Below are 56,174 nucleotides of genomic sequence, written 5' to 3'. Positions count from 1 at the left end.
CTGGAACCTGCGGGACGAGCTGGTCGGGCAGCTCTCCTACGTCCACGAGTGGGGCGGCCGGCTGGTCTTCCCCATCCCTTACCTGGAGGTCGTGTGAAGGTCGTCCTCTTCTGCGGCGGCTACGGCACCCGGATGCGCAGCGGCGCTCCCGGAGACGTGCCGAAACCGATGCAGCTCGTCGGCCCGAGGCCGCTGATCTGGCATGTCATGCGCTATTACGCGCACTTCGGGCACAAGGAGTTCGTGCTCTGCCTCGGCTACGGGGCGCACCAGATCAAGGACTTCTTCCTCAGGTACGAGGAGACCGCGTCCAACGACTTCGTGCTGCGGGGCGGCCAGGTGGAGTTGCTGGCCAACGACATCTCCGACTGGACGATCTCGTTCGTGCACACCGGCATCGAGTCGTCGATCGGCGAGCGGCTGCGCCGCGTACGCGACCACCTCGACGGCGACGAGCTCTTCCTGGCCAACTACGCCGACGTGCTCAGCGACGCGCCCCTGCCTGACATGGTCGACAGGCTGGCCGGGGCGGACGCGGGCGGCTCCCTGATGGTGGTCCCGCCGCCCGGCACCTTCCACTGCGTCGAGGTGGCGGACGGCGGCCTGGTCGGGCAGATCACCGCGGTCACCGAGATGCCGTTATGGGTGAACGGCGGCTACTTCGTGCTCCGCCAGGAGATCTTCGACCACATCCCCGAAGGCGGCGACCTGCTCGTGGACGGCTGCAAGGAGCTCGCCAAGCGCGGCCGGCTGCTCGCCTACCCCTACCGCGGCTACTGGCGGCCCACCGACACCGTCAACCAGCGGGTGGAGCTGGACCGCGCCTACGCGCGCGGTGAGCGGCCGTGGGCGCTGTGGGAGCGGGCGGCATGATGATCGACCTGCTGCCCAGCGGGCTGAGCAGGATCGCCGCCGTGGCCGCGCACTGCGACGACCTGGCGATCGGCGCCGGCGGCACCCTGCTGACCCTCTGCACGGCCCACCCCGGCATCCGGGTGGACGCCCTGGTGCTGTCGGGCGCCGGGTCGGAGCGCGAGGCGGAGGAGCGGGCCGCGCTGGCCGCCTTCTGCCCCGGCGCCGACCTGCGCGTCACCGTGGGCAAGATGCCCGACGGGCGGCTGCCCGCGCACTGGGACCTGGCCAAGCAGGCGGTGGAGGACCTGCGCCTGCGCTGTGTGCCCGATCTGATCCTGGCGCCGCACGCCGGTGACGCCCACCAGGACCACCGGGGGCTCGCCGAGCTGGTGCCCACGGTCTTCCGCGACCATCTCACGCTGGGCTACGAGATCGCCAAGTGGGACGGCGACCTCGGCCGCCCCAACGCCTACCAGCCGCTCGACGTGGCCTTCGCCGAGCGCAAGGTCGCCCTGCTGTGGGAGCACTACCCCTCGCAGCGACGGCGTCCCTGGTTCGACCGGGAGGCGTTCCTCGGGCTCGCCCGGATCCGCGGCATCGAGTGTCAGGCGCGCTATGCCGAGGCGTTCTACGCCCGCAAGTTCATCATCGATCTGACTGGAGGCTGATCGACATGCGCGTTCTCCTCACCGGGCACCAGGGTTACCTGGGCTCCGTGATGGCGCCGGTGCTGGCCGGGGCCGGACATGAGGTGATCGGCCTGGACAGCGGGTTGTTCGCCGACTGTGTGCTCGGGCCGGCGCCGGACGACCCGCCGGGGCACCGGGTGGACCTGCGCGACGTGCCGGCGTCCATGCTGGAGGGGGTCGACGCGGTGGTCCATCTGGCCGCGCTGTCGAACGACCCGCTGGGCGCGCTGGCCCCCGACCTGACGTACGACATCAACCACCACGCCTCGGTCAGGCTGGCGCGACTCGCCCGTGAGGCGGGCGTGCGCCGGTTTCTGTACGCCTCCACCTGCTCGGTGTACGGCGCTTCCGGGGGTGACGAGCTGCTCGGCGAGGACGCCCCGTTACGGCCGGTGACCCCGTACGCCGTGTCCAAGGTGCGGGTGGAGGACGATGTGGCCGAGCTGGCCGACGACGACTTCTCCCCGGTGTTCCTGCGCAACGCCACCGCGTTCGGGTTCTCGCCGCGGCTGCGGGCCGACATCGTGCTGAACAACCTGGTCGGCCACGCTCACCTGACCGGCCAGGTGCGGGTGCTGTCGGACGGCACGCCCTGGCGGCCACTGGTGCACGCGGCCGACATCGCCGACGCCTTCGCCGCCACGCTGGCGGCGCCGCGCGAGGCCGTGCACGCCAGGGCGTTCAACGTCGGCTGGGAGCAGAACAACCTGACGGTCGCCGAGATCGCCGCGCACGTCGTGGAGGCGGTGCCCGGCTCCGAGGTGGTGATCACCGGTGAGACCGGGGCGGATCCGCGCTCGTACAAAGTGGACTTCTCCCGCATCAGGGCCGCGCTGCCGGGCTGCCACGCCCGGTGGACGGTGAAGGCGGGGGCCGTGGAGCTGGCCGAGGCCTACCGCGAGCACGGGCTGGGCGCGGACGACTTCGAGCGGCGGTTCACCAGGCTGGCGTGGCTGGGCGACCGGCGGGCGGCCGGCACGGTCTCGGCGGAGCTGCGGACGTGACAGGGGACGTGACAGGGGAGGAGATGCACGCCCTGGTGGAGCGGCTCTACCCGCTGTGCCGCTCGATCACCGGCGACGGCGTGCGGCGCACGCTGGAGATCGTCGGCGAGCGGCTGCCGCTGGACGTCCACGAGGTGCCGACGGGCACGCAGGTGCTGGACTGGACCGTGCCGAAAGAGTGGAACATCCGCGACGCCTACGTCAAGGACCCCTCGGGGGCCAGGGTCGTGGACTTCCGGCGCTCCAACCTGCACGTCGTGGGCTACAGCGTGCCGGTGTCGGCCACGATGACGCTCGACGAGCTGCGCCCGCACCTGCACACACTGCCTGACCAGCCCGATCTGGTGCCCTACCGGACCAGCTACTACGCCGAGACGTGGGGGTTCTGCCTCAGCCGGCAGGTGCTCGACGGGCTCGGCGCGGGCCCCTACGAGGTGATGATCGACTCCACGCTCGCCGACGGGCACCTGACCTACGCCGAGCACGTGGTGCGCGGGCGGACCGACGAGGAGGTGCTCATCTCCTGCCATGTGTGCCATCCGTCGCTGGCCAACGACAACCTCGCCGGGATCGCCGTGGCCGCCGCCCTCGCGGCTCGCCTGGAGTCGCGCCGGGAATCAACACGCCTGACCTACCGGTTCCTGTTCGCGCCCGGCACGATCGGGGCCATCACCTGGCTGGCGCGCAACCGCGAACGCACCGGCCGGATCGTGGCCGGGCTCACGCTCGCCTGCGCCGGGGACCCGGGCGCCCTCACCTACAAGCGCAGCAGGCGCGGCGACGCGCGCATCGACCGGGTGATGGCGCACGTCCTCGCCGACCGGCCGCACACGATCGTGGACTTCTCGCCGTACGGCTACGACGAGCGGCAGTTCTGCTCGCCCGGCTTCGACCTGCCGGTGGGCAGCCTGACCAGGACCCCGTACGCGGGCTACCCGGAGTATCACACCTCCGGCGACGACCCGGGCTTCGTCACCCCGCAGGCGCTGGCCGGCACGCTGGAGGCCCTGTGGGAGGCGGTGACCGTGCTGGAGCGCGACGGCCGCTACCAGAACCTCAGTCCCTACGGCGAGCCGCAGCTCGGCAGGCGTGGCCTGTACGGCTCCCTCGGCGGACGCAGCGACACCGAGCAGGCCCAGCTGGCGATGTTGTGGGTGCTGAACCAGTCCGACGGTGATCACAGCCTGCTCGACGTCGCCGAACGGTCGGGGCTGCCCTTCGGCGCGGTGGCCGAGGCGGCCACCGCGCTGGAGGGCGCGGGGCTGCTCAAGCGGGTGGGGAGTGCGGATGAACCTGCGGGTCGGTGACCTGGTCGAGGTGCGCGGCGAGGAGGAGATCCTGGCCACGCTGGACGAGCGGGGAGAGCTGGAGAGCCTGCCGTTCATGCCGGAGATGCTGCGCTTCTGCGGACAGCGGATGACCGTGCACAAGGTGGCGCACAAGCTCTGCGACACGATCAGCCGCAGCGGCATGCGGCGCATGGAACGGGCCGTCCACCTGACCGGGGCACGCTGCGACGGCGGCGCGCACGGCGGCTGCCAGACCGCCTGCTCGCTGTACTGGAAGGAGGCCTGGCTCAAGCGGGTGGAGCCGGACACCCCCGTGCGGGCCCCCGAGCCGGAGCCCAGGCTGCTGCCGCTGCTGCAGGTCAACACCCGCAGCGGCGCGGACACCTACTCCTGCCAGGCCACCGAGCTGCTCAGGGCCGCCCCTGCCTGCCTGCCGTTCCGCGACGTCCGGCAGTACGTCACCGACGTGCGCACCGGGAACGCCGGGGCGCTCCAGGTGGCGCGCACGTTCCTGGTCGGGCTGTTCAACCGCTTCCAGGGCCTGAGCAAGAAGGTCCTGCCGCGCCGGCTGTGGTTCAGGAAGGGGCTGCGCTGGGGCTTCGTCGAAGGCCGCGCGGGCCGCGCCACGCCCACCGCCGAGCTCGGCCTGCGGCCCGGCGAGCTGGTCCGGATCAGGTCCAGGGACGAGATCCTCGACACGCTCAACGACGACCTGCTCAACCGGGGGCTCGGCTTCGAGGAGGAGATGGCCCGCTACTGCGGCCGGACGGCCCGGGTGCGGGCCCGGGTCGAGCGCTGCCTGGATGAGAAGACCGGCCGGCTGCTCAGCATGAAGAGCCCCTGCATCATCCTCGACGACCTGGTCTGCGAGGGCGTCTACAACGCCAACTGCCCCCGCGAGTTCGTGCCGTTCTGGCGGGAGATCTGGCTGGAGCGGGTCGAGTGAGCGAGACCGGCGAGATCCAGCGCAAGGCCGGTCGGGGCCTGCGCTGGAGTCTGGTCGGCAACCTGGTGATGAAGGCCGGCTCGTTCGCGATGAGCCTGGTCCTGGCCAGGCTGCTGGTGCCGGAGGAGTTCGGCGTCTTCGCCATCGCGCTCGCCGTGAGCCAGTTCGTCATCCACATCAACGACGCCGGGGTGATCGCCTCGACCGTGCAGTGGCGCGGAAAGCTGGAGGAGGTGGCCCCGACTGCCACGGTGGTGGCCATCGCGTCCAGCGTCACCCTCTACGCGATCTTCTGGGTGATCGCGCCGTTCTACGCGAGCATGGCCGGCAGCGAGGACGCCACCTGGGTGATCCGCATCCTGATGGCCACCAACGTGATCTACGGCCTGACCGCCGTGCGCAGCGCCGCGCTGATGCGCAGGTTCGAGCAGGACAAGCTGGCCTGGGCCAACCTCGCCGGCTTCGTGGCCAACGCCTCGGTCTCCATCACCCTGGCCGCGACCGGGGCCGGAGCGTACAGCTTCGCCTGGGGGCAGCTCAGCGGGGCCGCGCTCACCGGCGTGCTGGTGGTCGCGCTCGCCAAGGTGCGGTTCACGGCCGGCTTCGACCGGGTGCTCGCCGCCCGGCTGCTCCGCTTCGGGCTGCCGCTCTGCGTCGGCCTCGGCGTCGAGGGGCTGCTGCTCAACGTCGACATCGTGCTCGTCGGCGACACGCTCGGGCCCGCCCAGCTCGGCCTCTACCTGCTCGCCTTCAACATCGCGAGCTGGGTGCCCGGCATCGTCGGCACCGCCATCCGCTACGTGGCGCTGCCCAGCTTCGCCCGGCTGGCCGAGGAAGGGCCCGCCGCCGTAGAGTCGGGCGTGCGGCGCGCGGTCCCGCTGCTGGGCGTCATCGTGCTGCCGATCGCGGTGCTCATGGGCACGCTCGCGCCCGCGCTGGTGGGATTCCTGTACGAGCCGCACTGGCTGCCGGCGGCCCAGGTGCTGCGGTTCCTGGCCGTGGTGATGGCCGTGCGGATGCTGAACATCCTGGTCACCGACATCCTGGCCGGCCTCGGCCACACGAGGGCGACGATGTGGGTGAACCTGTGCTGGGCGGTCGCGCTGGTCCCCGCCCTCCTCATCGGGGCCCGCCAGGGCGGCATCCAGGGGGCGGCCATCGCGCACGCCGTGATCGCGCTGGTGCTGGCGCTGCCGATGCTGAGCCTCGCACTGCACCGGGCCGGCGTGTCACCCCGGCTGTTCGCGGCCGGGCTGGCCAGACCGGCCCTGGGCGCCGCCGTCGCGGGAGTGACCATGGCGGCCGTGTCCACGATGGTCGACGGGCCGTTCGTCCGGCTGTGCGTCGCCGGCGGCGCGGGGCTGCTGGTCTTCGCGCTCGTCGCGGTGCCGCGTGCCGTCCTCATGCAACTGCTGCGTCAAGGGAGAGCCCATGCCCGACCCTGAACTCGTCTCGGTGGCCCTGCCGGTGCGCGACGGCGCGGAGCGGCTGGAAGGGGTGATCCGGTCCGTCCTGGCCCAGGACCACCCCCACCTGGAGCTGGTCATCTCCGACAACGCCTCCATCGACCGCACCGAGGAGCTCTGCCGCGACCTGGCGGCGGGCGACCCGAGGATCGTCTACCACCGGCACCCGGAGAACATCGGGCTGCTGGGCAACTTCAGGCACGCGGCGCAGATCTCGCGCGGCGCCTACGTCCGCTGGATCGGCGACGACGACCGGCTCGACCCCGTCTGCGTCTCCCGTGCCCTGGCCGAGTTCGCCAGGGACGAGCGGCTCGTCCTCGTCACCACCGGGGTCGCCTACACCGGGCCCGACGGGGTGGCCAGAAGCGCCGCCTACGACGGCAGCGGGCTGGACTCGGACGATCCGGTGACCCGCTTCGCCGAGATGCTCAGACTGCTCAACGAGAGCCACCTGATGATCGACCCGCTCTACGGGTTGTTGCGGCGCGGGCCCGCGACCGGGATCCCCCGGCGCAACATGCTGCGCGAGGACGAGGTGTTCGCGGCCAAGCTCGCGCTCGCCGGGCCGTGGGCGCACGTGCCGGAGGTGCTCGCGCACCGCAACTGGCGGCTGGAGCGCATCTCCGGCGTGGCCCGGCGGCTCGGCGTGCCGTCCTGGCAGTCCCGCCTGGCCAACACCCTGCAGTGCCGCGAGCTGCTGACCTGGGTGCGGAACGCCGAGCTCACCGACGACCAGCGCCGCCGGGCGCGGGCGGCGGTCCTGAGGATGTACGCCCGACGACAGCGGCGGACCGTGGCGCACCGGAGCCGCAAGCTCCTGGCCCTGGCCCGCCTGGTGTAACAGGAAAGATGATCAGTGCGATTACCACTCAGTACCGGTGCCACGCCGTGCCGGGAAGAACCTGACGGGGGCGGAGAATAGTGGGCTTCTGGAGGACCGTCCTCGGTCTGGCCAGGAAGAAGTTCGTCGGGCCGCCCGTCGTGGTGGCTGCGGTCGTGCTCGCCTTGGCCGGCTTCTTCCTGGTGCCGAGCCGGTACGTGTCCACGGCGTCCATGGTGCTCACCGTGCCCGCGTCCGGCGGGACGCTGGAGACCGAGCCCCGGCAGCGGGTGGGCCTGACCAACCCGCTGCTGCAGTTCAACGACGCGCTGCGGACCACGGCGGGCATCCTCATCCTGGCCACGAACACGCCCGAGGTCGCCGCCGAGATCGGGGTGACCGAGGACGGCCCCACCGCGCTGACCATCAACGACGGCCGCACCAACCCGGACCTGCTCGGCATCAGCACCAACGGGCCGTTCGTCTACATCGAGGTGGAGAGCACCTCGCCGCAGCTGGTCAGGGAGACGATGCGGAAGGCGCAGCTGCGCGTCAAGCTGGAGCTGGCCAGGCGGCAGGTGGCGCTGGACGCCCCGATCAGCACGCACATCGGCGTCCTCGACGTGATGCCCGCCTCGATCCCCAAGCCGCTCATCCAGGACCGGCTGGTGGCCGGGGTGGCGGGCGGTCTGCTCGGCGTGGTCGCCGGGCTGACCGCCGCCTACGCCGTCCTACGCCTGCGCGCCTCCCGCACCGCGCCGGCCGAGGCCGCGGGCATCCCTTCGGCGCGGACGGGAACCCCGGCGGCAGAAGGCGAGACAGCGGCCGGAAACGGCGACGGCCTGGAAGAAGCCGGGGCCGGTAACGACGCCCGCCCGCCCGAGCCCCCGGTCTTCCCGCTGACCGTGGCCGAGCTGGAGGCCGGGCAGGACGGTGAGAGCGGTGAGAACGGGTCGGCTCGGGCGGCCGTGGACGACACCGGCCCGATCGAGGTCGTCGTGCCGCGCGACGATCAGCCCGACTCGACCACCTGAGCGCACCGCCGGATGGCGGCCAGCCTGGCGTCCATCGGCGTGTGCGACTTGGCCGAGATCATCATGCCGACCGCGTCCCGTGGGAGCCGGTCGGCGAAGGCCACGGCCGTCGGCTCGTCCCACGGCTCGTGGTTGTAGCTCAGGTGGCAGATCGTGGTGTTGACCGGCGGCGACGCCTTCAGCACCTCGTCGACGAACACCCCGTAGAGGATGAACTCCGAGATGTGCAGCCGCGCGTTGAAGGCGTCCATCCAGTCGCGCCCGGTGACCTCGCTGATCCGCCGCCGCATGGCCAGCACGATCGCGGGGTCCCAGAAGGTCAGCGCCGTCACGTAGTCGGGCAGCGGAGGCGGCGGCGCGGGCGGCAGCCCGAGCAAATCCCGGGCGACCTGGTGCCACCGGACGTGCCGCCCCATGTCAGCGGTGACGCCGTCGTCCACCCGGTGCAGGCTGAGCCGCCCGTCCACGGTGAAGGACGCCGCGCTCGTGGGCCGTACCAGCACCGCGTCGGAGTCCACGATGAGAATGGTGTCGGCGTCGACCAGGTCCGCGGCGGCGATCTTGACGGTCTGCTGGAGAACCCAGCCGCGCAGGGGCGGCCACGGGCGGCGGTAGTCGACGTGCACATCGGTGCCCGGCACGCGGACGTACCTGCTGGACAGCAGCTGCGAGCGGTCCCACACCCGGCAGCGCGGCCCCTGGTAGCGGGCGAACAGCTTCAGGTCGGCCGGCGACACGAAGACGTGGTGGACGGTGTCCGGCGAGGTGTGCTCCAGCACGGAACGATGCAGCAGCGCGAACAGCTCGGCGTCCTGCGCGTAGGTGGGAGTGACCACGGCCAGTTCGCTCATGTATCTCCAGACGCAGCCCTAGATAACCCCATATCGCGCTATTGAGGATGGTGTTACAGCGTTTGTGTAACGCTCCATGGGGGTTCGCGCGACATGTAGGGGGGCGGCACTCGTAGGGGGGCGCGTGGATTTCTGGGGGACGATCCTCGTCCTGGTCCGGCGGTGGTACGTCGCGTTGCCGGCCTTCGTATTGGCCGTCGGCGGCGCGTACCTCGCCTACAGCACGATCCCCACGACCTACACCACCACCGCCGTCCTCCTGCTGACCGCGCCCACCAGCGGCGGCGTCGTCCCGGCGCAGCCCGACCAGCCCGTCGCCCGGGTCAACCCGCTGCTGAACTTCGACCACGGGCTCGACGTGGCCGCCTCGATGCTGATCAGCGCCATGAGCACGCCGGACATGGTCGCCGCGATGGGCACCGCCGAGGGCGACACCAAGTACGCGGTCACCAACGGCACCAACAACCTGGAGTCGCTGGCGACCGGCCCACTGGTGTTCGTCGAAGGGGAGAGCCGCACCCCGGAGGCGGCCACGGCCATCACGCTGAAGGTCATCGAGCGGGTCGAGCGGGAGCTGGACCTGCGCCAGCGGCAGGTGCAGGCGCCGCGCGAGACGTACATCACGATGAGCGCGGCCGTGCCGCCCACCACGCCGGTGGCGCAGCAGGGCAGGAAGCTGCGCTCCGCCGCCGCCGCGCTCGGCCTGGGCGTCATCGCCGCGCTGTGCGCCTCCTTCGCCGCCGAGAGCCTGCCCCACCCGGTACGAGCCCGCCTGACCCGCCGCCGCCCGCCACCCGAGCCGGAGGCCAAGGAGCTCGTCGCCGCCGAGAAGGCGGAGGCGTAGCCGGTGGACGCCCGGTCTCCCGCCTGGGGGCGGGCCGACGGCGCGACGGTGGCGGCGGTGTTCGCGGTGGCGTTGCTGGTCGTGCCCGCCCGGCTGGTGCTGAAGCTGCTGCCGCTCTCCCTCACGCCCGCGAACGTGGTGAGCCTGGCCGCGGCCCTGCTGTGGCTGTGCGCGCAGCTCACCCTCACCCTCGGCGCCGCCAAGGGCGCCAACCCGGTGCGCACCGCGCTGTTCGCCTACTTCACCGCCATGGTCGCCACCTTCGGCTTCGCCACCTGGGGCTACCTGGACTCCGACGAGCTCAACCTGACCGACCACGCCTTCGTGCTCGTGGTGGCGTCCGTGGGCATCGCGCTCACCGTCTGCGACGGGGCTCGCGGGCACCGGCGGCTGGACTTCCTGCTCAAGACGCTGGTGGTCGGCGGGGCGGTCGTGGCGGTGATCGGCGCGCTGCAGTTCCTGCTCTCGGTGGACCTGACCAGGTTCCTGGAGCTGCCGATCCTGCGCTACACCAGCGAGGGCGACTCGTTCGTGCTGGAACGGGCCGATCTGCGGCGGGTGGCCGCCACCACCGGCCATCCGATCGAGTTCGGCGTGACCTGCGCGATGCTGCTCCCGCTGGCCGTGCATCACGCCACCAAGGCGCGGCTGCGCGGCGAGCCCGCGCTGCGCTGGTGGGTGTGCACGCTGCTGATCGGGCTCGGGCTGATGTTCTCGGTGTCGCGGTCGGCGATGCTGAGCCTGCTCGCCGTCGGCGTGGTGCTGCTGGCAGGCTGGTCCGGCCGCCAGCGGGTGCAGGCGCTCCTGGTGGCCGCCGGGTTCCTGGTGCTCGTCAGGCTGACCGTGCCGGGGCTGCTCGGCACCATCGCCGGGCTGTTCACGAACCTGTCCAACGACGAGAGCATCCAGTACAGGACTCACGACTACGCCGTCGCCGCGCAGGAGATCGGCAGGCACTTCTGGCTCGGCCGGGGACTCGGCACGTGGTACGCGCCCAAGCACCAGATCTTCGACAACCAGTACATCCTGTCGATGGTGGAGACCGGGCTGATCGGCACGCTGGCCTACGCCGCGCTCTTCGTGGTCGCCTTCTACGCGGCGCTCAGGGCCAGGCACCTGACCGCCGATCCGGGCACCCGCGATCTGGGGCTGACCCTGGCGGCCTGCCTGGTCGTGCCGCTGGTCGGGTCGTTCACCTTCGACCTGCTGTCGTTCGCGACGGTGACCGGTCTGTCGTTCCTGCTGATCGGGGCCGCCGGCGCGCTGCTCCGCGCCGTACGGGCCGATCAGCTCTCGCCCTCGCAGCGCAGCGGGCCGACGATCGAGGTGACCCGATAGTCAGCGTCGATGGTGACCAGCTCGTTGCCCACCCAGTCGGTACGGCCGCACTCGGAGTCCACGGGCCCGTAGACCCACGACTTGTCGACCAGCTTGTTGCCGCGCACCACCTGCTTGCCGCCCGCGTTGCGCACCTGGATGCTGAAGGTGCCGCCCATGACCAGGTTGTCGGTGACGACGACGTCGCGCGACTTCTCGTCGACGAGGAAGATCGGCGCGGTGATGTGCGCGGCCTCGCGCTGGTCGACGGTGTTGTGCTCGAAGAGCAGCCCGGTGCCGCCGTTGTAGGCCTGGATGCCGTCGGAGTGGTCGCCGGGGTTGGAGCAGAGCTTGACGAAGGAGTCGCGGATCCGCACGTCGTCGCCGGAGACGCGGAAGCCGTCGCTGTGGCCCTGGACCAGCACCCTGGTCGCGGTGTACTTGTCGTGGCCGATCGCGGGCAGCGGGCCGCAGGTCCCGGCGGCGCCGACGGTGCTGTCCTCGATGGAGAAGCGGAAGGACTTGTCGCCGTCGGCGTTGGTGATGTGGCCGTCGATCACACTGTTCCTGATGGTGACGTCGTCGGCGTGGACGAGCAGGGGGCCGGCGATGTGCACGCCGTCGAGCACGGCGCCGCGCTCTCGCACCCGGTAGGCGACGTTCTCGGTGTTGAGCTTGAGCGGGGTCAGCCTCCGCTCGCGTGGCGCGCCCGTACAGGCGGGTGTGGGGTGGTCGGGGCAGGAGCTGCCGTCGGCCCGCACGATCTTCGGCGGGGGCGTCGGGGCGGCGGCCGGCGGGGCGGGGGCCGCCTGACAGGCGGCCGTGAGCAACAGCGCGCTCACGGTCACGACGAGACGCATCACCGCCACCTCTCAGCCACCGAGCGACTTACTGAGCCGAGGCAGGAGCTCGGCCCACGGGCCCGCCGCCAGGTCGCGGTCGCTGATCCCGGTGGGCGGCAGGGGCCACGCTACCTTCAGATCCGGATCGTCGTAGCGGACGGCGAGATCTTCGGCGGGGTCGTGCTCGCGGTCGATGCGGTAGCAGGTGTCGGCCGGCTCGGTGAGCGCCTGAAAGCCGTGCAGCAGCCCAGGAGGCACGTAGAGGGTCACGAACGCCTCGTCGTCCAGGCGCACCGCCATCCGCCTCCCGAACGTCGCAGAGCCCGGCCTGGCGTCCACCAGCACGTCATAGATCGCGCCCCTGGCACAGCGCACCAGCTTCGCCTCGCCCCGCCCGCGGCGCCCGTGCAGGCCCCGGACGGTGCCGCGGCGCGACCTGGACTGGCTGTCCTGGATGAACGACTCCGGCGACAGCCCCGCCCCGGCGGCCACGGCGGCGTCGAACGTCCGGGTGAACAGGCCGCGCTGGTCGCGGTGCGGCGTGGGGGCGAACAGCAGCACGCCCTCGATCTCCCCTCGCTCCACTCTCATGAGTCGTCCCTTCTGGCGGTGTGATGAAGCCCAGGATCAGTGTCGTCATCCCGGCGCACAACGAGGAAGCGGTCATCGCGCGCGGCCTGGACGCGCTGCTGGCCGGGACGTCGCCCGGCGAGTTCGACGTCGTGGTGGTCGCCAACGGCTGCTCCGACCGCACCGCGAGCGCCGCGGCCCGGCCGGGGGTGCGAGTGCTGGAGACCTCGCGGTCCGGCAAGGTCAACGCGTTGCGCCTGGGCGACGCCGCCTGCCGCGCCTTCCCGCGCGTCTACCTCGACGCGGACGTGCGGCTGGACGCCGCCTCGGTGCGGGCGCTGGCGGAGGCGGCGGCCCGGCCGGGGGTGCTCGCCTGCGCGCCGGTGCCCGAATGGGACCTGGCAGGGACGGGGCCGCTGGTCAGGCGGGTGCACCGGGTGCACGACCGGCTGATCGCACCGGCGCGCGTCCTGGCGGGCGTGGGCGCGTACGTGCTCACCGAGCGGGGGCACCAACGGGCCTTCCCGCTGCCGGACGTGATCTCCGACGACGGCTGGGTGGACGGCTGTTTCGCCGCGGGAGAGCGGGTCGCGGTGCCGCAGGCCCGCACGGTGGTCCGCCCGGCCCGCACCGTCCGCGCGCACCTGGCCAGGCGGGTCCGGGTGCGGCAGGGCAACCGGCAGCTCGCCGAGCTCGGCAGGCCCGCCCGCACGCTGCGCGCGGGGGCGCTGCGCGAGCTGCTCGCCCGCCGCACGGTGAGCCCGCTCGACGCCGCCTGCTACGTGGCCGTCCTGGCCGCCGACCGCATGCTCACCCGCCTGCGCGGCGACCGCTCCCGATGGGGTACGGACACCGGCAGCCGTCACCGCGATTCCACGGCCGCGTCGTAGGCCCGCAGCAGGGCGGCCTTCGAATGCTCCCAGGACAGCGGCCCGGCCACCCGCTGCCTGCCCAGCTCGCCCATCCGCAGGCGCTCGGCCGGGTCGTCCAGCAGCCGGGCGATCAGCTTGGCGAACTCCGACTCGTCGTTGGCCGGCGCGTACAGGGCGGCCTCGCCCGCCGACACCCGCGCCTCGCGCAGCTCGAAGGAGACGATCGGCTTGGCCATCGCCATGTACTCCATGACCTTGTTCATCGTGGAGACGTCGTTGAGCGGGTTCAGCGGATCGGGGGAGAGGCACACGTCGGCCGTCGACAGGTAGCGCATCAGGTCCTCGTCGGGGATCCTGCCGGTGAACTCGACGTCGTCGCCCAGGCCCAGCTCGCGCGAGAGCGCCACCATCGCGTCGAAGGTGTCGCCGCCGCCGACGAACACCGCGTGCCAGTCGGCCCGCCCGTGCTCGTCCCGCAGCCGCGCCAGGCTGCGCAGCGCGTAGTCGACGCCGTCCTGCGGCCCCATCACGCCCAGATAGCACAGCAGGTACGGCTTGCCGCGCCGCAGCGACTCCTCCGGCGGCACCTGGTGGAAGCGTTCCACCACCGGGGCGCTGCGGACCACGAAGACCTCCTCGGGACGCTTGCCGCCGCGGGAGAGCGCGACCTGCCGGTAGCTCTCGTTGGTGGCGATCACCACGTGCGCCGCCCGGTACGTCCACCTTTCCAGCCGGCACACGGCCCGGTAGAGCCGGTCACGGCCCCGGTCGAAGCGTGACAGGTAGAGCTCGGGCACCAGGTCGTGCTGGTCGAAGACGAACCGGGTGCCGCCGCGCCGCATGGCCAGCGCGAGCAGGAAGAACAGGTCGGGCGGGTTGCAGCCGTGCACCACGTCGAACCGGCCGGACCGGGCCGTCAGCCGCCTGGCCAGCCGGAAGGTGTGCCACAGCGCCGAGCCGTACTCGCGCAGGTAGCCGGCGGGGCCGCCGGTGGCGGCGCGCAGGGGGTAGCGGTGGATGCGCACGCCGTCGATCACCGCCTCCGGCTCGGTGTCCTGCTTGGCGCCCTGGGGACAGATGACGTGCACCTCCCAGCCGGCCTCGCGCAGGGCGGTGCTCTCCTGCCAGACGCGCCGGTCGAGCGGGACGGAGAGGTTCTCGACGAGGATGAGCGCTCTACCAGCCAATGCCCACGTAGTCCCTTCTGTCGCGGCGCGTCGCGGCGCCCGGCATGCGCACGAGGTCGACGATCACCTTCCCGCCGGCGCCGTCAGTGTCGTTAGCGCCGTTCGCGCCGTTCGTGCCGTGCAGGCCATCCAGCGCCTCCAGCACGGCAGGGTCCGTGCAGCCGACCACGCACACCTCCGCGTGGCCGAGCACCTCCTCGACGGAGTCGCCGAGGAGGTCTTCCAGGTGGGGCAGCCGCTCGGCGATGTAGGCGCGGTTGGCCCCCATCAGCCGGGACAGTGACACGTTGGCGTCGTAGATGCGCAGGTCGTAGCCCTTGCCGAGGAGCCGTTCTGCGAGCTCCACCATCGGGCTCTCGCGCAGGTCGTCGGTGCCCGGCTTGAACGCCAGGCCGAACAGCCCGACCTTGCGCCTGCCCGGCGCGGTGACCAGGTCGAAGGCGCGCTGCAGGTGCGCCTCGTTGGCCGGCAGGACGTGCGAGAGCAGCGGGACGGACACGTCGGCCATCCGGGCGGCGTACACCAGCCCGCGCAGGTCCTTGGGCAGGCAGGAGCCGCCGAAGGCGAAGCCGGGACGCAGGTAGGCGGGGCTGATGTTGAGCTTGCGGTCGGCCAGGAACACGTCCATGACCCGGTGCGAGTCGAGTCCCAGCGCCTGGCAGACGGCGCCCAGCTCATTGGCGAAGCCAATCTTCACCGCATGAAACGCGTTGTCCGCATATTTCGTCATTTCGGCTACGGGGATCGGCACCCTGAACACCTCGCCCGGCAGCCCCTCGTAGAGCGCGGCCACCACGTCGCCGCTGGCCTCGTCCGACTCGCCGATCACCGTCTTGGGCGGCGCGAAGAAGTCCCGCACGCTGCTGCCCTCGCGCAGGAACTCCGGGTTCACCGCCACCCCGAAGTCCACCCCGGCCCGCAGCCCCGAGGACCGCTCCAGGATGGGAACGAGCAGCTCGGCGCAGGTGCCGGGGAGCATGGTGCTGCGGAAGACCACGACGTGCCCCGCGCGCAGGGACCGGCCGATCTGCTCGGCGACGCGTTCCAGATAGGTCGTCGACAGGCTGCCGTTCGGGGCCGACGGCGTGCCGACGCAGACGAGCGAGATCGCGCTCCAGGCGACCGCCTCGGCCGCCTCCGTGGTGGCCCGCAGGCTCCCGTCGCGCACCGCCCGCTCGACCAGCTCACCGATCCGCTCCTCGACGATGGGCGCCCGGCCGGCGTTGATCATGTCTGCCTTGACCGGGTTGACGTCGACGCCCACCACTTCGTGTCCCATCGAGGCGAGGCAGGCCGCCGAGACGCATCCCACGTAGCCGAGCCCGAAGACGCTGATCCGCATAGCTGCCCTCCGCCGTGGACCGTGGGGCAGCGATCTTCCCCCGCCTCCAAGGGATATGTCGGGCATATCTATTGGAACGTTACGGCCGTGTCCGAGTCCGGACAGCTCGTACGGCCGCTCGCGCGTGGACCAGCGCCGAAGCGGCGACGCGGCGTACCGGATTCCTCGTCACCAGCCCCTGGCCCACCTGCGTCTGACCGGTCCTGGCCCGCCGCTTGTACTCGTCCTCGCCCCTGCCCAGGTCGATCCGGGAGACCCCGAGAGCCGGGGCCGCCCCCACCAGCTCCCGCAGCAGGATCCACCCGGGGGACAGCCTGGCGAACTCCGGGTCGTACACGGGGAACCACCAGTGCAGCACCCCGCCCGCGCGCAGCCCGAAATGCGCGGCCAGCAGCCTCGGCCCGGCGTGCAGCGTCGACAGCACCCCGCCGAACGACCCGTCGCGGGTGCGCAGCAGGCTCTCCAGCAGCCGCGCCCGGCCGGGCTCCGCGAAGTAGTCGCGGGCGCCGGTCGCCGCGTACTGCGCCCGCTTCAACGCGATCACCCGCGCGAGCGCCTCGCCGTCGGCCGAGTCCGCCTCGAAGCGGACGGGGCCGTGCTCGCGCTCGGCCTTGGCCGCCCTGCGCCGGGCCTGGCCCATGTTGTCCTTGCCGCTCTTGGAGGCTCGGCCCAGGTAGCCCGTCAGGCCGCCGGTGACGTCCAGGTACGGCGACGGCCTGCTGGTGATCACCCACGGCTCGAAACCGGGCGCCTGGTCCACCAGGTGGTCGAACGCGTACCCGGTCGCCCCGCCCCGCAGCAGGTCGAGCGGCCGGAAGGCGGCGCCCGCCGCGAGCACGGGCCCCTGGAAGTCGGCCGCCGGCCACCCGACGGGCCGCAGCAACCGTCCCTCGCGATGGTGCGGCACCAACGCGCCGATCCCCCCGCCGCCTGCGGCGACGGCCACCTGTACGGGGCGTTCTGCGGCATGTACGGCCGCCGCGAAGCCCGGATGGAAGTACGGGCTGTCCAGGGCCGGGTTGGCGGCCCGCAGCGCATGCCAGGCGTCCAGCTCCGCCCCGCCCAGGTCACCGAACGACACGATCCGCATCCCGCCCGCGCCGGGCGTCATCGGGGGAGCGCCGTCATCCGGCGGGACGGCCGGAGGAGCGCCGTCACCGAGGCGCGCGAGGTGGGCCGGCCGGCCAGCGCCCGGACCGCCTCGCCCGCGAGCACGGCCAGGTAGTAGGCCGCCCCCGCGACGGGCCCGTGCCGCCGCCGGTAGAGCCGCACCTTGTTGACGACCAGCAGCGCGGCCAGCATCGGGTTCACCCCGGAGTCGCCGCCGATGTGCTCGATCACCGACGCGGGTTCGTACCAGGTGCTCCAGCCGAGGTCGGCGGCGCGCAGGCAGAAGTCCGTCTCCTCGCTGTACAGCAGGAACGACTCGTCCCACGCCCCCACCTCGCGTACGACCCGCGACGAGATCAGCAGGGCCGCTCCGGTCGCCCAGGCGTACGCCCCGGCCCGGGCGTACGCGCGCGGGTCGGTCACCAGCTCGCCCAGCGTGCCGAGCCGCCCGGCCCGGTCTCCGCCGAGCACCGCCTCGGCCACCGCCCTGCCCACGGTCGGCGCCCGGCGCAGCGACGGCTGCAGTGAGCCGTCCGGGTTGACCATGTGCGGCACCGCGATCCCCCGGCCGGGCTCGTCCAGGCAGGCGAGCAGCGGCGCGACGGCTCCCGGGCGCAGCCGGCAGTCCGGGTTGAGCACGTACACGGCGGCCACGTCGTCGAGGTCGAGCGCCGCGAGCCCGGCGTTGATCGCCGCCGCGTAGCCGGCGTTCCGGCCTAGCTGGACCACCTTGACCGGCAGGTCGGCCCGGTCGGCGATGGCGGTGGAGCCGTCCTTGGACGCGTTGTCGGCCACCACCACGTCGGCCAGCTCGACCCCGGCCGCGCCCGCCGCCAGCGAGGCCAGGCAGCCTTCGAGCACGTCCGCGCTGTTGTAGGTGACGATCACCACGGCGATCCTGCGGAGCATCAGCGCACCCGCTTGTACAGGCGCATGGCCAGCTTGGCGGCCCGGCGCGGCAGCGACGGCCCGCCCGCCAGCACGCGGGCGGTCCAGCCGCTGTCGAGGTCGCGTTTCAGGCTGGTACGCGGCTGAAGCCAGGCGTCCGGCCGGGCCCTGCCACCGTCGCTGGTGAAGGCGCGGGTCACGCCCGCCCGCCGCAGCCGGCTCAGCACCCGCCTGTCGTACGAGCCGAACGGGATGGCCACCCGCGACACCGGCTCACCGGTCAGCTGGCCGAGCAGATGGTGGGCGGCGGAGAGCTCCTCGGCGGCCTGCCCGGCGTCCAGCGTGCGCCAGTCGCGGTGCGCCCAGCCGTGCGAGCCGATCCGCATCCCGGCGCCCAGCAGCTCGCGGACGCCGCTGGAGTCCAGCCGGCCCGGCTCGCCGAGCAGCCCGGCCAGCACGAAGAACTCCGCCCGCAGGCCGCGCTCCACCAGCCGGGGCAGCGCGATCCGCACGTCCGAGTCGTTGCCGTCGTCGAAGGTGATCCGCACGTCGGGCCGCCCGGCCACGGCGTCCATCACCCGCTCGAACTGGGCCACGCTCACCCAGGTCTCCTCCTCGCCCGGGTCGAGCTCGCGGGCCGGCTCGCCGATGCCGTGCACGGTCAGGTTGGTCACCGCACGCATCCCGCCCCCTGATCAGAAAGCCGCCAGGAGTGATATCGGTGTCCAGGATGGACCGTTACAGGCGCTTAGCGCGGCAGGTGATGGTTTCCCCGGTGCTGTCCAGCCGGCCGAGGCAGGAGAGCCCACACCACGCGCTCACCTGCCAGCGTGAGATCGGTGCCCCAGCACCCGCGGGTCAGGTCATCCACCACCCACAGACCCCGCCCCGTCGATTCGTCAGGACCAGGAACGCGCGGCAACGGCACAGCCTCCGACGTCCCAGGACCGACGACGGCCAGCCGCCAGTAGTGCCGCTCTCCCTCCACCGTCGGCACGAGGCTAATCCGCACCCACGCACCACACCCATGAACCAGCACGTTGGTCACCAGTTCGGAGGCGATGAGTTGTAGGTCGCCAAGAGCCGGATGTTCACCCAGCCACCCTCGAAGCTCACGGCGAGCCAGCGCGGGAAGCAGAGCGCAGTTGCCCAGCTCACTGAACAGCCACACCTTGACCCCTGCGTATGGGGCATCCGCCAGGGTTGCTCTCATGATCACCTCCGGTACACATCGAGACATGTGTCTGTGCGGTTACAGCCCTCATCATTGCCTTCTACCTCCTCGGGGTCGTCCCGAATGTCCCTCCAAAACTTTCACAACACGTGATTAGCTTGTACGTATAGAAGTACGGCCATTCTGAAAGGGGCCATGTGGAGAAAGAGGGGAATGTCACCGGCGAAATCGCCAATAAGGAATACAGGCGACGGATGCGCCAATATCGGACGGCAAGTGGGCTCACCCACGCACGCTTGGCGCCTCTGATCCCATGCAGTGAAAGCCTTGTGGGCGCTGTGGAGCGAGGCACCAGGCCGCCGACGGAGCCTTTTACCCGAGGGCTGGAGAGGGTGTTCGGATTAGACGGCGAGCTTCTTGAGCTGTTGCCCGCCATCCGGGATGTCAACCCAGTGTGGTTCCGCAAGTGGCCCGCCATTGAGGCCGCCGCAAGAAGCATCCGCATCTATCAACTGGCCGTGATCCCCGGCCTTCTCCAGACGGCGGACTACGCCCGCGCCATCTTCGAAGGCGAGCCCGGAGCTATATCCGGCGAGGTAGAGAAGGCCATCAAAGCCCGTCTCCAACGTCAGATAATCCTGTCCCGAACCAACCCCCCGAGCCTGTCTGTGATCCTTGACGAGAGTGTTCTCCTTCGCCGCATAGGCGGCCCTGAGGTCATGACGGCGCAGCTCGAATTTCTCCTCGACGTGATGGCCCGCCCATACGTTACGGTGCGGATCATCCCCCTGTCGGCGCGCAGCACGGCGGGGCTGATCGGTCCGTTCGTGCTGGCATCCGACGACGGCACCAACGCAGCGTTCCTGGAGAACGCCGAGACTGGGGAGGTCATCCACCAGATTGACATGATGCACAAGCTGAATCAGCGATGGGAACTGCTCTCCGGCCTAGCTCAGCCGACCTACGAAACCATAAAGATCATCCAAAGAGTCATGGAGGCAAAATGATCGAGAACGAGTTGGCCTCCGCCACATGGCGGAAGGCCACCGCCAGCGGCGGGACTGGCGGCGACTGCGTGGAGGTCGCTCCGCTCAGCCAAGGCCGTGTTGCCGTGCGGGACAGCAAGGATCGCAGTGGGCCTGCTTTAGTGTTCACCGCGTCGGAATGGGCTGCATTCAGCGACGGCATGTCCAAGGGAGAGTTCAACTTCTAGGTCGTCAAGCTTGCGGGTGCCTGCCTGCCAGGTGGGCCCCTTGTGTGTCGTGTCTCAGCCGGCCTGGCCCAGGGTCACGGTGCGGGATCCGGGTGTGAAGTCGCCGAAGGACTGTTGCCAGGACTCACCGGGCCAGTAGTACGTCACAAGGCCCTCGGCGGGCCGGTAGTGGGCGGTGTAGAGCGTTACCGTCCCCTGTTCGTCGAAGGATCGATACAGCGGCGGCTTGAGCATCGCCGCCACGTCCGCGCCCGCGGCGCGGATGGCTCGCAGCCGCTCCTGCGTCCGCATGGCCCGCTCCTGCTCGTCGGTCACCGGCAGGTGCTGGTGATTGGCGGCGCAGGCGTCCGGTGCCACCGTCGGCGGTATATCCGGTCCCACGAACACCGTCATCGCCTTGGTGGGATCGACAAGGGTGAGGTTCTGGGGGACGGCGACCGGCAGGGACCGCAGCCTGTCGACCGCCTCATCGACGGTGTCGCACGTCTCCAGCAGGTAGCGCACGAGGATGAGAATGGCGAAGCCGCGTCCGTAGGCGGAACGTCCGCCCCAGGTGAGCGAGACCGCGAGACCGGCGTCGTTCATCCCGTCCTGCAAGCCCCACAGCATGTCCTGCATCCCGATCACGGGGCGCAGGAAGCAGGAGGAGACGATGGTCCCCTCGCACTGATCGGGCCGTAGGTCATAGTTGCGCAGCAGAGTGCCGTTCTGGCCGATCTGGGTGCAGGCCTGGGAGAACGGCCGCAGTGCCGCGTGGGTGAGGAAGACTTCCGCCTCGGGCCGGTCGAGTTGGCCGGCCAGGCGGTCCAGAACCGGGACCAGTTCCGGCATGTGCGCACGGAACAGCGCCCGAACACGATCCGCGCCCTCCGGAGTCCGGCCCTCCTTGGTCAGCAGGCCCTCCATCTCCTGCCACAGGGCCCGAGCGTAGGCGGCCCACCGCCCGTCGCCACCGTCGCCGACCTCGATCGCCTGGAAGGTCTTGCGCTCTTGCCGCACGGCTGACACTCCCCTGTGAGAATCGGACGAGGCGAGGACAACCTAGCCAATTGGCCAAGCATTCACCAGGTGGCCGCCATCGGCGACGGCCAGGCGCTGGATCTGATGAAGCCGCTGAACGCGAGCGTGGCCGACTCCAGTAGGCGAACATCGGAGATCCGCGACTCGACCCCACGCCCGGCCAGATGATCAGCCAGCACCCGCGCCATCCGCCGCCCCGCTGGGCTCATTCCGCCGACACTCGGGCACCCGCCACCACGGTCATCCACCATCACGCCGTGCTCCCCAGCCGAGGCAAAAGAGCCCACACCACGCGCTCACCTGCTGGCGTGAGTTCGGTGCCCCAGCACCCGCGTGTCAGGTCATCCACCACCCACAGCCCCCGCCCCGTCGATTCGTCAGCGCCAGGAACGCGGGGCAGCGGCACAGCCTCCGACGTCCCAGGACCGACGACGGCCAGCCGCCAGTAGCGCCGCTCTCCCTCCACCGTGGGCACGAGACTCATCCGCACCCACGCACCACACCCATGAACCAGCGCGTTCGTCACCAGCTCGGAGGCGATGAGCTGTAGGTCACCGAGGGCCGGATGCTCGCCCATCCACCCTCGAAGCTCACGACGGGCCATCGCGGGAAGCAGAGCGCAGTGGTCCAATTCACTGAACAGCCACACCTTGTCTCGGCGGGGCGAGCAGCGTACATCTAAGATCGCTACTGTAATTTCACGTCCAGCGGCCCGATCGAAATGTCGGATTACCGTCAAGCGCCCATTTCTGGGTCACTCCAAGGGTGCCTGTGAATGGGTCTCTATTGCACGTCAGATTGGGAGACGGTCCGCCGACAGAAGACTTCATTCGGCGTACTCACTTGTGGTTATATTGTGAGCGCGCGTCACCAGCGTCCCCACCTCTGGAGTCCGCAGTGGCGAATGATCTCGATCCCCGCATGTCGCCCGCCGAGCAGTTTCGGCCGTGAGCTGGCACGATGTCGCAAGGAGAGGGGACTATCTCAGCGGCGACTGGCCGACCACCTAAGCTGCTCACCGTCGCTGGTAGGCCACATCGAAACCGGTAGCCGCAATCCGCAACTCGACTTCGCGGAGGCGTGCGACCAATTCTTTAATCTCCCGGAAAAGGACTACTTTGCCCGGATGTGTCGCCGCATCCACCAGTCGCCCTCCGGTCCAGGGTGGTATTTGCGCTGGCTGGAGGAAATCGAGCCCAACGCGGTAACGCTCCGCACCTGGGACCCGCTTCTCGTACCTGGCCTACTCCAGACCGAGCACTACGCCCGGGCCGTCTTCCGTCCGTGGCCACCTGGCGACACCCGCGCCAGAGGTAGAGGAACAGGTCACCGCTCGCATGGAGCGGCAACTGATCCTTACCAGAGACAACCCTCCCGGGCAAAGGCGAAGTATCGGCCGAGCATGATCTCGTCTCGCTGATCTGGGGCCGGTATGAAAGACTGAGAGCAGAGGCGTACCGCCCAGGCGAATCCCTCGTAATGATCAAGGAAGCAGCAGAACAATGGAGCCCAAAGACCTAACGGCTACAGACCTCCCTGGGGCTGTGTGGAAGAAGAGTTCCCGCAGTGGCAATGGCGGCGGCAACTGCGTCGAGGTCGCCACCAATCTCCCCGGGCTCATCGCTGTTCGCGACAGCAAGAACCCGAACGGCGCCGCACTCGTCTTCACACCGAGCGAGTGGCGAGCCTTCCTCGGAGGCGTCAGGCTCGGCGGGTTCGACGGATAATCGCGTCGCCTGCCGGCAGTGCGACCTTGTCATCATCTCAGGGTGCTGCCGTGTCCATGTCCTCCTCACAGGCGTCTGATCGCCGTGACTCGATCAGGCGCTTGTCGCGTTTCTTGGACACCTGCCAGAAGAGCCTTTCAAAGACCTTTTGGGGAACCCCTCGGGTCGGTCGCCGCAATGCGTGCCTGGCGGCCCGCTGGACTCGACATAGGCCCAGAAAGACCGAAGAGCTGGAAAGACCCGCCTCCGGCGGGGGCTCAGCCCGAATCCACCGACAGAGTTTCGGGCGGATCGGCAGCGTTCGGCCGGCGGGATGGGCAAGCTGGTGGAAGGCATTCGTGCGCCGTCCACGCTGGCTCGTTCCTACGCGCCTTCACCTGGGGTAACGTACGCCAACTGGACGTCCTCGCAGCCAGGTGCACCTACACGCATTTATATGATCTTCAGATCGTTTTCACCGGTGAATAGCCGAGTCCGACACCTCCCCAGCGCGGAAGGTCTTGGCTAACATCATTGCTGTGCCGTTACGGATTCTTCCCATTGCGCCCGCGAACGACCTGGCCAGTCGGCGCATCTCGGGAGCCGCACGGCTGCGGGAGGCTCCCGGTCGGGTGCCGATCGTGCAGTTCATCGTGAACAATCGCATCTATCTTGGGGTCGGCGCGATTGCGGTCATGTGGGCGATGCCGCCGTGGTTCGGGGCAGAAGTCGCCTGGACGGCCATGCTGCCGGTCTTGATGGCCGGTCTCGGCGTTTATCAGTTCAACCGGGTTTTCGATTTCGTCGAAGACCAGATCAACGACCCTGGCGCATACGCGCAAGCCTACCGATCCAGGACCGCTCTTCGCGCGATGGCTGTGGCGGCGATGGTCACGAGCCTCCTGCTCTCGATGGCTTTTCAGGGTTATGCGGCGACGGCATTGCTGGCGGTGATGCTGCTTTCCGGCGTCCTCTACTCGGCCCCGTTTCTCACTCGCCGGCGCCTCAAACAGGTGGCGGGGGTGAAGAATGTCATCCCATCGCTCGTCTGGCCGGTCGCCACGCTGGTCCATCCGACGGGTGTGCTCACCCTTGAATCCATGCTCGCAGTCGGGTTGATCGCCTGCAGCGTCTTCACCATCGAGGTGGCCTGGGATGTGCGGGACAGGCGCGGCGACCGGATCGCCGGGATCAACTCTTTCGCCGCCATCCTGGGGCCGACCAAGGCGCTCGTGATTCCTCTCGCGGCGAGTCTGACCTACGCGCTCTTTGTCGCGCTGCTGGTCACTCCGTTGGGCCGGCTGCCCGCGATCTGGCTGTTCCCGGGCATGCTCCCCGCCCTCTCGGTGGGCATCGCCCTGCTCTGGAAAGATTCGCTGGCCGCAAGTCGTGGCCTGTCGCACGTGCTGGTTCTGATCAACATGCTGGCGCTGGTTCCGCTGGGCATAGCTGGACGATGGGGGGTGTAGCGGACGTGGTCTCTAGCGTCAATCCGGACGAAGTCGAGCTGCGCAAGAAGCTGCTCGAAATCAACGTCTGGGCCATGCTCCTGGTGATCGCCCTGGTCCTGGAGCGAGCGTCGGACACCCTGGTATCGGTCGCGGCCGTGGCGGACAAGGTGGACACCAAGGTGTGGGCCGCCGTGTTCATCATGGGCATGGTCTTCGGCGTGCTGCTGGGGACGACGGTCGGGATCCTCGCTCTGCACGTGCGGTTCCAGGCTCCGTACGGCTACGCCCATGTGATCCTGGACAATATCTTCGTCACGGTCCCGCTCTACATCGCGATCCGGTTCAGCGCGGCTGCGATTCTCCGGACCACCGGCACGCCGGTGACCCTCGACGAGGACCTGTTCCGCCTGGGTGCGGCGATGATCGCGCTTGCCCTCGGCTTTCTCTTCGTCCGCGATCTGATCGTGCTACCCAAGATCACTGATCAGCTGTCGGCACCTCCGCTCATCGCCGTCACCGCGCTCCACTTCATGGGCGCGATGCTCTTCGTGCTGCTGGCCGTCGTTCCGGGTTTCGTGTTGTACGTTGCCGCGCTCGGCTCCGTGGGCCTCGGCTTCTTCTTCGCCGGGATGGCCGCGATCCCGACCCTCTCCCGTCGTTTCAAACCCGCTCCTTCGCCGCCGTAAGCAAAAAGGTCCTCAAAACGAGCAGGCCACGCCGACGCCGGGGGTCCGTTTTCTACGGGCGGCCGGCGTACCAGGCGATGGTCTGCCGAAGTCCGGCCTCCAGGCTCGTGGCGGGCCGCCAGCCGAGCACCCGCTCGGCCGGCCCGGGGTCGGAGCGCTGTGTACGGTCGAGCGGGCGGGCCGCCACCGCCCCGAACCTCGGCCGCACCGTGCGGCCGGCCAGTGGGCCGTTCGCCGCCGTGCGGTCAACCTCGGGGCCGTCCGTTCGGTCGTCCCCAGGGCCGCCCGTCATCGTGCGGTCGGCCGCTGTGTCGTTCACCAGGGTGGCGAGGAGTTCGACGGTGTCGCGGATGGACACCGGCTCCGCGGTGCCGATGTCGAGCACCTGACCGGCCGCCGCGCCGTCCGCGCCGGCCAGGACGAACGCGTCCACCACGTCCTCGACGTACACCCAGGTCACCATCCTGGATCCGGAGGTCAGCTCCGGCTCCTGCCCGCGCAGCAGCGACGACGTCACGTACGGGACCAGCTTGGTGGTGTCGGGCTGGCCGGGGCCGTACACCATCGCCACCCGCAGCACCGACACGGGGACCTGCCACAGCGCGTGGAACATCCGCGCGTAGCCGGTGGCGGCGGCCTTCGCGGCTGCGTACGGGGAGCTCGGGGCGAGGCCGTCACGCGGTTCCTCGACCGACCCGGCGAGCACCACGCTGCGCACCGGCGTGCCGGTCACGGCGGTCAGCAGGTTCACGGCTGCGGTGAGGTTGCCCGCGAGCGTCGGCGCGACCGTGGCCGGCTCGCGGACGCCGGTGACCTCACTGGCCAGGTGGAGGACCACCTCGGGGGAGACCCGCGCCACCAGGCCGGCGGTCGCGGCCGCGTCGCTCAGGTCGGCCACGTGCCACTGCACGTCGTGCCGCTGTCCGGCGGGCTGCTGCTCGTCGTGCCGCTGTCCGTTGTGCCGCTGTCCGTCGGGCTGCTGTCCGGAGGGATGCTGGCCGCCGGGCCGCTGCTCGTCGTGCCGTCCTTCTCCAGGGCCGGCGGCGGCGGGTGGGCGGCGGCTGACCGCGTGCACCTGCGCGCCGAGCGAGGACAGTCGTGCGACCAGGTGGCCGCCGATGAACCCGGTGGCCCCCGTGACCAGCACCCGCGTGTCGTGCCAGGCGGACATCTGCCCTCCAGCTAGTCGTGTCGTTCGGGGTCGGGGATCGGGTCCCCGGTGTCGTGCCACACGTTGCCCGCGTCGTCGGCGAGCTTGGCCCGGGTGCTCAGCAGGATCGGGCAGTCGTACGCGGAGGCGCGGCCGAAGTGGTTGCCGGTGACGCGCTGGCCGGTCAGCGGGCGGCCGAGCGGCGTGTGGTCGATGTTGACGACGCAGCCGCCGCCGTCGAGGTAGTTGTCCTCGACGTGCAGCTCGTCCGCCGACGACTGGACGGCCGCGTTCGGGTCCTCGGTGGTGGACAGGTCGATGGTGTTGTGCACCAGCCGCACGCCGCTCTGGTCGGCGAAGGCCTGCACGCCGTCGTTGTGCGTGGGGCCGCCACCCTGGTCGGGGTCGGCGGCGAACCAGCTCAGGTCGTGGATGTAGGAGTCACGCAGCAAAGTGCCGGTGTGCGCCTTGACGCCGTCGACCGTGCCGGTGAACTCCGAGCGGTGGATCGTCGTGGACGCGGCCCAGATGCCGTCGACGGACGGCGACGGGTGCGCCGGACGGAACTCGGAGTCCTCGATCACCGTGTCGCGGCCGTGCTCGGTGTCGAGCAGCGGGCGTACCCGGTCGGCCACCCCGCCGCGGAAGACGCAGTTCCTGAAGGTGACGCCGCGTCCGGTCACCTCGACGAAGCCGCGGAAGTCCTGCCCCTCGACGATCTCACCGTCCGTGGCGAAGGTCCGGTCGCCGGTCACCACCGTGAGCCGGGTGCCGGGGCGAACGCCCGTAGAGTCGGCGTCCGGGAAACCGGGCGGGACCGTGGTGGTGGGACCGGGCTCGGGGATCGGGGCCGGGAGCGCCGTGCGCGCGGGCTCGCCGGTCGCCTGCGCGATCGTCACGGCCAGCACCACGGCGACGATCGCGGCCACGACGTACAGCCACGTCTTCGCCACCCCGGCATCGTCCCCTGAGAACCGGTCGGCGCGCCAGTGGCCCGGCCCGAGGGCGCCGTCACCCCAAGGCGGCGGCGCCCACAGGCATCAGGACAGGCGTCAGCCGATGCGCCAGGTGTCGCCACCCATGAGCAGGTCGCTGAGGTCGCCTCGGCCCTGCTGGGCCACGGCCTCCTCAAGCTGCTCGGCCATCAGCACGTCGTAGGCCGGGCGGTCCACCTGGCGGAAGATGCCGATCGGCACGTGCTGGAAGGCCGGCTCGTCCAGCCGCGACAGCGCGAAGGCCACCGACGGGTCCGGACGGTGAGCGTCGTGCACGAGGATGCGATCCTCGCTCACCTCCGCCCTCGGGACGACCTCGATGCCGCCGTCGGCGGACCTGACGACCGCCTTGGACGCCGACACGATCGGCTGCCCGTGCTCCAGCCGGAGCATGATGTCGTCGCGGACCTCGGGGTCCTTCATCGGCTCGAAGGCGTTGTCGTTGAAGATGTTGCAGTTCTGGTAGATCTCCACCAGCGAGGTGCCGCGGTGGGCGGTGGCCTCGCGCAGCACCGACTGCAGGTGCTTGCGGTCGGAGTCGATGGTCCTGGCGACGAACGACGCCTCGGCGCCCAGAGCCAGCGAGATCGGGTTGAACGGCTTGTCCAGCGAGCCCATCGGGGTCGACTTGGTGATCTTGCCGACCTCGGAGGTGGGAGAGTACTGGCCCTTGGTCAGGCCGTAGATCCTGTTGTTGAACAGCAGGATGTTGAGGTTGACGTTGCGGCGCAGCGCGTGGATCAGGTGGTTGCCGCCGATCGACAGCGCGTCGCCGTCACCCGTGATCACCCACACGCTCAGGTCGGGCCGGGAGGCGGCCAGGCCGGTCGCGATGGCCGGCGCGCGGCCGTGGATGGAGTGGAAGCCGTAGGTGTCGAGGTAGTACGGGAACCGGGAGGAGCAGCCGATGCCGGAGACGAACACGATGTTCTCGCGCCGAAGCCCGAGCTCCGGCAGGAAGCTCTGCACCGCGGCGAGGATCGCGTAGTCGCCGCAGCCGGGGCACCAGCGGACCTCCTGGTCGGACTTGAAGTCCTTCAGGGTCTGCTTGGCGTCCGCCTTGGGGATGAGGGCCAGGCCCTTACCGTTGATGTGCTCACTCACTGTCGATCACGTCCTGAATGACTCCGGCCAGCTCCTCGGCCTTGAACGGGAGCCCGCGCACGCGGTTGTAGCTGATGATGTCGACGAGGAAGCGGGCGCGCAGCAGCATGGAGAGCTGGCCGAGGTTGATCTCGGGCAGCAGCACCTTGTCGTAGCGCTTGAGCACTTCGCCGGTGTTGGCGGGCAGCGGGTTGAGGTGGCGCAGGTGTGCCTGGGCGACCCTGCCGCCGTCCTTCCTGATCCGCCGCACGGCGGCGGCGATCGGGCCGTACGTCGAGCCCCAGCCGAGGACGAGCACCTTCGTGTCGTCGTCGAGGTCGTCGACCTCCAGGTCGGGCACGTCGATGCCGGCGATCTTGGCCGCGCGCGACCGGACCATCAGGTCGTGGTTGTCCGGGTCGTAGGAGATGTTGCCGGTGCCGTCGGCCTTCTCGATGCCGCCGATGCGGTGTTCGAGGCCGGCGGTGCCGGGGATGGCCCAGGGGCGGGCGAGGGTCTCGGGGTCCCGCTTGAACGGCAGGAACTCGCCGTCGTCGCCGTTCGGCGCCGTGGTGAACTCCTGCGAGATGTCCGGCAGGTCGGCGACCTCGGGCAGGCGCCACGGCTCCGAGCCGTTGGCCAGGTAACCGTCCGACAGCAGCATGACCGGGGTGCGGTACTTCACCGCGATCCTGGCCGCCTCGATGGCCGCGTCGAAACAGTCGCTCGGCGACATCGGCGCCACGACCGGCACCGGCGACTCGCCGTTGCGGCCGTACAGGGCCATCAGCAGGTCGGTCTGCTCGGTCTTGGTCGGCATGCCGGTGCTGGGCCCGGCACGCTGCACGTCCACGATGATCAGCGGCAGCTCGGTGGTGACGGCCAGGCCGACGGTCTCGGCCTTCAGCGCGACGCCGGGACCCGAGGTGGTGGTGACGCCGAGCGCCCCGCCGAACGCCGCGCCGAGCGCCGCCCCGACACCCGCGATCTCGTCCTCCGCCTGGAAGGTGCGGATGCCGAACTCCTTGTGCCGGGACAGCTCGTGCAGGATGTCGCTGGCCGGGGTGATCGGGTAGGAGCCCAGGAACAGCGGCAGCTTGGACTGCACGGAGGCGGCGATCAGACCGTAGGCCAGCGCCTGGTTGCCGGAGATGTTGCGATAGACGCCAGGGGCGAGCTTGGCGGGCTTGACCTCGTAGGAGACGGAGAAGGACTCGGTGGTCTCGCCGAAGTTCCAGCCGGCCTGGAAGGCCGCGATGTTGGCCTTGGCGATCTCGGGCTTCTTGGCGAACTTCTGCTCGAGGAACTTGATCGTGTGCTCGGTCGGCCGGTGGTAGAGCCACGAGAGCAGGCCGAGGGAGAACATGTTCTTGGAGCGCTCGGCGTCCTTCTTGGACAGGTCGAAGCCTTCGAGCGCCTTGACCGTCAGCGAGGTCAGCGGCACCGCGTGCAGCCGCCACTCGGCCAGCGAGCCGTCCTCCAGCGGGTTGGTGGTGTAGCCGACCTTCTGCAGGTTGCGCTTGGTGAACTCGTCGGTGTTGGCGATGATGTCGGCGCCGCGCGGCAGGTCGCCGATGTTGGCCTTGAGCGCCGCCGGGTTCATGGCCACGAGCACGTTGGGCGCGTCGCCGGGCGTGAGGATGTCGTGGTCGGCGAAGTGGAGCTGGAAGCTCGACACGCCCGGCAGGGTCCCTGCGGGAGCGCGGATCTCGGCGGGGAAGTTGGGCAGCGTCGAAAGGTCGTTGCCGAACTCGGCGGTGCCGGCCGTGAACCGGTCGCCAGTGAGCTGCATGCCGTCGCCGGAGTCCCCGGCGAATCGGATGATCACGCGATCGAGTTGCTGAACCTGCTTGGTCACGCCTCGGTCCTCCTCGACGCGCCGGGGCGCGGTGCTTCTGGCGCGTTCTCTGTTTCCATGCTAGATCCTCGAAAGGTCACGCGTTTGCAAGCTGGTCAAAGCGGGTAAACGCGGCGGAGAAGTCAGGGTGAAGTGGGAGAACGACGACACAGCCCTGACGCCAGTCTGCAGAGGTCCACATGCAGGCGTGCGAAGAGGACGGTTCGGGTCACGAGCGCCAACTATACGTCCCCCTGTCACATGACCTACGTCAGGGGCTCCTTGCGTATGGGTTTGTTCCCTGACGTGTAGAGCCGTCCGGCCCGCATGTTCGTGCCGTACAACTCCGGAACGGTGACGAAGGTGTAACCCTTCCCGCGCAGCCTTTCGAGCATGTCCGGAATCGCGTCAACGGTCGCGCGGTTCACGTCGTGCATGAGCACGATCGCCCCCGGATGCGCCTGCTCCACCGCCCGGTCGGCGATCGAGCGGGCCCTGGGGTCGCGCTGGTCCTGGGTGTCGACGTCCCAGCCCACCAGGCACACCCCCAGCTCGCGGGCGACGTTCCGCACATCCAGGCTGACCGCTCCGTACGGCGGGCGGACGAGTGTGGGCGTCTGGCCGATCGCGGCGGCCACCACGCCCTCGGTGCTGCCCAGCGAGTCGGCGATCTTGCTGGACGGCAGCGTGGACAGGTCGCGGTGCGCCCAGCCGTGGTTGCCGACCAGGTGGCCCTCCGCGCTCATCCGCCGCAGCAGCTCGGGCCGGGCGGCGGCGCTGGTGCCCACCGGGAAGAACGTCGCCCGCGCGCCGTACCGGCGCAGCATGTCGAGCAGTTCGGCGGTGTGCGGACCCGGGCCGTCGTCGAAGGTCAGCGCGACGCACTTGGCCTCCCCGCAGTTCACGGTGCCCGCGTCGGTGCTGGCGGCCGCGGGGACGGGCTGCGGCACGGGCTGCGTCACGGTCAGGGGCCGTTTGACCGAGACCCGCTGCGCGGCCATGCGGACGGACTGCTGCGCGCGCCGTCCCGTCTCCGACAGCAGCGGCCCGACCTGGTCCGCCGGCACGGCCACGGCCAGCCGCCCGAGCGAGCACGGCCCGAGCTGGCAGTCGTCGAACTCCACCACCAGGTCGCCCGAGCCGTTGAAGGCCATCGAGTCGAACCGGTACGGGTCCGGTTTGACCTGCTCCCTGTCGATCTCCGGCCCGCGTGCCCTGAGCGCCTGCCGGACCAGTCGGGCGACCTCCTGCAGGGCGCCCCGGCCGGACAGCAGCCCGGCGGAGTCGGTGGCGCGGCCGCTGAGCCGGTCGTACCAGAAGGTCCGGTTGCTGTTGCCCCAGTCGGCGCCCCGGAACTCGCCGGTGCGCAGCCGTACGCCGAGCACGTCGCCCACGGCGGTGAGCTGCCACTCCACGTTCAGTTCCGCGCCGTCCGTGTTCCGGGACGACTCGCGGAAGTCGGCGAGCTGCTGCCGGACCTGTTCGCGCAGCTTGTCGTTGAGGCGCGGGGCGCCGGGCAGCTCCGGGTAGCCGATGTACACGTGCCCGCCCGCCGACTCGCCGTCGGTGAGCGCCATGGGGGACAGCCCGGCGACGGTGGCGGGGTCGACGAACTCGATCCTCGTCGGGTCGGCGGGGACCAGGTTGTCGTGCTCCGGGGAGGCGGCCGCGAGCCCGCATCCCGTTGAGGAGCAGACCAGCAGCACGAGCCCTCCGAAGATTCGGAGTTTAGGCATAGCTGTCACCATATGGGGCGTATGAGGCTGTTTGCCCTGATTTGAAGGTATAGGGCGTTAGGCTTTGAGCGAGTTACCATGCGTTGCATGGACGGCTACTACGGGTCCTACCTGCTGGTCGCGGCGCTGCTCGCGATCGGCGTCGCCATCGTGGCCGGGGCCATGATGGCCAACCGGCTGCTCAGACCGGACCGGCCCACCGCCGAGAAGCTGACCACTTACGAGTGCGGCGTCGACCCGGTGGGCGACGGCTGGGCCCAGTCGCAGGTCCGCTACTACGTCTTCACCTATCTTTACGTCATCTTCGCCGTCGACGCGGTCTTCCTCTTCCCCTGGGCCACCGTCTTCGACGCGCCCGGCTACGGAGTGACGACGCTGGTGGAGATGTTCGTCTTCCTCGGCTTCATCGCCCTCGGCATCCTGTACGCCTGGCGCAAGCGCGTGCTGAGCTGGACGTAGCCCTCGCCGGACATCCGCGTAAGAATGGCTGTATGGCAGCGACGGATCTCCCGATGCCCACCGTGGGGCCGCTCTCCCGGCTGGCGCCCAAGCCGATGCGGTTCGTCCTCAACTGGGGGCGGCGATACTCCCTGTGGGTGTTCAACTTCGGCCTGGCCTGCTGCGCGATCGAGTTCATCGCGACCTCGATGAGCAGGCACGACTTCATCCGCTTCGGTGTGATCCCGTTCGCCAACGGCCCCCGCCAGGCCGACCTGATGATCGTCTCCGGCACGGTCACCGACAAGATGGCCCCCGCCGTCAAACGGCTCTACGAGCAGATGCCCGACCCCAAGTACGTCATCTCCTTCGGCGCCTGCTCCAACTCCGGCGGCCCCTACTGGGACTCCTACTGCGTGACCAACGGCGTCGACCAGATCGTCCCCGTCGACATCTACGTGCCCGGCTGCCCGCCCAGGCCCGAGGGCCTGCTCTACGGGATCATGAAGCTGCAGGAGAAGATCGCCGCCGAGAAGCTCGGCGACCGTTACGGGGAGGACGTGTGACCGGCTTCGACCGGCTGGGGGAGCGCGCCGAGGTCACCGACACCTTCGGCGACACCGTCGTGGACGTCGCCCCCGCCGACTGGATCGAGCTGCTCACCATCGCCCGCGACGAGCTGGGCCACACCTTCTTCGACTGGCTGACCGGCGTGGACGAGCCTCCGGACACCTTCACCGTCGTGGCCCACGTCTACAACCCCGAGACCCGCGAGCGCCTGCTGCTGCGCACCCGGGTGCCGCATGACGACCCGCGCCTGCCCTCCGCCGTGGACGTCTACCGGGGGGCCAACTGGCACGAGCGGGAGACGTACGAGATGTTCGGGGTGATCTTCGAGGGTCACCCCAACCTGGTGCCGTTGCTGCTGCCCGACGGGTTCGAAGGGCATCCGCTGCGCAAGGACTTCATCCTGGCCGCCCGCGTGGCCAAGCCGTGGCCCGGCGCGAAGGAGCCCGGCGAGTCCGGTCACGGGGCGCCGAGCCGCCGCAAGACGTCGCCGCCCGGCGTGCCGGCGGACTGGGGAGCGCCTGATGCTTGACGTGGTGCTCGACGTGGTGCTGCGGTTCGCCGTCATCCTGGTCATCTTCCTGGTGCTGCCGCTGATCGTCGGGCAGACCGAGCACAAGGTCATGGCGCACATGCAGTCGCGCCTCGGGCCGATGTACGCCGGCGGCTTCCACGGGTGGGCCCAGCTCATCGCCGACGGGGTGAAGTTCATGCAGAAGGAGGACGTCGTCCCGGCCGCCGCCGACCGGCGCATCTTCATGCTCGCCCCCGGCGTGGCGCTCGTGCCCTACCTGGTCGTGCTGATCGCGCTGCCCGTCGACGACGGTTTCGTCGGCGTCGACCTGGAGCTCGGCCTGTTCTTCGTGCTCGCCGTGATGGGCATCGGCGTGCTCGGCGCGATCATGGCCGGGTGGGCGTCGGCCAACAAGTACTCCGTCCTCGGCGGCATGCGGGCCGCCGCCCAGCTCGTGTCGTACGAGCTGCCGCTGGTCCTGGCGGCCTCCTCGGTCGCGATGGCCGCCGGCACGCTGTCGCTGCCCGGCATCGTCGAGGCGTGGCAGTGGTGGTGGCTGCCCTGGCAGGCGATCGGCGGCGTGGTCTTCTTCATGGCCGGGCTGGCGGAGCTGCGCCGGCCGCCCTTCGACATGCCGATCGCCGAGTCCGAGATCATCATGGGCCCGATGACCGAGTACACCGGCATGCGGTTCGCCCTGTTCATGCTCGCCGAGTACGCCGGGATCGTCGTCCTGTCCTTCCTGACCACCGTGCTGTTCCTCGGCGGCTGGCACGGGCCGCTGCTGCCCGGCTGGCTGTGGACGCTGGTCAAGGTGTTCCTGCTGGCCTTCGTGGTCATCTGGCTGCGGGTCAGCTATCCGCGCCTGCGCGAGGACCAGCTCCAAAAGCTCGCCTGGGCCGGCCTGGTGCCGCTGGCCCTCGTCCAACTCGCGCTCACCGGCGTCGTCAAAGTTCTGACCTGAAACTTCGCGCCCGCCCCGTTCGTCATAGGGGACAGGGGGTCCCATGGGGATGTGATCATGTGGACATTCAGTTGGTTCCGTACGGAGGCGCCGTCGAGGGCGGCCCGTGCCCGAGTACGGTCCTGTCGTGGGACGGCCAGGCGCTGACCGCCGCCGACTCCGCCACCGGCGAGTCGGTGCGGGTGACGCCCGCCTCCCTCTACCACTACGCCTACGACTCGGGCGGCGCGCCGGTGACCGGGCTGGCCGTGCTCGACGCCGACGGCCTGGTCATGCTCGACCTGCCCGGCGGCTGGTATCCCGAGAAGGTGCACGACTTCACCGAGCAGGCGAGGATCCCGGTCGCGGACGGCAGAGGCGATCCGCAAGCCCGTGCGCTGCTCGCCGGCCGCGCGCCCGGCTGGCGCCGCCTGCACGGCCTCACCCCGCCGCGAGCCTCCCGCTGGCGCACGCCGCTGATCTACGGCGTCGGGCTGGCCGGGCTGGCGCTGATGGCGTACCTCATCTCGGTGGGGGCGTGGGCCGCCTGGCGAGGGCTGGCGCTGGCCGGCAGGCTGCTGATCGACGTCGTCGAGGTCAAGTGGCTGGTGGTCGCCTTCAGCCCGCTGCTGCTCGCCATCCGCCCGCTCCAGGCCCGCCTGCGCAGGTACAGGGCCCGTAAGGGCGCGATCGCCGGACCGCCCGGCGGCCCCAACCTGTCGATCACCTCGGCGGGCGGGCTGCGCATCGACCAGGGCATGGAGCGACTGGCCGACATCCAGGCGGCCGGTCTGCTCCTCTACCAGTACGAGGACCTGGCCGGCCTGTTCGTGATGAACGGCGCGAACGAGCCGCTGCACCACATCCCCGGCCCGTGGTCGCCGGACGACCTGCACCGCTTCGCCGAGCGCAACGGGCTCAAGCTGGCCGTGCACCGGATCAGCCGGGAGGAGTACCTCGATCTGGTCAGGGCGTGCCGGCACGCGTCCCCGTGATCAGGTTGGGCCAGGTCAGGAACACCACGCAGGACACCACCGCCCACGTCGCCAGCACCAGGAACGGCAGCGGATGCTGATGGCCGCCGAAGTAGACGGCCGTGTGCTGGGCGTTGACCGACGCGCCCGGCGGCAGCCATCGCCCGATCGCGCCGAACGGCGAGGGCAGCAGCGGCCACGACACCGCCCCGCCGGACGACGGGTTGCCGATCAGCACCATCACCCCCCACGTCGGCACCAGCGCCCAACGCCCGATGACGGTGTTGAACATGGTGAAGACCATCCCTGACGTGAACATGGTCAACACAAGGATCAGCCATGACTCCACGAACGGCAGATCCAGCGCGCCGAGCAGCCAGTCGACGACCGCCGCGATGGCGAACCCGCCAAGCAGCGAGTAGGCGACGGTGAAGCCGATCCGCTGCCAGGGGCGTAGCTCTGCGGCGTGCACGCTGAGCTGGGCCGCGCCGAGAAAGCCGATGATCACCGCCGCGAGCGAGATGTAGAACAGCGCCAGCCCGCGCGGATCGCCGTGCTGCAGCGGCTTGAGATCCCGCACGGTCACCGGCACCCCGATGCGCGCCCCCACCTTCGGCCCGGCCTCCGAGAGCAGCTCGGCCACCGAGGCGCCCGCCGCGCCGGACACGTTCAGCCGCGCCCGATGCCGCTCCACCTGGATGACGCCGAACACCTGCTGCTCCTCGACCGCTTCGACCGCCGCCTCGTAGGTGGGGAAGTTCCGCAGCTCCAGCGCCGTCTTCAGCGCGTCTTCCATGCCCGACACGAACGCCGCCCGCTTCACCGGCCCCTCCGTGCCCACGACCGCCAGGGGGATCTGATGCGGCGTCGGGTTCGCCATCGCGTAGGTGTAGGAGCCCGCGAACGTCCCCGCCCCGGCGGCGAGGATGAACACCAGCACGGTCGCCGGCAGGAACGGCGAGTTCCTGAACGCCGACCACAGCTCACGCGGGTTCCGGGGCGTCAGTGTGGACATCGATCACCGTGGTCCCCGTAGCGCGGTTCCGGATATCTGACGCATACCCGGCAGCATCCGGACGGGACGCGGCCGACCGTCAAGGAAGCGTCAAACGACCGGTTCAGGCTTACGCCCAACCGCGACGGATCGCGCGCCCCACACTCCAGGCCCAGGCGGCGAGCACGATGACGCGCCAGCGGAGCCACAGCAGCGCCCTGTCGGTCAAAGCCCGTCCAGCCCGAGCCGGCATACCGGCCTTCGGGCGGTGATGCGGTCCACGTCGCCGCGCTCAGCCGGCGGCAGCGGCGCGCCCACCGACTCCCGGAGCGCGCCCGCCTCGCCGAGCAGCCGCGCCGCCTCCTCGTGCGCGCCCTCCAGCGCCGCCACCCCCGCCAGCCCTTCCAGCGCCAGCGCCACGGCCCTCGGGTCCCCTATTTCGCGTGCCACGGTTAGTCCTTCCTGATGCAGAGCCCGCGCCGCCCCGGCGTCACCCCGCTCCTCGGCGACGAAGCCGAGCTCTGCCAGCAGCAGCGCAGCGCCGTAGAAGGGCAGCCCGTAGTCGGCCTTCAGCCTGCGGTTCCACGCCAGCGACTCGCTGAAGTACGCCCACGCGGCATCGAGATCGCCCGCCCGCCTCGCGACCAGCCCCAGCCCCACCCGGGCGAACTCCTCGGTGAACCGGTTCGACTGCTCCACCGCCAGCCGCATCCCCCGCTCATGGAACTCCCTGGCCCGGACGAGATCCCCGGTCAGCAGCGCGACCCGCCCCAGACTGGACAGCCGGTAGGACACGTCGGTCCACAACCGGAGGTCCTCCGCGATCCGCAGCCCCTCCCGGTGCAGGCGACCGGCCGTGTCGTAGTCCCCGGCGATCTCCGCCAGATAGCCCAGCATGTCCGACACCTGAAGCTGCCCCCAGCGGTCACCCAGCTCCTCGAAGAGCTCTCGCGCCGCCGTCCCGGCCCGCCGGAGCAGGTCGAAGTCCCCCTGGAAGACGGCCTGCTTGGCCCGCGCGGCCAGGGCCGCCGCCTCCCCCCACCGGTCGCCGTCCGCCCGGAAGTCCGCCAGCGCCTGGTCGATGATCTCCACCGCGGTGGCGACGTCCCCGAAGTTCAGGTGAGCGAGCGCGAGGAACGGCCGCGCCCTCGCGTCAGCGGACCCCAACCCCTTCAGCGCGGTACGGCTACGCGCCAGCGGGTCGGCACCCTCGCCGATCAGCAGGCCGAACCCCGCCTCCCACGCCGCGGCCTTGGCCCGCCCCGCCGCCCCCTCAGCCGTCCCCGTATCGGCCAGTGCTCGGCCGAGCCAGCGATACGCCTCTCTGTGCCTGCCGCGTACGTACCAGTACCAGGTCAGCGCGTTGACCAGCCGCAGGTTCGGCGCTTCGAGCACCGCGCGCAGGTTCGGCATCTCGTCGTCCAGCCGCTGGAGCCACCGGCGCTGCCCGTGCCCGTACAGCTGAGGCGCGGCCCGCTCGGCCAGCTCCACGTAGTACGCGTCCCGCCGCGCCCAGGCCGGATCGTCGGCGTCGAGCCGCTCCAGGCAGTAGGCGGCGACGGACTCCAGCAGCCGATACCGCGTCTCCCCGGACGCCTGCCGCTCAGCCACCACCATCGACCTGTCCACGAGCTGCGCGACCACATCGGCGGCGTCCGGCGTGGACACCGCCTCCGCCGCCTCCAGCAGGCACCCGCCGGGGTGCACGGCCAGCCGGCACAGAGTGCGCCGTTGAGGCTCGTCGAGCTGCTCCCAGCTCCAGTCGATCATCGCCCGCAGCGTCCGCTGCCGCGCCGGCAACCCGCGCCCCGTGGCCGACAGCAGCCGGAACCGGTCGTCCAGCCGCTCGGCCAGCACCTGTACGCCCAACGCCCGCACCCGGGTCGCGGCCAGCTCCAACGCCAGCGGCAGGCCGTCCAGCCGCCGGCAGATCGCCGCCACCGACGCGGCGTTCCCCGCCTCCAGCTCGAACCCCGGCGCCGCCGCGGCCGCCCGCGCCACGAACAACCGCACCGCCGCCGACTCCCGCAGCCGCGCCAGGTCCGCCCCCTCAGGAGGCAGGTCGAGCGGCGTGACCGCCTGCACCACCTCACCGGGCACCGCCAGCGCCTCCCGGCTGGTGGCCAGCACCCGCAGCCCCGGCGCCCCGCGCAACAGCACTGCCACCAGCTCGGCCACGGGCTCCACCAGGTGCTCACAGTTGTCCAGCACCAGCAGCACCCGCTGCCCCCGCAACGCCCCGGCGAGGCGGCTCACCAGGTCATCCCCCCGAGACCCCTGGCCTCCTGTCTCCTGGCCACGGACCCCCTGGGCAGGAGCCTCCTCGTCGCGCAGGCCCAGCTCCGCCGCCACCACCTCGGCCACCGTGGTCAGCCCGCCGCCGGCCCCGGCCAGCTCGACCAGCCACACCCCGTCGGCGGCCGCACGGAGCGGCTGCGCCGCGACCGCGATCGCCAGCCGGGTCTTGCCGACCCCGCCGGGGCCCACGAGGGTGACCAGCCGTTCGGCGCCGAGCAGGTCGTGTACGTGCCGCACCGCCTCCTCCCGGCCCACCAGGTCCGTCAGCGGGACGGGCAGGTTCGTCCGGGGACGTGCCGCCGAGGTCTCGGGCGTGGGGACGGGGGCCAGCGCGGGATCGTGGGTCAGGATCGCCTGGTGCAACGCCGACAGCTCGGTGCCGGGATCCAACCCCAGCTCCTCGGCCAGCAGCCGCCGTAGCTCGGCGTACCCCTCCAGAGCCTCGCTCTGGCGGCCCGCCCGGTACAGGGCGCGCAGGTGCGCGGCCCGCAGCCGCTCGCGCAGCGGATGCTCCGTCACCAGCCCGGCCAGCTCGTCGGCGAGCAGGCTGTGCTCGCCCAGCTCCAGCCGCGCCTCCGCCTGCTCCTCCAGCGCCGTCAGCCGCTGCTCGTCCAGCCGTACGGCCGCGATCCGGGCGAACTCCTCATCCCGGAAGTCGGCGTACGCGGGCCCCCGCCACAGCGCTAGCGCGTCCGCCAGCAGATCCGCCCTGGCCCGAGCCTCGCCCGTCGCCCTGGCCCGGGTCAGCAGGTCGGCGAAGCGCAGCGCGTCCACCGAGCCGGCCGCCAGCGTGTAGCCGGCCGGCTGGTAGGCGACGAGCTCGCGCCCTCCGGGCTCCGCCCGCTCCAGAGCGCGCCGGAGCTGGGACACCTTCGTCTGCAGCGTGTTGCCGGGGTTGCCCGGCAGGCGCTCGCCCCAGAGGTCGTCGGCCAGCCGGTCCGGCGGCACCGGACGTCCTTCGTGGATCAGCAGGTCGGCGAGGAGCGCGCGAACCTTCACCTCCGGTACGCGCACGGGCCGTCCGTCGGCCGTCCACACCGCCAGCGGGCCCAGCACTCCGAATTCCACCAGGTCACGGTAGTCCCCCGCGATCCTGCGGCACTACCCGGGCACCCGTCCTCAGCGAACCCCCAGTAGGTCGTGCGCGGCGTCTCGCACAGTGGAGCCAGGGCGACCAGTTCGTCCGCCGTAATCGCTGACCTTGGAGAATGATCATGCTTGCTGAGCAGCTCACCAGCCGGGAGATCCATCTGGCCGCCCGACCCTCGGGCGAGCCCGCCCCGGCCGACTTCGCACTGGCCCGCACCGTGCTCCCCGACCTGGCCGACGGCCAGATCCTGGTGCGCAACACCTGGATGTCGGTTGACCCGTACATGCGCGGCCGGATGAACGACGCCGAGTCGTACATCCCCCCGTTCCAGCTCGGCGCTCCCCTGGAAGGCTCGGCGGTCGGCGAGGTCGTGGCCTCCCGGGCCGACTCCGTCCCCGTGGGCGCGACGGTCGTGCACTTCCTCGGCTGGCGTGAGTACGCGATCGTGGACGCCGCCTCGGCGACGATCGCCGACACCGCGCTCGCCCCGGCGCAGGCGTACCTCGGCGCGCTGGGCACGACCGGCTTGACCGCCTACGCCGCGCTCACCGAGGTCGCTCCCGTGCGGGAGGGCGACGTGGTGTTCGTGTCGGCCGCGGCGGGCGCGGTCGGGAGCGTCGCCGGCCAGATCGCCCGCAAGCTCGGCGCCGCCCGCGTGATCGGCTCGGCGGGCGGGCCGGAGAAGGCGGGCAAACTGGTGTCCCTGTTCGGCTATGACGCCGCGATCGACTATCGGGCCGGTTCGGTGGCGGGCCAGCTCGCCGAGGCGGCGCCGGACGGCGTGGACGTGTACCTGGACAGCGTGGGCGGCGACCACCTCGTGGCCGCCCTCGGCGCGCTGCGCGCCGGCGGCCGGATCGCGCTGGTGGGCGCGATCAGCGCGGTCAACGCCACCGAGCCCGTCCAGGGCCCGCACAACCTGTTCCAGCTCGCGTACAAGGACGCGACGATGCGCGGCATGCTGATCAACTCCTACTTCCACCTGTTCCCGGAGTGGGTGGGGAAGGCGGCGGGCTGGCTGGCCGACGGCTCGCTCCGGACGGAGTCGACCGTGGTGGAGGGGCTGGAGCACGCGCCGGACGCCTTCCTGCGGATGATGCGGGGCGGCAACATCGGCAAGATGCTCGTCAGGCTCTAATGGTGTTGCGCGGCCTGCCACCGTGGTGTTGAGGTGGGCGGGTGAATCGTGAAGCGGTGCTGGAGACGTTCGACCGTCAGCTTCGGCGGGAGGCCCGGCCTGACGGCGCCGGCGACCGGGTCGAGCGGGTGGCCGGGGTGGTGCGGCACCTCGCTGCGGCCGGCGGCGGCCGGACTGGCGACGGCGGGGTTGGCGGCGGCGGGGTTGCCGACGGCTGGTCCGGCATCGTCTGGTCCGGCCTCGACGACGCCACGGCGGACGCGGCGATCGCCGCGCAGGTGCGCTACTTCACTGATCTCGGCCGCGAGTTCGAATGGAAGCTGTACGCTCACGACCGGCCGGCCGACCTCGCCGACCGGCTGGCGGCGGCCGGTTTCGTGCCCGAGCCGGCGGAGACGCTCATGGTCGCCCAGGTGGCCGACCTGCCGACCGGCGTCGACCTCCCCGAACCCGTCCACCTGCGCCCGGTGTCCACCCCCGCGGACGTGGACCTCATGAGGGACGTCCACGACCAGGCGTTCGGCACCGACTTCAGCGCTCTGCGAGCGAGCATGCTCACCCGGCTCGCCGCCGGCAGGCTCGTCGCCGTCCTCGCCCTGGCCGGCGACCTCCCGGTCAGCGCCGCCCGGATGGAACTCCACGCGGGCACCGAGTTCGCCAGCCTCTGGAGCGGCGGCACCGTGCCGGCCTGGCGCGGCAAGGGCATCTACCGGGCCCTGGTCGCCTACCGCACCCGCATCGCGGCCGAGCGCGGCTACCGCTACCTCCAGGTGGACGCCTCCGACGACAGCCGCCCCATCCTGCAGCGCCTCGGCTTCCACCCACTGACCACGACAATCCCGTACGTGTACCGCCCCTGACCAGGGTCACGGTCACCCGAAGACCCGCTGCGCTAATACTGGCCTCAATGACGCTGCTCACCGCCAAGGCGGACCTGCACGCCGCCGACGACCGCCGACCGCAGCGCCATACCGGGCCGCCGCGCCGACCGACCGTTACGCCGCGCCGTTACGCAGCGCCGCGCCGTTACGCAGCGCCGCGCCGTTACGCCGCGCGGACTCTTACGCCGCGCGAGCCGCAGAACCGCACGAGCCGCAGAACCGCGAGCCGCAGAACCGTAACGCCGCGCCCGCCCCTTTTCCGCACATATATGAGCTTCTCGGCTCAGCCGTGCATCCGCTTGCCCAGGGCGGCCTCGTAGGCGCGCATCGTCCGTACGATCGTGGCGCGTTCCGCCGGCGTTAGGTCGCCCAGGACCTCGTTCCATGCCAGCGCGCTACCCGCCAGCCACTCGCCGATCGGCTCGACGTACTGCGGTGCGATCGCGACGACCCGCCGTCGTCGATCGGCATCGTCCTCCTCGCGCGTCAGGACACCGCGACGAGACAGGTCACCCACCATGAGGCTGACGGTCGTCGGAGCGATCTCCAGCCGCTCCGCCAACTGGCTCACCGTGAGAGAACCGTCGTACTGCAGGTAGGCCAGCAGCGACAGGTGGCGGGGCGCGAGATCGAGCGTCCGCAGCGCCTCCGGGACGGGCAACCGCTTGGCTCGCCCGACGATCCTGGGCATCAGCAGCAGCATGGCCCGTACCGCCATGTCGGTGCTCAAACCGTCCGCGTTGTTGACCACTCGGAACCTCGCACATTACCTTTAATATCAAAGCTAATTTGACAACAAACAAGGAGGTCCACCATGCCACATCTGACGGTCCGAGTTCTGGAGCCGCAGCTCCAGGGCAACGAATCGGCCCTCATCAGCGCGCTGACCGACGCGGTGGTCGAGGTGTACGGCGAGTGGGCCCGCGACGTCGCGGTCATCCACCTCGACGGCGTGCCCACCGGACGCTGGGGCGCGCGAGGCAAACCGGTCGACGAAGCTCCACCCACGATCACGTTCGGCATCCGCGAGGCGGCGTTCACCCGTCCCGACAGCGGCGAGCTCATTGCCAACCTCGTGCGAACCGTCACGGACGCCGTCGCCGACGTCCTCGGAACGCACTGGCGCGACACCATCACGGTCGAGCTCGTCGCCACCCCGGCCGGCCGCACTGCGATCGGAGGTGTGATCGTCGACGGCTAGCCCCGTTTTCGCACGTGAGAGATCTTCAGCGGAGGTCTCGTGGATGGATGTCGAGAAGGTCCAGAAGGAGCCGTCGTAAAGCCGTATCCACTGGTCATGAAGCCGTATCCATCGTCCACGCCACAAGCCGGCGTCGCGCCGATGGGAGGCTGCGCTGAGAAGACATTGTGCGATGGGACGTTGCGCTGGAGAGCGACGGGGCGCTGCGCTGATGGAACGTATCGCTGGTGGGCGCGCTAATGGACGATGGCCAGCATCACGTCGGAGGCGGAAGGCCGGTTGTCGGCTTGTTTGGACAGGCAGGCACCCACGACCCCGCGAAGGTGCTGGGGCAGCGGCGATAAATCCGGATGAAAGGTGAGCACCCGGTTGAAGATCGCAGGCATGGTGTCCTCTCCGAACACAGGACGTCCCGTGGCGGCGAACATCATGGTCACGGCCCAGCTGAACACGTCGGACGGGGGCCCGACCTGCTCCCCGGACAACTGTTCGGGAGACATGTAAGGAGGCGTGCCGACCATCTTGCCCGCCGTCACCGTCACCTGATCGAGCGCCCGAGCGATGCCGAAGTCGATGACCCTCGGCCCGTCGTGGCCGATGAGCACGTTGCTCGGCTTGAAATCGCGGTGCACGATCCCCGCCTTGTGGATGGCCGCCAGTGCCCCGGCTGTGGACAACGCCAGCCGCGTCAGGCTGTCCTCGTCCCGCGGCCCGTGCCGGCGCACCAGTTGTTCAAGCGAGGGGCCTTCCACGTATTCACTGACGATGTATGCGAACTGTCCCGTGATGCTCACATCGAGCACGCGGGCTGTGGAAAACGTCGCCACCCGCCGCGCCGTGTCGACCTCTCTGGCGAACCGATCCCGCGCGACCTCATCGACCAGGTCATGCAGCACCTTCACGGCCACCCGCACTCCGTTGGGCGCCATGGCGAGATAGACCGCTCCCTGGCCACCGCGCCCCAGCGGTTGGAGCACCCGATAGTGCCCGATCCATTCGGGCTCGCCCGCCCGATGGCGGAAGGAAGGGGCGGTGGTCCGGTGATGCACGCTGGGCGGAGGGGGCGGAGGAGGACCGGTGAGGGCGCCGGAACGCGCTTTGGCCATCGCGGGCACGAGGATGCCCGAGTGGATCACGCCGGCGATCCATGCGGCCACGAACATGAGCGAGACAAGCGTGCTGAAGGGCTCGGGAATGTCCTCCACATCGTCGTACGCCATGATCACGATCACGAAGGCGCCCGTGGAGAAGGCATAGGCGCACGCGGCGAGCACCTGCCACCCGCTCCTCAGCCAGAACGCCGCGAACCCGATCGTGAACGGGGTCGCCAAGCCGCACGAGACGAGGGAAAGGGCCGCCCACACGATCGAAGCGGCCCATGCCCCGCCACTGGGACGGCTCGGCTGGCGATACGACATGGCGAGAGACTATCGCTCCGTACTTGCGCATATCGGGCGTCGCCCGTTCTTGTGGATAACTTCCCGTCAACCTGTGGATGACTGTGGAAAACCTGGGGACAACGCGCTAGCTCATTCACCTGCGCGCTCAAGTGCGCCATGATGTTGAGTATGGGACGGATACCCGGCGTAGGGCTCGCGAAGGGGCTTAGCATCACTCTTCGCCACATGCTGCGCAAATCCGACACCCAGCAGTATCCCAAGGTGAAACCCGCCCTCCCGCCGCGCAGTCGCGGGGTGATCGCCCTGGTCGAGGAGAACTGCACCTCTTGCATGCTCTGTGCCCGAGAGTGCCCCGACTGGTGCATCTACATCGACTCGCACAAGGAGACCCTCCCAGCGCCTGAAGGCGGCCGACCACGCCAGCGCAACGTCCTCGACCGGTTCGCCATCGACTTCGCCTTGTGCATGTATTGCGGGATCTGCATTGAGGTGTGCCCGTTCGACGCCCTGTTCTGGTCGCCCGAGTTCGAGTACGCCGAAGGCGACATCCGCAACCTTCTCCACGAGAAGGACAAGCTGGGCACCTGGGTCGAAACAGTCCCACCGCCTCAGCTCCACGACGCCGGCGCCGAGCCGCCCAAGGAGCTGTCTGCCGCCCCCCGGCGCCCCGGCCGCGCCACCGACGCGCCCTCCGCCCGCCCTCCCCGCGCACCGGGCAAAGCAGCCGCTCCTGGTACGAATGCCGCGCCTAGCAAGGCGCCCACCACGGATGCGGACGCCGCATCCGGCAGCCCAGAGCAGGCGCCCCCACCCGGCGAAGCGACTCCCTCTGACACAGGTACGCCCCCTCGACCCGTAACGGCGGAGCCCGACCCCAAGGCGGATGAGCCACCCAGGCCCCGCCCCGGCGACGCGGCGTCATCCACAGGCGCGCCGTCCGGAGAAGAGTTGTCCACAGGCGCGGAGGAACCGCGAGCAGAACCTGGGCCGGAGGGGCAGACTTCTGGCGCGAGACCGCCAAGGCGGAGGATGGCCGATCCTCGATCCATTCGCCCGCCCGGGCGGCTCGGCCCTGATCAGCCAAGGGAGCCAAAGGAGGAGTCGTGACCGAAGCGGTGCCCTCCTATCTGTCACCCACCGGGCAAGAGATCGTCTTCCTCCTGCTGGGAGCGGTGGCAGTCGGATCCGCGCTGCTCGTCGTCACGACCCGGCAACTGGTCCACGCCGCACTCTGGCTCGTCGTCACCTTCGGCGCGCTGGCCGGCTGCTACCTGGTCCTGACCGCCGAGTTCGTGGCATGGGTGCAGGTCCTCATCTATGTGGGCGCCGTGATCGTCCTGCTGCTGTTCGGCATCATGCTTACTCGCGCGCCCATCGGCCGTTCCACCGACCTCGACAGCGGCAACAGAACGGCCGCGGCCGTGGTGGCGTTGGCGACGGCGGCCATCCTGGTCACGGTGGTGATCGACGGCTTTCGCATGGCCTACACACCCCTGACGCCCGGCCAGGGCGGAGCGGGGGTGCTCGGAGGCAGCATCTTCAGCACCTGGGTGCTGCCGTTCGAGGCGCTCTCGGTGCTCCTGCTGGCCGCCCTGATCGGCGCCATCGTGCTCTCCCGCACCGACATAACCGGCGCAAACGGTACGGATTCGCGCGGTGGTTCGCCCGGCGCAGCGACAGACGAGCCCAGTGGTCCGCCTCGTACGGACACACCCGGCGGTTCGCCACCCGATCAGACCGGGAGCCATTAGTGCACATCGTCTACCCGGCGGTCGTTTCCGCGCTCCTGTTCTCCATCGGCGTCTACGGCGTGCTCGCCAGACGCAACACGATCCTTGTGCTGATGTCGGTCGAGCTGATGCTCAACGCCGTCAACCTCAACCTGGTCACGTTCGACGTATGGCTCGGCGACCGCCTGCACAGCGGCCAGGTGCTGACCCTGTTCGTCATCGTCATCGCGGCGGCCGAGGTAGGCGTCGGCCTCGCCATCGTGCTGGCCCTCTACCGCAACCGCAGGACGGTCGACATCGACTACCTGCGCGACCTGGCGGAGCCCACGGACGCCTCTTCCATGGAGCCGACCCAGACGCCCCCGCAGCCCGAGACCGACGACCCGCCGGAAGAGCGTGACCACGCAGACGGCCGCCCGGCCGAGCGAGGGGGCAAGCCGTGACGACCTTCCCGTTGCTGGCCGTACTCCTGCCCTTCCTGGCGGCCTTCGCCGGCCTCCTGCTGTCACGCCGGCCACGGAGGCGCGCACGCGAGGCGGACACCCCCCAGCGCAACGGACCGGCCACCACCTCGGCCAACGCGCCCGACGCGGCCAACCGCAGGGCCGCCTCGATCGCGGTCGTGCCGACAGCCGCCGCGGCGGTGCTGGCCGTCTGGCTGGCCTGGGGCCAAGGATTCGCCTTCCTCGACGGCGGCCCCCGCTCGGCCCCCGTGGGCGACACCTACGGCGCGATCGACACCGGCGGCGTCCCGATCTCGCTCACGCTCCAGGCCGACGACCTCTCCGGCCTGCTCGGAGTGCTGGTGACGCTCGTGGCCCTGGCCGTGCAGGTCTATTCGATCGGCTACTTGAAAGACGACGCCCGCTACCCCTCCTACAGCGCCTTCATCAGCCTGTTCACCAGCGCCATGCTCCTCGTGGTCTACGCGGGCGACCTCCTCGTCCTCTACGTGGGCTGGGAGATCATGGGCCTGTGCTCCTACCTCCTCATCGGCCACTGGTGGGAGGATCGCGGCAATTCGCGCGCCGCGGTCAAGGCGTTCCTGGTGACCCGGCTGGGCGACGTCGGCTTTCTGTTCGGCATCTTCGTGCTGGGAGGCGCCGCGGGCAGCTTCCGCATCGCTGACGTGCTGGCGAAGGTGCCCGAGATGTCCTCCGGCACGCTCGTCGCCGCCACGATGCTCCTGCTCGCCGGGGTCGCGGGCAAGAGCGCGCAGGTGCCGCTGCACACCTGGCTCCCCGACGCGATGGCGGGCCCGACGCCGATCAGCGCGCTCATCCACGCCGCGACCATGGTCGCCGCGGGCATCTTCCTCGTGGCCCGGCTCTTCCCCGCCTTCGCGGCGGCCCGGCCGACGCTCGATGTGCTTGCAGTCCTGGCCGCGCTCGGCATGCTGGGCGCCGCGCTGGCCGCGCTGGCGCAGGACGACCTGAAGCGCGTGCTGGCCTACTCAACGGTCAGCCAGCTCGCCTACATGGCCGGAGGTCTCGCCGCCGGGTCCGACACCGCGGCGATCTTCCACCTGATCACCCACGGCGCGTTCAAGGCGCTGCTGTTCCTGTGCGCGGGCGTCGTGATCCACCACGTCGGCTCCAACCTGATGAGCCAGATGGGCGGGCTGCGCAGGGAGTTGCCGATCACGTTCGCGGCGACGACGGTCGGCTTCGCCGCCCTCATGGGCCTGCCTCCGTTCAGCGGCTTCTTCAGCAAGGACGCCGTGCTGGTGGCCATGGAGGGCGCGCTCGCCGGCGGCCTCACGGACGCCGCTGCCCTGCTCCTGTACGGTTGCGCGCTCGCGACGGTGGCCGTCACCGGCGCCTACGCCGCCAGGGCCTGGCTGCGCACCTTCTTCGGCCGGACGCGGGCCGTCGCGCTCCCCGAGCCCGAGCCCGGCACGGCCCACGTCGTCGACATCCGCGAGGCGCCGTCCACGATGCTGGTGCCGGTCACCCTCCTCGCCGTCCCGGCCCTGCTGCTCGGCTTCGCCGGGGGCCTGCACCTCGACGTGCCGGTGGCGGCCGTCAGCGTCGCCCTCGCGCTGCTCGGCGCGGCCGTGGTGTACGCCTCGTGGCGCGGCGACCCCACGGTTGACCCGGCCCGGCTGCTCGGCCCGCTGCGGGTGCCGTGTGAGCAGGCGTTCTACGTCGACAACCTGTACGCCGCCGTCATCGTCCGCCCGGCCGTGGCGCTGGCCGGGTTCGTCGTCAGGGCGGACGACACGGTGGTGGACGGCGCGGTGCGCGGCTCCGGCCGTTCGGCACGCGGGCTGTCCGGGCTGCTGAGATTCGCGCAGAACGGCAACGTTCAGCTCTATGTGAGCGGCCTGCTGGCCGGAGTCCTTCTGATCGCGGTGGGGGCGGTGATGTTCACATGATGAGCTGGCTTCCCGTCGCGCTCCTCGCCGTGCCGTTGCTGGGGGCCTTCCTGCTCCTGGTGGCGCCGTCGATCCTGCGCCCGGTCCTGCCGGCTTACGGGATGGCCGTCTCCGGCGTGACGCTGGCGTTGGCCGTGGCGCTGGTGGCCACGTTCGACTACGGCCAGGCGGGGCGGCCCCAGTCCACCGTCGACCTGCCCTGGGTTCCCGGCCTTGACCTGCGCTTCCACCTGGGCGTCGACGGGATCTCGCTGCCGCTGGTCGCGTTGACCGCGCTGCTGACGTTCCTCTGTTTCGCCTATCTGAGCTGGGGCGACGCCCGGCGCCCCGGCCAGTTGCTGCATCCCAGACCGGGCGGGGCCAGGCCGAGGGCGCTGGTGTTCACGCTGCTGGTGCTCGAAGTGGGCATGATCGGCACGTTCCTCGCGCTCGACCTGCTGCTGTTCTTCGTGTTCTTCGAGATCGTGCTCGTGCCCATGTACTTCCTGATCGCCATCTGGGGCGGTGAGGGGCGCAGGGGCGCGGCGGTCAAGTTCATCCTCTACACGCTGCTCGGCTCGGTGGTGATGCTGCTCGGCCTGCTGCTCATCTGGGCGCAGACCGGCACCCTCGACATCGTCGCCCTCGGCCAGGCACACGGTGCCGGCATGTCGAGGGGGGTGCAGGTGCTCGCGTTCGTGGCGGTGGGGCTCGGGCTGGCGGTCAAGACCCCCATGTGGCCGCTGCACACCTGGCTGCCGGACGCCCACACACAGGCTCCCACGGTCGGCTCTGTCCTGCTGGCCGGTGTGCTGCTGAAGATGGGCACGTACGGCTTCGCCAGGATCGCGATCCCGATCCTGCCGGAGGGTGCCGCGGTGGTGGCGCCGTGGCTGGGCGCCTTCGCCGTGGTCGGCATCATCTACGGCTCGCTGGCCTGTCTGGCGCAGCGCGACCTCAAACGGATGATCGCGTACTCATCCGTCGGCCACATGGGCTTCGTACTGCTGGGCTTCGCCACGCTGACGACGGTCGGCATCAACGGCGCCCTGTTCGCCAACGTCGCCCACGGCCTGATCACCGGCCTGCTGTTCTTCCTCGCCGGCGCGATCAAGGACCGCCACCACACCGCCGACATCCCGTCGCTCGGCGGCGGCATGCTGGCCAGGCTTCCCCACCTCGGCGCGGTCCTGACGTTCGCCTCGATCGCCTCGCTGGGCCTGCCGGGGCTGGCCGGATTCTGGGGGGAGATGCTGGCGTTGCTCGGCGCCTTCCAACCGGCCGAGGTGCTGCCCAGCGCCCTGTTCCGCACCTTCATGGTCATCGGCGGTCTCGGCGCGGTTCTGACAGCGGCGTACTTCCTGGTCATGCTCTCCCGAGTCACCCACGGTGTGCCGTCCGTCCCGCTGCCCGTCCCCGCCACCACGGGCCCGGACGATCACCGTGTCGCGGCGGGACCGGGCAATGGCGCCGCCGCCGCAGCAGGGCCCGGTGAGCGCGCGGACGCGATCGTACGCCCACCGGCCGACCTCGCCGCCTGGGAGACGCCCGATGAGCGGCCGGTCGACCCCATGGGTACGGCCCGTCCGGAGGCGCTCGACATTCAGCGGTACGAACTCGTCGCCTGGGTGCCGTTGATCGTGCTGATCCTGCTCTTCGGGCTCTGGCCCAAACTCCTGCTCTCGCTCACCACACCGGCCGTGCAAACTCTGCTGGGAGCACTGTCATGATCCAGCAGATCGACTACTTCGCGATCGCGGCCCCCTTGACCCTCGCCCTGGTGGCGGGACTCGTCCTCGTGCTCGACGCCTTCCTGCCGGCCCGGCGCGGGGTCAAGTCCGCGCTGGGATTCGTGACGCTCGGGGGCGTGCTGGTCGCGCTGGGGTTCGTCGTGGCGCAGGCCGCCCTCGTCGGCTCCGGGACGCTGTCCACCTTCTGCGTTCCCGGCCACCTGGCCGGCGACGGCCCGCCCGGTGAGTCGTGCTCGTTCGTGGTCGACCGGCTCACGCTGGTCTTCGCCGGGCTGGTGCTGGTGGCGGCCGTCGTCGTGGTGCTGATGTCGATGACCGAGCTGGCGGAGGGCGACATCCCGGTCGGGGAGTGGCACTTCCTTCTGCTCTGCATGCTGACCGGCGCCGTGACGCTGCCCGCCTCGCGAGACCTGATCATGCTGGTGGTGGCGCTCGAGCTCGTCTCCCTGCCGGTCTTCGCGCTCACCGCCCTAAAACGCTACGACGGCCGCTCCTCGGAGGCCGCGGTCAAGCTGTTCCTGGTGTCGGTCGTGTCGACCGCCGTCATGCTCTTCGGGGTGTCGCTGCTGTACGGCGTCGCCGGGACGGTCTTCCTGCCACGGCTGGCGGCCGTCTTCAGCGGGGAGCTTCCGGCGCCGGGGTGGGCGGAGGGGTCCTCGTCCATCCTCGAAGCCGGTCACGGCCTGCCCGGCCTGGTCACGGTCGGCATCGTGCTCCTCGTGGCGGGGTTCGCCTTCAAGATCGCGGCCGTTCCCTTCCACTCCTGGGCGGCGGACGTCTATCAGGGCGCCCCCATCCCGGTCGCCGCCCTGCTCTCGGTGATCTCGAAGGCGGCCGGGTTCGCGGGCCTGATCCTCGTCCTGGTCCTCGCACTGCCCGGCCAGTCGGCCACCTGGATCCCGATCATCGCGATCATCTCGGCCCTCACCATGACGGCGGGCAACCTGCTGGCGATGCGCCAGCGATCCGCCGTACGCCTGCTCGCGTGGTCGTCCGTCGCCCAGTCGGGCTACATCCTCGCCCCGCTCGCGGTGGCGTTCCGGCCCGGCGGGAGCTCCGCGAACACGGCGGTCGGCGCCTCCGTGGCCTATCTGGTGATCTACGCCGCCATGAACCTGGGCGCCTTCGCCGTGGTCATGCTCGTGTCCCGGACCGTGCCGCGCAACGAGCTGGACGACTACCGGGGGCTGGTGTCCCGGAGTCCGGCGGCCGCGCTCGCGCTGGCATTCTGCCTGATCTGCCTGGCCGGGCTCCCGCCGGGGCTGGCCGGGTTGTTCGCCAAGATCGTGGTCTTCCGGGAGATCGTCGATGGCGGCGCCGGATGGCTGGCGGTGGTCATGGCGGTCAACACCGTGATCGGGCTCTACTACTACGTCGTCTGGACGGCCCGGCTCTTCACCCCCGAGCGGGCAGCGGCTCCGCCCGCGCGACGTCCGTTCCCCGCGGTCTGGGTGGCCATCGGCGTCGCGGTGGCGGTGGCGGTCCTGTTCTCGGTCGCGCCACAACCGGTGCTCGACATGACGTTCTTATCCGCTACGTACTGACTTATCCACCCGCACTGAGGTGAGGGCCGGGTGCCGTCGCACCCGCTGAGATACCACCGGGGCAGATGTGGTCAGCGAGTTCGATCGCGTTCAGCCTCCGGGTGAGCACTCCCGGGAACGTTGGAGCAGGGCATCGTCGTTGTACCAGGTGAAGCCGGACCATGAGGGGGGGAATTGTGCACCACAACGGCCTGCGCACGGCGGTCCTGCTCGGGAGCCTGTCTGCGCTGATCATCGCGGCCGGCGCGTGGCTGGGCGGCGGCATGGGCATGCAGATCGCGTTCGTGCTCGCCCTGGTGACCAACGGCGTCGCCTACTTCTTCTCCGACCGGATCGCGCTGTCGGCCATGCGTGCGAGGCAGGTCAGCGAGGTGGAGCAGCCCACCCTCTACCGGATCGTCCGCGAGCTCTCCACCGAGGCCCGGCAGCCGATGCCACGGCTCTACATCTCGCCCACCGTGCAACCGAACGCCTTCGCCACCGGCCGCAGCCCGCGCAAGGCCGCCGTCTGTGTCACCTACGGCCTGACCCAGCTGCTCGACGAGTCCGAGTTGCGGGGCGTGATCGGGCACGAGCTGTCCCATGTGTACAACCGTGACATCCTGATCTCGTCCGTCGCCGGTGCGCTGGCCACGATGATCACCTGGGTGAGCTACGTCGCGGTCTTCTTCGGCGGGTCCGACGACGACGAAGGCCCCGGATTCGTCGGGGCGGTCCTCATGATGCTGCTCGGCCCGGTCGCCGCCGGCATGATCCAGATGGCTGTCTCGCGCAGCCGGGAGTTCCAGGCTGACGAGTCCGGGGCCCGGCTGACGGGTGACCCGCTCGCGCTCGCCTCGGCCCTGCGCAAGATCGAGATGGGTGCTCGCAGGCTGCCGCTTCCCGAGAACAGCCGCCTGGCCTCGGCCTCCCACCTGATGATCGCGAACCCGTTCAGCGGTGCCGGACTCGGCCGCCTGTTCTCCACGCACCCGCCCACCGCCGAGCGCGTGGCCAGGCTGGAGCGCATGGCCGGCTACCGGCGCTGAACTTATGCGAAACAATCGGAGTATGGGGAAATCTCCGCGACTGAGCCCGGCTGAGCGGAAGGTGTGGGATGCCTTCCCCACGGGCCAGACGGTGGAGTTGGCCCCTTTCACTCCGGATGTGACCGGTCCCGCAGGCGGCAACGCCCCATCGGACGGGCACACCTGGGGCCCCGAGCGCACCGTCCGAGCCCAGGTGATCACCTCACTGTTACTCGGCGCCCGTGACGCCGTCGCCGGCTCGGCTCCGGCCGTACGGCTCACCGGCGCCAGGATCACCGGGCCGCTCCAGATTCTCGGCGGCACCGTCGAGCACGAGCTCGCGCTCAACGGCTGCCACCTGGACGAGCCCATCCGGCTCACCGGCACCACCGCCCGGACCCTGCGGCTGACCGACTGCCGCTTACCCGGGTTGACCGGTGGCGGCATGCGGGTGGCGGGTCACCTCAGTCTGTCGGGCTCGTACATCACAGGAGCGGTGCGGGTGCCACGCGCCCAGTTCGAGAGCGGCCTGTGGCTCGGCGGCACCAAGATCATCGCTGGTGAGGACGACGATCACGCGTTCTACGCCGACGCCATGGTGGTCGACTCCGGCATGTACATGCGCAACGGCGACTTCACCGGCGGCGTGCGGATGTACGGTGCCCGCCTCAACGGCGGGTTCTCGTTGGAGGACGCCAAGCTCCGCAATCCCGGCAAACAGGCGCTCATCGCCGACGGCATGGTCGTCGAGGACGCGATGCGCTGCACCGGCGACTTCCTGGCCGAAGGCTGTGTACGGCTGCGCGGGTCGCGCATCAACGGCCTGCTCGCGATCCGGGGCGTCATCCGCAGCCCCGACACGCCGTACGCGCTGCATGCCAGTCACATGGAGGTCCGCGAGTTCTACCTCAAGCCGGCCGAGCCGATCGACGGCGTGGTGACGCTCGCGCACTCCACCGTGAACACCCTGGAGGACAACCCCGCCACCTGGCCGGACAAACTCCGCCTGAACGGCCTGACGTACGAACGCCTGCGCGGCAGCGGAGTCTCCCGCCGGATCGAATGGGTCGGCCGGGACCCGGAGGGCTTCAGGCCACAGCCGTACGAGCAACTGGCCGCTTGGTATCGCCGTGACGGCAATGACGCGCTGGCACGCCGGACGCAGCTCGCCAAACTTCGCGGCAGGCGCCACACCGAAGGGGTCGGCGGCCGGCTCTGGGGCCGCTTGCTGGAGTTCACCGTCGGCTACGGCTATCGCCCGTGGCTGGCGGCGGTCTGGTTCGCGGCGCTGCTCCTGATCGGCACGGTGTCCTTCGGCCTGAACCCGCCCCGGCCGCTGAAACCCGACGAGAGCCCCGTCTTCGACTCGTTCGCCTACAGCTTCGACCTGCTGCTCCCGTGGTCGACCTTCGGGCAACGGGACCTGTTCGACCCGGCGGGCTGGACGCAGGGGCTCGCGTACGGACTGATCATCTCGGGCTGGATCCTGGCCACCGCCCTCATCACCGGGGCTACCCGAGTGCTTCGCCCGTCGTGATCTTCCGGAGAATCGCCGCCAGGTCCTCCGGAAAGATGACCTCCTCGGTGGCGTCGATCTCCTCGGCGCTCCACCACCGATATCCGAGCGTGGTCTCCTTCTCGATCTGCTCCATGTGCTCGAACGAGACGTCCACCTGGCCCACCTGAACCGCGAAGTACGCCTGATCCTGCGTGATGGCGTACTGCGCGAAACTGAATTCGATCGTGCTCGTCCCGTACGGTCCCGTGAACTCCTCCGCCGTCGCCCGAATCCCCACCTCTTCGAACAGCTCGCGCGCGGCGGCCTCCTGAAGCGTCTCCTCGCCCTCCAGAGCGCCGCCGATGGTGAACCAGAACGGCTCGCCGGGGCGTACCGGATCGAAACCGTGGAGCAGGAGGACGCGGCCCTGATCGTCGACGGGCAGAGCACGAGCCGTGAAGCGGCGCAGGGGGATCATCGTCACGATCGACAAGCTTACGGATCCCCTCCGACAGCCTGCCTGGGCCCGTACTCGACCGGGCCCCATGGTGGCGATCGTGATCGGTATGTCCGCCTCCGTACCTTGACTCGCGCCCTGCTAGGGGAGACGTCGAACGTCGCGGCGGCACGGGAGCCTAATTTGATGCCGGGCCGGTCACACTCTCGGGATCAGATGCCGCGGGTCTGGTACGTGCACTTCGGATCGGAGGAGGCGCTCGTGTCGAATCGGACGCGGAACCTCACGAACACCTTGTGCGCCTTCGGCCTGCTCACCGAGATCTTCCGCGAGCCCGTCTTGCCGCCCTTGTAGCCGACGGCTTTGAACACGAAGTCCGGCTGGGCGTCCTGCATGAAATAGAAGCGGACATCGTTGTTGCTGCCGACATTGCCGGCGATCCGCCAGGACAGCTGGTTGAACAAGTGCTTTGTCGTGGACGTCAGATAGCGGGCCCTGATCTCGATGCCGTGGTTGCCGTCCGTGCAGCGTGCGATGAGGTACTGGTCGGCGGACGCCATGGCGGGCGCCGCCGTGATCGATGTGGCCAGGCCCATGGCGGCGACGACAGCCACGTTACGCAGAAACTTCATGGTGTCCTTCTCCTAGATCGTGATCACTGTTCTTGGACGCGGAACGGCCGAACCCGAACCGGGCCTTGAGAAAGGCGGGTTCTCCCGTCGCCCGGGGCCGCGATCGGTCCTAGCTCGCGAGAGTCCTGACCGCTCCGTAGAACGCCGCCGCCGCAATTCGGCACGAGGCCTTCTTCGTCTTGGAGAATTTCACGCACACGTTGCCCATATCGAAGAGGAACGCGTCATCGACGGCCTTCTTGTAGGTGTTCTTCCACTTGCTGGAGCTCGCGAGTCGCTTGACATTGCGGTAGCCGAAGTCGTGGCGAGCGCAGGGCGTCTTGAAGACTCCCTTCCAGTAATCTGAGTTACCGATCTTCCCGGGCACCGAGCAGCCGTCGGTGTTCCAATTGAAGCTCCACCTTTTGACATAGGGCTCGTTCTTGTTGCGACGCATATTGGCCCAGTAGGTCTGGCTGCTCGCGGTGTTCTTGGTGAGCGAGAGAGCCACGTTCAGGTTGGCATCCGATGCCGCCGCCGCAGGTGTGCTGATCAGGGTTAACGCTGTCGTGGCCGCCACCAGCGCACCAGAGATGATCGCCGTCGTTCTCACGGGGGTGCTCCTTGTTGAGGGAGATGATTCACAAGGGTCACGGGTCCGTGATGTGGAACGCAAACAATCATGGGCAATACGGCGCGCGAACATACCCGTGGAGTTGGCCCGATGCTCCTATGGTTGTCAAGCAACGTTCCGAAGTTCGCTAGTTGCGCCGTTCTCGCTGGTGAGGGCTTTGAAGAGCTCGCG

Annotated in this window: 56 protein-coding genes and 1 pseudogene (1 of these 57 running past the window's edge); 34 read left to right on the top strand and 23 right to left on the bottom strand. The window is 70.2% G+C overall.

Annotation, left to right across the window (positions count from 1 at the left end):
• From ACIBQX_RS17570 to ACIBQX_RS17530, 9 genes are all read left to right on the top strand, one after another.
• On the top strand, positions 1–97 hold the end of the coding sequence (locus tag ACIBQX_RS17570; RefSeq protein WP_397005563.1) for a methyltransferase domain-containing protein. The gene continues 1,106 nt to the left of window position 1, outside the view; only the last 97 of its 1,203 coding nucleotides appear in the window; the start codon falls outside the window, past its left edge; it ends in the stop codon at positions 95–97.
• Positions 94–873 (top strand): glucose-1-phosphate cytidylyltransferase, encoded by a 780-nt coding sequence (locus tag ACIBQX_RS17565; RefSeq protein WP_397005561.1) that lies wholly within the window; start codon positions 94–96, stop codon positions 871–873. The genes ACIBQX_RS17570 and ACIBQX_RS17565 overlap by 4 nt, the downstream gene beginning before the upstream one ends.
• On the top strand, positions 870–1,523 hold the full coding sequence (locus ACIBQX_RS17560) for a PIG-L deacetylase family protein (protein ID WP_397005559.1): 654 nt from the start codon (positions 870–872) through the stop codon (positions 1,521–1,523). The genes ACIBQX_RS17565 and ACIBQX_RS17560 overlap by 4 nt, the downstream gene beginning before the upstream one ends.
• Positions 1,524–1,528: 5 nt before the next feature.
• Positions 1,529–2,548: an NAD-dependent epimerase/dehydratase family protein gene (locus tag ACIBQX_RS17555; RefSeq protein ID WP_397005557.1), complete on the top strand. Its 1,020-nt coding sequence runs from the start codon at positions 1,529–1,531 to the stop codon at positions 2,546–2,548.
• Entirely contained in the window at positions 2,545–3,855 is a 1,311-nt protein-coding gene (locus tag ACIBQX_RS17550) for a DUF4910 domain-containing protein (protein WP_397005555.1), read from the top strand. The genes ACIBQX_RS17555 and ACIBQX_RS17550 overlap by 4 nt, the downstream gene beginning before the upstream one ends.
• Positions 3,836–4,783, top strand: coding sequence for a hypothetical protein (locus ACIBQX_RS17545; RefSeq protein WP_397005553.1), 948 nt, complete (start codon positions 3,836–3,838; stop codon positions 4,781–4,783). Before ACIBQX_RS17550 ends, ACIBQX_RS17545 begins: the two co-directional genes overlap by 20 nt.
• Entirely contained in the window at positions 4,780–6,228 is a 1,449-nt protein-coding gene (locus ACIBQX_RS17540; RefSeq protein WP_397005551.1) for an oligosaccharide flippase family protein, read from the top strand. The genes ACIBQX_RS17545 and ACIBQX_RS17540 overlap by 4 nt, the downstream gene beginning before the upstream one ends.
• The gene (locus tag ACIBQX_RS17535) at positions 6,215–7,090 is read left to right on the top strand and encodes a glycosyltransferase family 2 protein (protein ID WP_397005549.1); all 876 of its coding nucleotides are present in this window, start codon (positions 6,215–6,217) and stop codon (positions 7,088–7,090) included. Before ACIBQX_RS17540 ends, ACIBQX_RS17535 begins: the two co-directional genes overlap by 14 nt.
• A gap of 80 nt (positions 7,091–7,170) precedes the next feature.
• Complete coding sequence (locus ACIBQX_RS17530; protein ID WP_397005547.1) at positions 7,171–8,103, top strand: hypothetical protein; 933 nt, start codon at positions 7,171–7,173, stop codon at positions 8,101–8,103.
• On the opposite strand, the gene ACIBQX_RS17525 is transcribed toward ACIBQX_RS17530, so the two are convergent.
• Positions 8,082–8,954 carry a DUF6492 family protein gene (locus ACIBQX_RS17525; protein WP_397005545.1) on the bottom strand — a complete coding sequence of 291 codons (873 nt, stop codon included), beginning with the start codon at positions 8,952–8,954 and terminating at the stop codon, positions 8,082–8,084. The genes ACIBQX_RS17530 and ACIBQX_RS17525 overlap by 22 nt on opposite strands.
• 124 nt (positions 8,955–9,078) lie before the next feature.
• Between ACIBQX_RS17525 and ACIBQX_RS17520 the strand changes: the two genes are divergently transcribed.
• Positions 9,079–9,798, top strand: a complete 720-nt coding sequence (locus ACIBQX_RS17520) for a hypothetical protein (RefSeq protein WP_397005543.1) — start codon at positions 9,079–9,081, stop codon at positions 9,796–9,798.
• A 3-nt stretch (positions 9,799–9,801) separates the two neighbouring features.
• The gene (locus tag ACIBQX_RS17515; RefSeq protein ID WP_397005541.1) at positions 9,802–11,136 is read left to right on the top strand and encodes an O-antigen ligase family protein; all 1,335 of its coding nucleotides are present in this window, start codon (positions 9,802–9,804) and stop codon (positions 11,134–11,136) included.
• Here the strand turns inward: ACIBQX_RS17515 and ACIBQX_RS17510 are convergent.
• Positions 11,085–11,975 (bottom strand): hypothetical protein, encoded by an 891-nt coding sequence (locus ACIBQX_RS17510; RefSeq protein ID WP_397005539.1) that lies wholly within the window; start codon positions 11,973–11,975, stop codon positions 11,085–11,087. The two genes, ACIBQX_RS17515 and ACIBQX_RS17510, sit on opposite strands and share 52 nt — an antisense overlap.
• Positions 11,976–11,987: 12 nt before the next feature.
• On the bottom strand, positions 11,988–12,548 hold the full coding sequence (locus ACIBQX_RS17505) for a dTDP-4-dehydrorhamnose 3,5-epimerase family protein (RefSeq protein ID WP_397005537.1): 561 nt from the start codon (positions 12,546–12,548) through the stop codon (positions 11,988–11,990).
• A gap of 23 nt (positions 12,549–12,571) precedes the next feature.
• On the opposite strand from ACIBQX_RS17505, the gene ACIBQX_RS17500 reads away from it, so the two are divergent.
• A complete protein-coding gene (locus tag ACIBQX_RS17500) occupies positions 12,572–13,417 on the top strand; it encodes a glycosyltransferase (RefSeq protein WP_397005535.1) in 846 nt (281 codons plus the stop codon).
• Here ACIBQX_RS17500 and ACIBQX_RS17495 read toward each other — a convergent pair.
• The 5 genes from ACIBQX_RS17495 to ACIBQX_RS17475 form a co-directional block, all read right to left on the bottom strand.
• Entirely contained in the window at positions 13,390–14,586 is a 1,197-nt protein-coding gene (locus ACIBQX_RS17495) for a glycosyltransferase family 4 protein (protein ID WP_397005533.1), read from the bottom strand. The genes ACIBQX_RS17500 and ACIBQX_RS17495 overlap by 28 nt on opposite strands.
• Positions 14,576–15,928 (bottom strand): nucleotide sugar dehydrogenase, encoded by a 1,353-nt coding sequence (locus tag ACIBQX_RS17490; protein ID WP_397005531.1) that lies wholly within the window; start codon positions 15,926–15,928, stop codon positions 14,576–14,578. Before ACIBQX_RS17490 ends, ACIBQX_RS17495 begins: the two co-directional genes overlap by 11 nt.
• Before the next feature lie 79 nt (positions 15,929–16,007).
• The gene (locus ACIBQX_RS17485) at positions 16,008–17,039 is read right to left on the bottom strand and encodes a GNAT family N-acetyltransferase (RefSeq protein ID WP_397005529.1); all 1,032 of its coding nucleotides are present in this window, start codon (positions 17,037–17,039) and stop codon (positions 16,008–16,010) included.
• On the bottom strand, positions 17,036–17,947 hold the full coding sequence (locus tag ACIBQX_RS17480; protein ID WP_397005527.1) for a glycosyltransferase family 2 protein: 912 nt from the start codon (positions 17,945–17,947) through the stop codon (positions 17,036–17,038). Before ACIBQX_RS17480 ends, ACIBQX_RS17485 begins: the two co-directional genes overlap by 4 nt.
• Entirely contained in the window at positions 17,947–18,609 is a 663-nt protein-coding gene (locus ACIBQX_RS17475; protein ID WP_397005525.1) for a polysaccharide deacetylase family protein, read from the bottom strand. Before ACIBQX_RS17475 ends, ACIBQX_RS17480 begins: the two co-directional genes overlap by 1 nt.
• 688 nt (positions 18,610–19,297) lie before the next feature.
• Between ACIBQX_RS17475 and ACIBQX_RS17470 the strand changes: the two genes are divergently transcribed.
• Positions 19,298–20,107: a Scr1 family TA system antitoxin-like transcriptional regulator gene (locus ACIBQX_RS17470; RefSeq protein WP_397005523.1), complete on the top strand. Its 810-nt coding sequence runs from the start codon at positions 19,298–19,300 to the stop codon at positions 20,105–20,107.
• The gene (locus tag ACIBQX_RS17465; protein ID WP_397005521.1) at positions 20,104–20,313 is read left to right on the top strand and encodes a DUF397 domain-containing protein; all 210 of its coding nucleotides are present in this window, start codon (positions 20,104–20,106) and stop codon (positions 20,311–20,313) included. The genes ACIBQX_RS17470 and ACIBQX_RS17465 overlap by 4 nt, the downstream gene beginning before the upstream one ends.
• 54 nt (positions 20,314–20,367) lie before the next feature.
• Here the strand turns inward: ACIBQX_RS17465 and ACIBQX_RS17460 are convergent, their stop codons facing one another.
• Together ACIBQX_RS17460 and ACIBQX_RS17455 are read right to left on the bottom strand one after the other, a co-directional pair.
• Positions 20,368–21,312 (bottom strand): C45 family autoproteolytic acyltransferase/hydolase, encoded by a 945-nt coding sequence (locus ACIBQX_RS17460; RefSeq protein ID WP_397005519.1) that lies wholly within the window; start codon positions 21,310–21,312, stop codon positions 20,368–20,370.
• A gap of 62 nt (positions 21,313–21,374) precedes the next feature.
• A complete protein-coding gene (locus ACIBQX_RS17455) occupies positions 21,375–21,542 on the bottom strand; it encodes a hypothetical protein (protein ID WP_397005518.1) in 168 nt (55 codons plus the stop codon).
• Between the two features lie 566 nt (positions 21,543–22,108).
• Here ACIBQX_RS17455 and ACIBQX_RS17450 point away from each other — a divergent pair.
• From ACIBQX_RS17450 to ACIBQX_RS17435, 4 genes are all read left to right on the top strand, one after another.
• The gene (locus ACIBQX_RS17450) at positions 22,109–22,753 is read left to right on the top strand and encodes a Scr1 family TA system antitoxin-like transcriptional regulator (RefSeq protein ID WP_397005516.1); all 645 of its coding nucleotides are present in this window, start codon (positions 22,109–22,111) and stop codon (positions 22,751–22,753) included.
• A 124-nt stretch (positions 22,754–22,877) separates the two neighbouring features.
• The gene (locus ACIBQX_RS17445; protein WP_397005514.1) at positions 22,878–23,060 is read left to right on the top strand and encodes a DUF397 domain-containing protein; all 183 of its coding nucleotides are present in this window, start codon (positions 22,878–22,880) and stop codon (positions 23,058–23,060) included.
• A 620-nt stretch (positions 23,061–23,680) separates the two neighbouring features.
• Positions 23,681–24,508, top strand: a complete 828-nt coding sequence (locus tag ACIBQX_RS17440; protein ID WP_397005512.1) for a UbiA family prenyltransferase — start codon at positions 23,681–23,683, stop codon at positions 24,506–24,508.
• Positions 24,509–24,513: 5 nt separating this feature from the next.
• Complete coding sequence (locus ACIBQX_RS17435) at positions 24,514–25,176, top strand: hypothetical protein (RefSeq protein ID WP_397005510.1); 663 nt, start codon at positions 24,514–24,516, stop codon at positions 25,174–25,176.
• Positions 25,177–25,228: 52 nt separating this feature from the next.
• Here the strand turns inward: ACIBQX_RS17435 and ACIBQX_RS17430 are convergent, their stop codons facing one another.
• The 6 genes from ACIBQX_RS17430 to ACIBQX_RS17405 form a co-directional block, all read right to left on the bottom strand.
• A complete protein-coding gene (locus tag ACIBQX_RS17430) occupies positions 25,229–26,347 on the bottom strand; it encodes an NAD-dependent epimerase/dehydratase family protein (protein ID WP_397005508.1) in 1,119 nt (372 codons plus the stop codon).
• An 11-nt stretch (positions 26,348–26,358) separates the two neighbouring features.
• Complete coding sequence (locus ACIBQX_RS17425) at positions 26,359–27,279, bottom strand: hypothetical protein (RefSeq protein WP_397005506.1); 921 nt, start codon at positions 27,277–27,279, stop codon at positions 26,359–26,361.
• 99 nt (positions 27,280–27,378) lie between these two features.
• On the bottom strand, positions 27,379–28,425 hold the full coding sequence (locus tag ACIBQX_RS17420) for a 2-oxoacid:ferredoxin oxidoreductase subunit beta (RefSeq protein ID WP_397005504.1): 1,047 nt from the start codon (positions 28,423–28,425) through the stop codon (positions 27,379–27,381).
• Positions 28,418–30,262 carry a 2-oxoacid:acceptor oxidoreductase subunit alpha gene (locus tag ACIBQX_RS17415; RefSeq protein WP_397005502.1) on the bottom strand — a complete coding sequence of 615 codons (1,845 nt, stop codon included), beginning with the start codon at positions 30,260–30,262 and terminating at the stop codon, positions 28,418–28,420. Before ACIBQX_RS17415 ends, ACIBQX_RS17420 begins: the two co-directional genes overlap by 8 nt.
• Positions 30,263–30,384: 122 nt before the next feature.
• Positions 30,385–30,474, bottom strand: coding sequence for a putative leader peptide (locus ACIBQX_RS17410; protein WP_311132193.1), 90 nt, complete (start codon positions 30,472–30,474; stop codon positions 30,385–30,387).
• Between the two features lie 33 nt (positions 30,475–30,507).
• A complete protein-coding gene (locus ACIBQX_RS17405) occupies positions 30,508–31,977 on the bottom strand; it encodes a polysaccharide deacetylase family protein (protein WP_397005500.1) in 1,470 nt (489 codons plus the stop codon).
• Positions 31,978–32,064: 87 nt separating this feature from the next.
• Here ACIBQX_RS17405 and ACIBQX_RS17400 point away from each other — a divergent pair, with 87 nt between their 5' ends.
• From ACIBQX_RS17400 to ACIBQX_RS17380, 5 genes are read left to right on the top strand one after another with little or no spacing between them, the layout of a single operon-like run.
• Positions 32,065–32,436, top strand: coding sequence for an NADH-quinone oxidoreductase subunit A (locus ACIBQX_RS17400; RefSeq protein ID WP_397005498.1), 372 nt, complete (start codon positions 32,065–32,067; stop codon positions 32,434–32,436).
• Positions 32,437–32,489: 53 nt separating this feature from the next.
• Positions 32,490–32,981 (top strand): NADH-quinone oxidoreductase subunit B, encoded by a 492-nt coding sequence (locus ACIBQX_RS17395; protein ID WP_397006788.1) that lies wholly within the window; start codon positions 32,490–32,492, stop codon positions 32,979–32,981.
• Positions 32,978–33,514 carry an NADH-quinone oxidoreductase subunit C gene (locus tag ACIBQX_RS17390; protein WP_397005496.1) on the top strand — a complete coding sequence of 179 codons (537 nt, stop codon included), beginning with the start codon at positions 32,978–32,980 and terminating at the stop codon, positions 33,512–33,514. Before ACIBQX_RS17395 ends, ACIBQX_RS17390 begins: the two co-directional genes overlap by 4 nt.
• Positions 33,507–34,460, top strand: coding sequence for an NADH-quinone oxidoreductase subunit NuoH (nuoH, locus tag ACIBQX_RS17385; RefSeq protein WP_397005494.1), 954 nt, complete (start codon positions 33,507–33,509; stop codon positions 34,458–34,460). The genes ACIBQX_RS17390 and nuoH overlap by 8 nt, the downstream gene beginning before the upstream one ends.
• A 59-nt stretch (positions 34,461–34,519) precedes the next feature.
• Entirely contained in the window at positions 34,520–35,434 is a 915-nt protein-coding gene (locus ACIBQX_RS17380; protein ID WP_397005492.1) for a hypothetical protein, read from the top strand.
• On the opposite strand, the gene ACIBQX_RS17375 is transcribed toward ACIBQX_RS17380, so the two are convergent.
• Together ACIBQX_RS17375 and ACIBQX_RS17370 are read right to left on the bottom strand one after the other, a co-directional pair.
• Positions 35,406–36,428: an ABC transporter permease gene (locus ACIBQX_RS17375; protein ID WP_397005490.1), complete on the bottom strand. Its 1,023-nt coding sequence runs from the start codon at positions 36,426–36,428 to the stop codon at positions 35,406–35,408. The two genes, ACIBQX_RS17380 and ACIBQX_RS17375, sit on opposite strands and share 29 nt — an antisense overlap.
• 204 nt (positions 36,429–36,632) lie before the next feature.
• On the bottom strand, positions 36,633–39,773 hold the full coding sequence (locus tag ACIBQX_RS17370) for a BTAD domain-containing putative transcriptional regulator (RefSeq protein WP_397005488.1): 3,141 nt from the start codon (positions 39,771–39,773) through the stop codon (positions 36,633–36,635).
• Positions 39,774–39,919: 146 nt separating this feature from the next.
• Here ACIBQX_RS17370 and ACIBQX_RS17365 point away from each other — a divergent pair, with 146 nt between their 5' ends.
• Together ACIBQX_RS17365 and ACIBQX_RS17360 are read left to right on the top strand one after the other, a co-directional pair.
• Positions 39,920–40,933, top strand: coding sequence for an NADP-dependent oxidoreductase (locus ACIBQX_RS17365; RefSeq protein ID WP_397005486.1), 1,014 nt, complete (start codon positions 39,920–39,922; stop codon positions 40,931–40,933).
• Between the two features lie 41 nt (positions 40,934–40,974).
• A complete protein-coding gene (locus tag ACIBQX_RS17360; protein ID WP_397005484.1) occupies positions 40,975–41,793 on the top strand; it encodes a GNAT family N-acetyltransferase in 819 nt (272 codons plus the stop codon).
• Between the two features lie 304 nt (positions 41,794–42,097).
• On the opposite strand, the gene ACIBQX_RS17355 is transcribed toward ACIBQX_RS17360, so the two are convergent.
• Positions 42,098–42,544 (bottom strand): MarR family winged helix-turn-helix transcriptional regulator, encoded by a 447-nt coding sequence (locus ACIBQX_RS17355; RefSeq protein WP_397005482.1) that lies wholly within the window; start codon positions 42,542–42,544, stop codon positions 42,098–42,100.
• An 84-nt stretch (positions 42,545–42,628) separates the two neighbouring features.
• Between ACIBQX_RS17355 and ACIBQX_RS17350 the strand changes: the two genes are divergently transcribed.
• Complete coding sequence (locus ACIBQX_RS17350) at positions 42,629–43,015, top strand: 4-oxalocrotonate tautomerase family protein (protein WP_397005480.1); 387 nt, start codon at positions 42,629–42,631, stop codon at positions 43,013–43,015.
• Positions 43,016–43,251: 236 nt separating this feature from the next.
• Here ACIBQX_RS17350 and ACIBQX_RS17345 read toward each other — a convergent pair whose 3' ends face one another.
• Positions 43,252–44,433: a serine/threonine-protein kinase gene (locus ACIBQX_RS17345; RefSeq protein ID WP_397005478.1), complete on the bottom strand. Its 1,182-nt coding sequence runs from the start codon at positions 44,431–44,433 to the stop codon at positions 43,252–43,254.
• Between the two features lie 138 nt (positions 44,434–44,571).
• Between ACIBQX_RS17345 and ACIBQX_RS17340 the strand changes: the two genes are divergently transcribed.
• The 8 genes and pseudogenes from ACIBQX_RS17340 to ACIBQX_RS17305 all read left to right on the top strand — a co-directional run bounded on the left by ACIBQX_RS17340 (position 44,572) and on the right by ACIBQX_RS17305 (position 54,340).
• Positions 44,572–45,522: a 4Fe-4S binding protein gene (locus ACIBQX_RS17340; protein ID WP_397005476.1), complete on the top strand. Its 951-nt coding sequence runs from the start codon at positions 44,572–44,574 to the stop codon at positions 45,520–45,522.
• Entirely contained in the window at positions 45,519–46,166 is a 648-nt protein-coding gene (locus tag ACIBQX_RS17335; RefSeq protein WP_397005474.1) for an NADH-quinone oxidoreductase subunit J, read from the top strand. Before ACIBQX_RS17340 ends, ACIBQX_RS17335 begins: the two co-directional genes overlap by 4 nt.
• Positions 46,166–46,468 (top strand): annotated as a pseudogene (nuoK, locus tag ACIBQX_RS17330) (NADH-quinone oxidoreductase subunit NuoK); the annotation flags it as partial. The gene ACIBQX_RS17335 and the pseudogene nuoK, both read left to right, overlap by 1 nt.
• Positions 46,469–46,584: 116 nt before the next feature.
• Positions 46,585–48,522, top strand: a complete 1,938-nt coding sequence (locus ACIBQX_RS17325) for an NADH-quinone oxidoreductase subunit L (protein WP_397005472.1) — start codon at positions 46,585–46,587, stop codon at positions 48,520–48,522.
• Complete coding sequence (locus ACIBQX_RS17320) at positions 48,522–50,231, top strand: NuoM family protein (RefSeq protein ID WP_397006786.1); 1,710 nt, start codon at positions 48,522–48,524, stop codon at positions 50,229–50,231. Before ACIBQX_RS17325 ends, ACIBQX_RS17320 begins: the two co-directional genes overlap by 1 nt.
• A complete protein-coding gene (locus ACIBQX_RS17315; protein ID WP_397005470.1) occupies positions 50,228–51,796 on the top strand; it encodes an NADH-quinone oxidoreductase subunit N in 1,569 nt (522 codons plus the stop codon). The genes ACIBQX_RS17320 and ACIBQX_RS17315 overlap by 4 nt, the downstream gene beginning before the upstream one ends.
• Positions 51,797–51,972: 176 nt before the next feature.
• Positions 51,973–52,824 (top strand): zinc metalloprotease HtpX, encoded by an 852-nt coding sequence (gene htpX / locus ACIBQX_RS17310; RefSeq protein WP_397006784.1) that lies wholly within the window; start codon positions 51,973–51,975, stop codon positions 52,822–52,824.
• 118 nt (positions 52,825–52,942) lie between these two features.
• Entirely contained in the window at positions 52,943–54,340 is a 1,398-nt protein-coding gene (locus ACIBQX_RS17305; RefSeq protein ID WP_397005469.1) for a hypothetical protein, read from the top strand.
• Here ACIBQX_RS17305 and ACIBQX_RS17300 read toward each other — a convergent pair.
• The 3 genes from ACIBQX_RS17300 to ACIBQX_RS17290 form a co-directional block, all read right to left on the bottom strand.
• Positions 54,315–54,779 carry an NUDIX hydrolase gene (locus ACIBQX_RS17300; RefSeq protein WP_397006782.1) on the bottom strand — a complete coding sequence of 155 codons (465 nt, stop codon included), beginning with the start codon at positions 54,777–54,779 and terminating at the stop codon, positions 54,315–54,317. The genes ACIBQX_RS17305 and ACIBQX_RS17300 overlap by 26 nt on opposite strands.
• 191 nt (positions 54,780–54,970) lie before the next feature.
• Positions 54,971–55,390, bottom strand: a complete 420-nt coding sequence (locus ACIBQX_RS17295; RefSeq protein WP_397005467.1) for a hypothetical protein — start codon at positions 55,388–55,390, stop codon at positions 54,971–54,973.
• A gap of 109 nt (positions 55,391–55,499) precedes the next feature.
• A complete protein-coding gene (locus ACIBQX_RS17290; RefSeq protein ID WP_397005465.1) occupies positions 55,500–55,982 on the bottom strand; it encodes a phospholipase A2 in 483 nt (160 codons plus the stop codon).
• Positions 55,983–56,174 lie beyond the last annotated feature (192 nt).

The sequence above is a fragment of the Nonomuraea sp. NPDC049714 genome, from assembly GCF_044465295.1.
GTDB lineage: Bacteria > Actinomycetota > Actinomycetes > Streptosporangiales > Streptosporangiaceae > Nonomuraea.
This window is presented reverse-complemented; position numbering and strand designations above follow the sequence as displayed.

What these genes read in the sequence shown, in the direction of transcription:
- ACIBQX_RS17405 (WP_397005500.1), bottom strand. Translation starts at nt 31,977, where the DNA reads ATGCCTAAACTCCGAATCTTCGGAGGGCTCGTGCTGCTGGTCTGCTCC.
- ACIBQX_RS17545 (WP_397005553.1), top strand. Translation starts at nt 3,836, where the DNA reads ATGAACCTGCGGGTCGGTGACCTGGTCGAGGTGCGCGGCGAGGAGGAG.
- ACIBQX_RS17500 (WP_397005535.1), top strand. Translation starts at nt 12,572, where the DNA reads ATGAAGCCCAGGATCAGTGTCGTCATCCCGGCGCACAACGAGGAAGCG.
- ACIBQX_RS17450 (WP_397005516.1), top strand. Translation starts at nt 22,109, where the DNA reads ATGGGTCTCTATTGCACGTCAGATTGGGAGACGGTCCGCCGACAGAAG.
- ACIBQX_RS17345 (WP_397005478.1), bottom strand. Translation starts at nt 44,433, where the DNA reads ATGTCGTATCGCCAGCCGAGCCGTCCCAGTGGCGGGGCATGGGCCGCT.
- ACIBQX_RS17315 (WP_397005470.1), top strand. Translation starts at nt 50,228, where the DNA reads ATGATCCAGCAGATCGACTACTTCGCGATCGCGGCCCCCTTGACCCTC.
- ACIBQX_RS17375 (WP_397005490.1), bottom strand. Translation starts at nt 36,428, where the DNA reads ATGTCCACACTGACGCCCCGGAACCCGCGTGAGCTGTGGTCGGCGTTC.
- ACIBQX_RS17395 (WP_397006788.1), top strand. Translation starts at nt 32,490, where the DNA reads ATGCCCACCGTGGGGCCGCTCTCCCGGCTGGCGCCCAAGCCGATGCGG.
- ACIBQX_RS17455 (WP_397005518.1), bottom strand. Translation starts at nt 21,542, where the DNA reads ATGAGCCCAGCGGGGCGGCGGATGGCGCGGGTGCTGGCTGATCATCTG.
- ACIBQX_RS17510 (WP_397005539.1), bottom strand. Translation starts at nt 11,975, where the DNA reads ATGCGTCTCGTCGTGACCGTGAGCGCGCTGTTGCTCACGGCCGCCTGT.
- ACIBQX_RS17320 (WP_397006786.1), top strand. Translation starts at nt 48,522, where the DNA reads ATGAGCTGGCTTCCCGTCGCGCTCCTCGCCGTGCCGTTGCTGGGGGCC.
- ACIBQX_RS17475 (WP_397005525.1), bottom strand. Translation starts at nt 18,609, where the DNA reads ATGCGTGCGGTGACCAACCTGACCGTGCACGGCATCGGCGAGCCGGCC.
- ACIBQX_RS17490 (WP_397005531.1), bottom strand. Translation starts at nt 15,928, where the DNA reads ATGCGGATCAGCGTCTTCGGGCTCGGCTACGTGGGATGCGTCTCGGCG.
- ACIBQX_RS17505 (WP_397005537.1), bottom strand. Translation starts at nt 12,548, where the DNA reads ATGAGAGTGGAGCGAGGGGAGATCGAGGGCGTGCTGCTGTTCGCCCCC.
- ACIBQX_RS17555 (WP_397005557.1), top strand. Translation starts at nt 1,529, where the DNA reads ATGCGCGTTCTCCTCACCGGGCACCAGGGTTACCTGGGCTCCGTGATG.
- ACIBQX_RS17295 (WP_397005467.1), bottom strand. Translation starts at nt 55,390, where the DNA reads ATGAAGTTTCTGCGTAACGTGGCTGTCGTCGCCGCCATGGGCCTGGCC.
- ACIBQX_RS17480 (WP_397005527.1), bottom strand. Translation starts at nt 17,947, where the DNA reads ATGCTCCGCAGGATCGCCGTGGTGATCGTCACCTACAACAGCGCGGAC.
- ACIBQX_RS17350 (WP_397005480.1), top strand. Translation starts at nt 42,629, where the DNA reads ATGCCACATCTGACGGTCCGAGTTCTGGAGCCGCAGCTCCAGGGCAAC.
- nuoH (WP_397005494.1), top strand. Translation starts at nt 33,507, where the DNA reads ATGCTTGACGTGGTGCTCGACGTGGTGCTGCGGTTCGCCGTCATCCTG.
- ACIBQX_RS17560 (WP_397005559.1), top strand. Translation starts at nt 870, where the DNA reads ATGATGATCGACCTGCTGCCCAGCGGGCTGAGCAGGATCGCCGCCGTG.
- ACIBQX_RS17300 (WP_397006782.1), bottom strand. Translation starts at nt 54,779, where the DNA reads ATGATCCCCCTGCGCCGCTTCACGGCTCGTGCTCTGCCCGTCGACGAT.
- ACIBQX_RS17430 (WP_397005508.1), bottom strand. Translation starts at nt 26,347, where the DNA reads ATGTCCGCCTGGCACGACACGCGGGTGCTGGTCACGGGGGCCACCGGG.
- ACIBQX_RS17525 (WP_397005545.1), bottom strand. Translation starts at nt 8,954, where the DNA reads ATGAGCGAACTGGCCGTGGTCACTCCCACCTACGCGCAGGACGCCGAG.
- ACIBQX_RS17535 (WP_397005549.1), top strand. Translation starts at nt 6,215, where the DNA reads ATGCCCGACCCTGAACTCGTCTCGGTGGCCCTGCCGGTGCGCGACGGC.
- ACIBQX_RS17400 (WP_397005498.1), top strand. Translation starts at nt 32,065, where the DNA reads ATGGACGGCTACTACGGGTCCTACCTGCTGGTCGCGGCGCTGCTCGCG.
- ACIBQX_RS17465 (WP_397005521.1), top strand. Translation starts at nt 20,104, where the DNA reads ATGATCGAGAACGAGTTGGCCTCCGCCACATGGCGGAAGGCCACCGCC.
- ACIBQX_RS17485 (WP_397005529.1), bottom strand. Translation starts at nt 17,039, where the DNA reads ATGACGCCCGGCGCGGGCGGGATGCGGATCGTGTCGTTCGGTGACCTG.
- ACIBQX_RS17365 (WP_397005486.1), top strand. Translation starts at nt 39,920, where the DNA reads ATGCTTGCTGAGCAGCTCACCAGCCGGGAGATCCATCTGGCCGCCCGA.
- ACIBQX_RS17340 (WP_397005476.1), top strand. Translation starts at nt 44,572, where the DNA reads ATGATGTTGAGTATGGGACGGATACCCGGCGTAGGGCTCGCGAAGGGG.